This is a genomic window from Sutterella sp. AM11-39 (genome assembly GCF_003472385.1).
GTDB lineage: Bacteria > Pseudomonadota > Gammaproteobacteria > Burkholderiales > Burkholderiaceae_F > Duodenibacillus > Duodenibacillus intestinigallinarum.
Genome location: NZ_QRLV01000002.1, coordinates 57,672 through 115,342 on the forward strand (window position 1 = coordinate 57,672; position 57,671 = coordinate 115,342).

Consider the following 57,671-nt stretch of genomic DNA (forward strand, 5'->3'; position numbering starts at 1 on the left):
GACCGGGCGCATGCGTTCGCGCGACGTGGTTTCCGGTCGACTGACACTGCAGCTTACCGACTTCAAGACGCAAGGCGTCGACATACGCAAAGCAACGATTGAATTACGTGGAAACGAACTGCGGCACAACCTGACCGTACACACGGAAGGCACTCCAATTTCCGTTGACGCCAAAATCTCGGGCATTTACGAACGTATGCTCGGCAATTGGGCTGGCGCCCTTGCCGAGCTCAAAGTCAAAACCGCATACGGCCCCGTCACTCTTGAAAAACCAATGCGCCTGGCTTATGTGCCCGACCTCAACCGAGCCAATGTCAGCAAAGCATGCCTGGCTCATACCCATGCACGACTGTGCCTGGAAAACGATCTCAAACTTGATCTCACCAATCGAAGCGATCTGCGCATTCTGCTCAGCCTTCCGAAATTCGATCTTGCTTTCATCAAGCAATACTTCCCGGGACGATTTGTTGCGGACGGCATCATCCAGGCCAACGCAGACGTGACGCTGCCGGCGGGACTTTCTGAACTTCCTCGCGGCCGCGTTACCGTGCAGGCAAAAGACATCAGCACCAAATACCGCATGGATCTCAGCGACCTGAAGGTGGGGTTCAATTCCGTTCAACTCAGCTTTGCCAATGCCAAGGACAGCATTGAAGGCAACTGGAAGATCGACATCAAAGATAACGGCGACATTGAAGGTTCGCTTCGCATGAGCGATCTGTTCAACACCCGCACCGTCGACGGAACACTGAAGTTCGTCGCAGTAGACGCCACCCTCGTTAACTCCTTCCTCTCACCGGGTGAATCCGCCGAAGGACAATGGTTCGGCAATTTGCGCTTTGCCGGTACGTTGGAAGAGCCTCTGATTTACGGACGAACCGGACTTTTTAATGCCAAGCTTGACTCAACAAAACTTCCCTTCGAAATGTTGCCCAGCGACATCAAACTGATCTTCAACGGCAACTCTTCCACCCTCGAAGGGCACCTCAAAACACCTCAGGGAGAAGTCACACTTTCCGGAGCAGCCGATTGGCGCACTATCGGTGAAGGCAAAGCGATCGTGACAACCAAAGGAAGCAACTTGCGCGTGACCTTACCTCCTGACATTGAGTTTGACCTCACCACTGACGTAACCTGCGAGGCAAGCCGCGATCTGATTAAGCTTGACGGCTCCATTTCGGTTCCCTGGGCTAAAGTTTCAGTCAGCAAACTACCGGCTTCTGCTGTTGACGTTTCCGACGATGTTGTTCGTCTGGACCGTCCGCGTGCCAAGAAAAAGGCGGCCGGCAAGCCCATACCCATAGAAAGCCATCTTCGCATTCACATCGGGGATGATGTTCGTGTTGAAGCCATGGGCCTAAAGGCCAGACTCACCGGGAACCTCAATGTGATTCAAGACAATGGGACCCTTGGTTTAACCGGTCAAATCAGCGTTCCAAGCGGTAACTTCAAGGCTTACGGACAAGACTTGCTCGTTCGCCGAGGTGAATTCCATTTCGTGGGGGCTGTTGCCAATCCTCTTCTGGACCTGGAAGCCATTCGCAACCCGGATCGCACAGCCGATGATGTGATTGCTGGCATTCGTGTCACCGGCTCGGTTGATTCTCCGCAGGTAGCTGTCTTCACCGATCCGGCAAAATCCGAAACGGAAGCCTTGAGTTACCTCATTCGCGGCGAAGGTCTTGATCCGTCGGGCGACTCGGACAACACCATGATCACCTCCGCCCTCATTAACCTTGGCTTGAGTCAAGGCAGTCATGTGTTCGAATCGCTAGGCGACGCAGTCGGCATCAGCGGCCTCGGCTTTGAAACCGAGGGCGTCGGTGACAGCTCGCAGCTAGTGGTATCGGGTTATGTGTTGCCGGGTCTCAAAGTGAAATACGGCGTCGGGATTTTCGATTCCCTGGCGACGCTCACGCTTCGCTATCGCGTTATTCCGAGATTGTACGTGGAAGCAGTGAGCGGCGTAGATCAAGCGCTTGACCTGCTCTATTCGTTTGAGTTCTGACGAAGCTTCGGAACGCTTTTCTTGGTTCACGCTATAACGCGTAACAATAATACGCGTAATAATGTTACGCATTTTTAGGTGTCAGATGTCTGCTGCTTCCAAAAATACGTTCTTCGGTCGCGAACGCGAGCTCCTTCAACTGCAACGACTCCGCTCCACCGTGAAGGACAAATCCATCAGTCGTTTTGTCGTTGTCTCCGGCAGACGCCGCGTCGGTAAAACACGTCTCATCCTGGAGGCACTGCCGTCGTGCGACGATATGCCGTCGGTCTACGTCTACATCAACCCACACCTGGATGCCGGATCCAATCTCGAGGATTTTTCCGAAAGCCTGAGAGAATGTCTTGGGTGGTCCCGCCCGCGGCGGCTTCACGACTTCGAAGATGCACTGATGGAGGTATTCGAAGTCGCCAAACAGCGTCCGATCACTTTGGTGCTCGACGAATTCCAGAACTTCGGTCGCGTTGAGCCGAGTTTCTACGGCACTTTGCAAAAGCTCTGGGATTTGCACCACGAAAAAATGCAGTTGCTTCTCGTTGTCTGCGGCTCCGTTGCAAGCTCTATGCGTGAAATCTTCGAGAACGGTCAAGCACCGCTTTTTGCCCGCAACAATGCTGTTCTTCACGTCGAGCCGTTGCTGCCCGATCTCGTCAAAACCGTTTTCAAAAGCTATTGCCCGAACTTCAGCGGAGACGACCTTTTGGCGCTCTACGCCTTCACAGGTGGCGTAGCGCAATACATCCAAAACTTTTTGCCGATGGGCGCCTTTACGCTTGAGGATATGCTGCAGCTGGGCGTAGAAGAGAATTCTGTCTGGCTTTCCGAAGCGCAGCTAATGCTTGCCTCCGAGTTCAAAGGTTCCGCGCAAACCTACTACGAGATTCTCCGACGTATTGCCGCCGGTAAAAACAAACGCGCCGAACTCATCAGGTCTTTCTCAATTGACGTATCGGCGCATTTGTATCAGCTTCAGCACGAGTACGGTCTGATCGAGTCGCTGGACCTGGTCGGACAAAACGGCGCCAAGCGTCAACGCGTTGCATATGAACTCAACGACGAACTGTTGGATTTCTGGTTTACCTTTATCCTGCCCAATCAACGCATTCTGCAGAGCCACAATACGCAAGCCATCCGTCAGTTGATTCTGCGCGATTATCCGAATCGGTCCGGCCGTGTGCTCGAAAGACTATACCGTCGCCATTTCCGCAACCTCGGTCTATTCACCCAGGTCGGGCCATGGTGGGATCGCAATGGCACCAACGAGATTGACTGCGTAGCGGTCGACGACCTCAACCAAACCGTCTGTTTTGCCGAAATCAAACGCAATCCGGCCAAAATTCAGATCTCGTCATTGAAGGAAAAGGCAAAAGTTTTTCTGTCCTTCAATCCGGAGCTTGAAAACTATCAAACGCTTTTCCTGGGCTTGTCCACCGAAGAGCTCGGATCAGACAAAAAACTGCCTTTTGAAACATAAGAAACCCAAAGCCGCCGCTTCGGCTCTCTACTGAAACGACGGCTTTGACTTATTGAAGAATTCGATCAGGCCTGATGTTCGGCCACCAGATCGTCAACCTTCTTGGGAGGCTCTCTCAACTCCTGAATGCGCTTGGTGCGTTCGATGTTGTTGATGGCGTGAAGCAGAGCCAAAGCAGCCGATTCGATTACGTCGGTCGACAACCCCATGCCGTGGAATACGCGTCCGTCATAATCAACCGTGATGTTGACCTGACCGAGAGCGTCCATGCCGGCACCGTTGGCAGTAATTTCAAAGCTCGTGAGCTTGCAGCGCACGCCCGTCAAACGCGTGATGCAGTTATAGACCGCATCCACAGGACCGTTGCCGATGCTCGAGTCCGTACGGGTACGCTTGCCGACTTGCAGTCTCACCGTAGCCGTTGCCGTCATGTCGCCGCTGCCGCTCATCACGTTGAGGCGATCGAGGCGATAGGTATCGTCGTCATTTTCGCCCTGCTTGGTGAAGAACACCAAGGATTCAAGGTCATAGTCAAACACCTGTCCCTTCTTGTCGGCAAGCTTCAGGAAGCGGGCGTAGATGTCGTCGAGGTCGTAGTCTTTTTCCGTGTAGCCGAGATTCTGCAGGCAGGTACGGATCATATGGCGGCCGGAACGCGCCGTCATGCGCATATTGTTGCCCTTAAAGCCAACGCTCTCAGGCGTTAGGATTTCATAGGTCTGACGATTCTTGAGCACGCCGTCCTGATGAATGCCGGAGCTGTGCGCAAAAGCATTCGAACCGACGATGGCCTTGTGCGGCGGAACGGGTTCGTGGCAGATCTTGGCAACGAGCGAAGACGTTCTGGCGATGTTCTTCATCACGATGCCGGTTTTGAGCCCTTCAAAGTAACCGTTGCGAACGTTCAAGGCCGCAGCCACTTCTTCGAGCGACGTATTGCCGGCGCGCTCACCCAAGCCGTTCATGCAGCATTCGATCTGGCGCGCGCCCATCTGCACGGCCGTGAGCGAGTTGGCGGTGGCCATGCCCAAGTCATTGTGGCAATGCACGGAAAGCACCGCCTTGTCGATGTTGGGAACGCGGTTGAAGATGTTGGTGATGATGCCGCCGAATTCCGTCGGAAGCGTGTAGCCCACTGTATCGGGAATGTTGATGGTCGTTGCGCCCGCGTCAATGGCGGCTTCCACCATGCGGCAAAGTTCGTCGATCGGAGTGCGGCCTGCGTCTTCGCAAGAGAATTCCACATCATCGGTGTAGTTGCGCGCAAGCTTCACGGAAGCCTTGGCCATTTCAACGATGTCGTCAAAGGACTTGCGCAACTTATCGCGCACGTGAATCGTGCTCGTGGCAATGAAAGTATGAATGCGGAAGCGTTCCGCGACTCGGAGGGCTTCTCCGGCCGCCTCGATATCCTTTGCAACGCAACGCGACAGGCCGCAGGGGATCGTTTTTTTCAGCGTTGCTGCAATCTGAGAAACACTTTCAAAGTCGCCCTTGGAAGAAATCGGAAAGCCCGCTTCCAATACGTCTACGCCAAGCTCTTCGAGCGCCAGCGCGATCTGCAGCTTCTGACGCGCCGAAAGACTCTGCGGCAGCGCCTGTTCACCATCGCGAAGCGTGGTGTCAAAAATAATGATCCGATTATCGCTCGACATTTGCAAAACTCCGTGTATTGAAAATGATCTTCTCTTGCAAAAAGCAAGTTATTGAACGTTCCGATCACTCTACTCTCTTACTGTTTTGCAGTCAAGATTCCTTGCAAAAGATCCTCTTATTAATATCTTAAGCTTCTGATTTTTATGGAATTTTAATTTAAAAACTAGCGTTATTACAAAAGTTTCAATCATGCAAAAACATGAATTTTGCAAAGCTCCTTCGCTTCGAAATCAGGCAGAATGCAGAGCGGGAACCTCTTCGAAATCTTCTGTTTCGCTGTTCCATAAAGCAAGACGAGCGCGACCGAGGTCGTAGTAGACGGCATGCAGACACAGGCGACCGGCCTGCACCGGTTCGTGCACCCACTCGTACGAAAGAAGGTTTTCGATCGAAAGCAGTACGGAACCTTCCTCGCACAAGCGGCAGCGCATTCGCGCGTCAATTCCGGGATTCTCGTGATCAATACGCTGAACGGCAGGCAGCGCCAAGGATACCCAGCGCGAAATGAATTCTTCGGAGCGGATCTTGTCAGGATTGAGCAAACCGTGGATGCCGCCGCAGTTAGAGTGTCCCATCACGACGATGTCATGCACCTCAAGATGCTTGATGCCGTACTCGATGGCGGCGATCACCGCATCGTGTTTGCCGGCGGAATCCTTGTCCGGAACAATGGCGGCAATGCTACGGACGACAAACAAGTCACCAGGCTTACAGCCCAGAATTATGGCCGGGTCGGTGCGGGAGTCGCAACAGGCGATGACAAGCGTCTTAGGACTCTGCCCGTGCGCCAGCTGCTCGAAAAATTCCTTGTCCTTGAGCAGGTATTCGTTTCTAAAGCCATGAAATCCCGTGATGAGCTCGTGAAATCTCGACATACCGTCCGTCTCTATTTGTTTCCGTCCAAGAAGGCTTTGACTTCCTTGAGAAATTCCTGAGGACACTCTTCCTGCGGCGAATGCCCGCAATCAAGCGCGCGGCCCGATACAACACTGGCCTTGTCCCGCCAGGTCTGCACCACGTCGTAAAGCTTTCCAACGGTGCCTCGAGCGCCCCAGAGCAGATGCAAAGGAGCTTGGATACGTTTATCCGCATCAGTCTTGTCGTCGACAAGATCTATCGTTGCTGCGGCACGATAGTCCTCACAGATGGCATGGATCGTTTCGGGCTTTCGATAGCTGCGCAGGTACTCTTCAAAAACCGCTTCCTCAAGTGAACCTTCAATCTTGAGCTGTCCCCGAATGTGGTGTCTCAGAAAATATTCCGGATCAAAGTTGATGAGCTTTTCCGGGAACGGTTCGGGCTGAATCAGAAAAAACCACCAGAAATAACGCGTCGCAAATTCTTTGTCAGTGCGCTCGTACATCGTAGCGGTCGGCGCGATGTCGATAAAAACAAGCCTGCGCACCCGCTCGGGCCAATCCAGCGCAAAACGATGCCCCACGCGCCCGCCGCGGTCATGTCCCACGAAGTCACATTGCTCAATGCCGAGTGTCTGCAGCATCAATTGCAAATCGCAAGCCATTTCACGTTTGCTGTAGGGACGATGATCCGGCATGCTCTCGGGCTTCGAGGAATCACCGTAGCCTCGCAAATCAACCAGAATCACTTTGCGATCCTTGGCCAATGCCGGCGCCACTTTGCGCCAGATCACATGCGTGTGCGGGTGACCGTGAACCATCAAAACCGGCGTTTTGTCGCCATCGCCTCCGATTGCTACGCGAAGCGTGATGCCGTTATTTAGTACGACATCAAACAATTTGAAATTATCGACAAAGGCGGACTCGCCACGAAACACGATTTTGGGATTTAACATCATCATTGTGCCTGGGTATCCTTTTCCGTCCAGCTCTTGGGATCAAACATGCTGCCGTTGACATGCCAGACACGTTCGATCAGATATCCCTCACCGCGCGACTTGCCCAAAATATGGATGCGCGGTTGCGGAGGTTCTACGCCCGTCCAAAGTGCGGCCGCCTTGGCCGCCGTCATAGGCGCATCGTCAGTCTTGAGTTCTCCTGCTTGTCCTGCTTTTTTCACCAACAACAAAGCATTGGAGCGAGCCGCTCCTGTGCCCATGCCGGCATCGGTAAAAATCTTGCTGTAGGCAGGATCGTCGCCGGCCGAATGATCACTGGCCAACACCACCGTCGTGTTGTCCCAAACGCCTTCTTTTTTCATCCAGTCGAACCACTTGGCAAGTGCCTTGAGCGCACACGTTTCCGTTGCCAGATGCGCAAGCGGCACCCCGTCGGAACTCATCTCACGCTTTGGGTTGGTCTGAATGCGGCAAACGCCCGGATCCATAAACCAAGGAAAATGTGTGAGTTCCGTATCAATGAACTTAAATGTACTCTTTTGCCGATTGGCATTGGACAATTCGGGCAATTGATCGAAAAGCGCCCAGTCCTTGAGAGCGCGCAGCACCAGAACTTCGTTCTTGTTTCCGAGGAAACTTTCAAACCAACGGCCGTCTCGATAGATCAGGTTTTTGCCGCTCCAGGGCACGGCGGAATAGACCGACACGGCAAGCAAAAACTCGTCGGTGTTGCCGCGGCCGATGGCGATGTCGTTGCGCTTGATGTAACGGTCGGTATAGGCGTCGCTCAGATAGCGAAGTCCAAGGACATCGTGATCGGTGTACTTTCGCAGGCGCATCTCTTCGAGCCAATTGCGCTCGTATAGCGAAACATCCCACTTGTCGCCGAGACGGTTGATGAAGTTGCCGTAACTGCGATTGATCTTTTCCGCCACCGATTCGCAGCCCTGCGCGTTGATGGCCAGCGGCGTGCAGTCATAGCCGCACAGAACCGAAGCAATGCCCGTATTGGTCGATGGACCGGCCGCCAGAGTATCGGGGTACCACACAAATCCGTCAAGATCGCGCTTGAGTTCCGGTTCGGCCTGCAGAATGCGCTCCATATGCGTACCGGTAAAAGCGTCCATCATGACAACGACAATGTTTTCCCCGGTCTTGGAAAAACCGAAAAGTCGGTCGTTGTAGTCGGGCAGCTCGTCGGCCGCCGTTTCCCGAGGAGCCGTATCGGTCTGCCACTGACCGCGGCTCTGCCACAGGAGGTATGAGCCGTTGACGAGCGAACCCACAATACACAGCACGAACACGCTCTTGATCCACCGGGTATGACCGGATCGAATCAGCCAGATATACGCCCCGAAGACCACAACGATGACGGAAAAGTCGGTAAAGAGATTAGCCGAGCGGAAAAGCGCAGAGGGATTACTGATTTGGAAAGCGTCGATCGTGCCGGTATCAAGCGGAAGCAAGAAGGCATATACGGTAAACAGAAGCGTCACCGCCCCCAGAAAATAACCCGCAAAGTTACGCGATCCGACGATACCGGCCAAAAAAGCAAACAACCACACAACAACGCCGATGCCGGCGCACCACAAAAGCGACTTAGCCAAAACGACATCAGGTGTGGAGAAAATTTCGACAGCCGTGCAATACGCCTGCACGGGAAGATATGCCGCCAGCAGCAACGTAATCCAGATACCGGCCGGAGCCAGTAGCGTTTCTGCCGGCTTAGTGGAACGCGCACTGTGCGCTTCGCTGTACAAAAAGCGTCGCAGATCAATGCCGGCGTGAAGCACGCCCAGAGCCGGAATCAAGAAAAGAAAACCCGAGCTCAAGGCAAAACTCTTGCGGTTGGCCCCGAAGAAATACCACTTGCCCCAAACGCGCAGACCGTAATACGCAGCTACAACAGTCAGAAGCAAGATAACCCAGTGATGCTTCCAAAGCCGCAACTTCACGGCCAGCACAACGGCGATGACAATGCTGGCGATATAGGCAAAGTCAGACGAAAGCGACACGGCGTTTTTGATGCTCTCCGGCACAAAAAAAGCCTGATTGCTCGATAGAAGCGCCAGAATGACGGCAACGCCCCAGAACATCAGCGGCACACCGTATAGGCACCCTCCGGGGAAGACTTCCGTTGATTGATGCGCAAAGCGGCCGCGTACCGCGCCAAAAATTGCCGCTGCGGGCTTCTGCACGCGCTCGAGCAGACTGTAAACGATGTTCTTTCCCAACGAAAAGATGTTGTTGCATGTCCAATAGAGCACCAGACCGCTTGCCGCGTCGTATAGCAACACCAGAAAGACCGCTGCCATGCCGTAGAGCTGCATCTTGTCGCGGCGCGTCATGTTATGCGTATAGACGAGCGCGCTTGCCAGATTGATGACGGTCATGAGAATCGGCAGCACGTTGACTGAAAACGCACCTAGATTGATCATGGCGTCGGGCTTGGACAAGTCAGCGATGCCGAAAAAGGAAACGCCCGCGAGAGGCTCGAAATGCGACAGGAAGTGATAAGCCGCAAAGAAGAACGGAATCTGAAGGAAAAAGCCCAACGATGAGCGCAGCGACAAAAACGGCGAGTAACCCGCTTGACGATGCATCGTCGAAATCATGGCAAAGCGTTCCTGCCCCTTGAAGGTACGCTTGATCATGGCCTCCTTGGCTTCAAAGCTCTTGCGCAGCGCGCGTTCGCCCTCCTGCCACTTTTCGGCCTTGATGTAGATGGGCAGAATCACCACGTTGACGGCCAGACTCATCACGACAATGGCCGGACCCCAGGCTTCGGTGTGCGAGTAGCCCCAAACCAAAGCCGCATGCATCCAGTATTCAAGCGGCGCAATCAAAAGCGTGTAAATGAAATCCAACATCGCTTACTGTCCCTTCTTTGCCTGCGTTTTGCGCGTCGATTGATTCTTGAGGCGTTCGACTTCGGCGACCAGAGCACGCGCAATCGGCATGCCGGCCGCACCGAAATTGACAACGTTTTCTTCGCGCAAGGCGAGAATTTTTTCGCGCGCACGAGAATCGTCGGCCAAAAGAGCCTGCACGGCCTCGACCACGTTTTTCTCGTCACCGGGCAATATGCGTTTACCCAACGTATCGAGCGCACTCACTTCCCAAGCTTCGTGCGGAATTTCCCACGCTTCGAACCCGTCCTTGAGCGGCCCCGCACCTACGCTTATCACCGGACGCAGGAAGACGAATGCAAAGTCAAAGATCACGCCCGAAATATCGCTTACCATCAGCTGCGCACGGGACAAAGACGCAAAACCGTCGGGCTGTCGATCCCATTCGACGTTGTCAAAAGGCAAGAGTTCCTGCGCGAGCTTATCCATCAATTCCGGTTCGGACACAAAACTTTGCGGATGCGGACGCAGGATCACGTGATACCCCGCTTGCGCAAGCATCTTCGGAATCATGGCGCCGGTTCGGGTCAGCAGACCGTTGCGGCCCCACGTGGGCGCCACAATGACAGTACCCGCTTGCGGAGGAGCCGCTCTCTTTGCCCGCTCCACCAGACCGTCCACATAGGGACAGCCGAGCTGCGTCAACTCTTTGGGGCGAGTTCCACGCAGCGACTCAAGCGCACGAAGACTCTTAACCTGTCCGGGGCCGGCGCAATAAACGGCGTCGTAGTAGTCGAAACTGAAAAGCTTGTAGGTGTGAATGTCACCCACGGCATGCACCACATGCACATAGCGACCGACGCCCGGAGAACGTCGGATCTGCAAGACGTCGATGCCGGGGGTCGTCAGCACAAACACCTTGGTCTGCAGAAATCCCAGCGCCGTATAGGCTGTGTTGGACTTGCCGATAAAGCGGGGATGCACACACTTAAAACCGGAGGTAAACACCGGATCCTTCTCGTCGCTCGTAAGATAAGAGCTCTCCACACCCAGCGTCTCGAGTGCCGCCAGAATGGGCTTGAACGTCGACCAATATGCCGCGCTTTCGGCATAGAACGTCAGCGTATTGTGCTTGAGGGCATCCGTCTTGCCGGTAAGTCGGAAAAAGAGACTTCTGAGCGTAGAAGGAAGCTTTCGGATCACAAAGTAGGCGCCCGAAATCAACCCCACAAAAACGGAAAGCAACATGCTGCCCGTACCGGGATCAAGATAGGCGTAGGCGGCCTGCGGCTCGAGCAGGACACTCAAAATAACGAACGTAATGGGAAGCGTGCGTCGCATGGCCGTTATCGGGAACATCGGTTGGTAAACACAGTACCGGAGGCCACAAGCGAGGCCGCTCGCACTGTCAACGCGCAAACAAAAATCAGGCACGACATGGCCGCGCCTTCACTGATAAAGCCGCTGTCGATCATGTCGATGGCTGCCACGGCCGCCACAATGCTCGAAGGGGTGTACAGAAACACCACCGCAGAGATTGTCGTCACAGCCGAAGCAAAAAGGTAGGAGAAAATATCGCAAAGTTCGGCACGACTCAAAGGCACAATCACCCGTGTAATCGTCACGAGCCGACCGGCACCCAACGTTTGACCAACCGTTTCGAACTTGCCGTTCATAGCACTCAGGCCGGCCTTTGCCGTAATGTGAGGTACGCTCCAGAGATGAATCACCGTATTGGCGATCACCAGAAAAAGACTGCCGAGCGTCCCCGTAAAAAGCGGCGTACCAGAAAAAGTCATCGCCCAAGCCAAGCCGAGCACCGTCCCCGGAATGCAGACGGGCAACGAGGCAAGTTTGTCGTAAGCCGCCCTCAAAAGGCCCGGCAACTGCGGCATGCGAACTGTCAGGTAGGCGCCCATCCACGCCAACATGGTTCCCAATGCCGCCACGGCAAAGCTCACGATCAGGGAATGCAGCCAGGGACTGATTCCGTAGGCTGAATTTCTAAAGGCGTAATTGCCCAACGTGAGCTGCGTTTCGTACGGCCAGAACGTGATGAAAGAACCATAGATCACAACGCCGATCACCAGCACTTCCGCACCGACCACACACCAGGCAAGAACGCCGGCCACAGCATCGCGCATCGGCGAAGGCTCGGGTTCTCTGACGTGGAACACCGCCTTCGTCTGTGTCTGAGAAAAGCGTCGCGTCACTTGAAGCGCCAAGAGCGCCGGAATGAGCAAGCCAAGACTCAAAAGCCCTGCTGCAGCAAAGTTTTGCTCGCCCACCGCCAACGCATAAATTTCGGTAGCAAGCATCGGAAAGTCGCCCGCAAGCATTTTCGGCACGCCGAAGTCGGTGATCGTCAAAATGAAGGCGATCATGAATGCGTTGGCCAGTCCCGCTCTGGCATGCACCAGCGTCACGGTTGCAAAGCGCCGCCAGGGACCGGCGCCGAGACTTCTTGCCGCCGCCAGGAGCTTCACATCCATGGTTGCCAGATTTAACCTCAGCTGCATCACTGTATGAGGCAAGGCAAAGACGAGTCCGGCCAAAAAGACGCCCATAGGACCGTAGAGGTCCAGATTGAAAAGCAAGCCGTTGCTGCCCACCAAATAGATGATCCCGATGGCAGGCATGATGGAGGGCGCAAACAACGGCGCCAAAAAGAGCACCTTGAGTGCACCGCGTCCGCAAGCGCGCGTCACCGTGATGGCATAGGCCACCACAAAGCCCAGCACGGTCGCCGTCAGAGCCACGACGGCCCCCATGACAATCGTATTGCCGACGGCCCGCAGGTTGTAAGGCGTTAAAAACGCTGCCGCTCCCGCCCCTTCTGCCACGACGAGAAGCGCGAGTTCGGCTAACGGCCAGAGAAGTCCTGCAGCCAAAAGAGCCACAAGCCCTCCGAGGAGGAGCTTGGGCATCGGGCCGTCGTACGTGCGGCTTAAACTCATTGCGCGCCCCATGTGCGCCAGGCGCTTTCCGGCAGTTCAACGGCAATGAGCGAATGTAGCGAAAACACCGATCGATCAGTATTGATGCGCAGTGCATCAGCCGTGATGGTTGTTTGGAAATCGTTCAGGAGAACCTTGACGCGTACCGCGTCGCCCATGAACTGAACGGCCTGAACTTGCCCGACGAATGTGTAAGGGCGAGTCAGCGCAGCTTCTGTGGCACGGTACAGCTTCACGTCGGCATAGCGCAGGCCCGTTGCCGCCCCCTCTCGAATCAAAGGCATGCGCACGATGTTCATGCCGCCCACAAAGGTCGCCACAAATTCGCTTGCCGGACGATCGTATATATCGTTCGGTTCATCAGCCTGTTCCACATGACCGGCATTCATTACAACAACATAATCCGAAAGCGACAGTGCTTCCTGTCGGTCGTGCGTCACCATCACCGTTGTCACACCCGAAGCCTCCTGAATCGCCCTGAGCTGTTCGCCGATGGAAGCCCGAGACCAGGCGTCGAGCGCAGACAGAGGTTCATCCAGAAGCAGCAGACGAGGATGTGGCGCCAGAGCCCGCGCAATTGCCACGCGCTGCTGCTGACCGCCGGAGAGCTCGGCCGGATAACGCTCGGACAGATCGGTGAGATACGTCAGTTCCAGCATCTCGTACAGGCGAGATGAAAGCGTTGCTTCGGACGCTTTCCTTGCCCTCAGTCCGTAAAGGATGTTTTCTTTGACCGTAAGATTTGGAAAAAGTGCGTAATTCTGAAACACAATGCCGATGCCGCGCTCTTCAACAGGCGTGTTCGTCACATCGTCTCCGTCAACCAAAACGCAACCGGCAGTGGGCTTTTCCAGTCCGGCAATCAACATCAGCGTCGTGCTCTTGCCGCAACCCGACGGTCCCAAAATGGACGTAAAACGCCCTGCCGGAATGTTGAGCGTCGTTTCGTAAAGTGCCGTTTGTTCACCGTACTTTTTGGTGAGGGCCTTGAGCTGCAGATTGGCGGCTTTGCGTTCGGTCATACCTGTCACATCCTTTTCCTTAGCGAGTGGCAAGCGCATACCAGCGCGCCAGAATTACATCTTTGTCCTTTGCAGCGCGGGCAAAATCCATCGGCAGGAAACGCTCGGCAATCCGTTTGCCCTCTTCAGTGCTAAAACCCTCCCGTGCCGCAATGCCGCTGAAATCAGCCGCAATTTGGCCGACGGCAGGTCCGGCGCAGAAATCCAAAAAGGCTTTCGCCTCCTGCGGATGAGGACACCCCCGCGGCAGCGCGCAGGCCTCCGCATCCCACGCAATGCCTTCTTCCGGCTGCACCACCGAGACGGGAGTTTTATATTTCAAAAAAGGCTTGAGAAAAGCGGCAGCACTCAATCCGATGGGAATTTCCCCCTGTGCCGCCATGGCTGCCGGCCGCGCGCCGCTTGCCGCATAAAAAAGCATGTTGGCGTGCAGCTTTTCGATCACCTCCCAGCCTTTCTTCTCGCCGAACCCCTGCACAAAACCGTGAAGAAACATCAGTCCCGTGCTCGAGGCTCTCGGGTTGGGCATGACAATCTGGTCCTGAAATTCAGATTGCAGCAAATCGGACCAGCTGCGCGGCACCGAAAGTCCTTTTTTCCTGAGAAGATCCGTATTGACACAGACCGATCCTCCCCAAGCGTTGATCCCGAACCAATGGTTATCCTTTTCCACCATCTTGGGATTGAGCTTTTCGACCTCGTGCGGAGCATAGGGCTCCAAAATACCTTTGGCTCTGAGGTTTTCCAGAGCAATGGCCGACACCCCCAGCACGGCGTCGGCCTGCACTCGGTCTTTCTCGGCAAGAAGACGAGCGCAGATCGGCCCTCCGGAAGCCCTCACATAGGTGATTTCGATGTCGGGACGAACGGCGGCAAAGGCGTTACGGTAAACGGCGAGCCACTCCGGCTCCACGGCCGTGTATACCGTGATGCGACGTTTCGCCTCGGCCGCCCTCACGGGTAGCGCCGACACGAATGGCAAAGCCAGCAAAGCCGCAAAACCGTCTCTGCGCTGCATCGGCAACTATTCGAGTCTGAATTCTTTCTTGATGAGCTCAATCATGAAGCGAGCCACCTTATCACCCGTGTTGCCTTTCTTGCTATCGATATTCATCTGAATCAAGCAATCGAGCACGCGCTCGCGCAACGTGGAGCTACTCACACCTTCCGTTCTAGGGAAGATGACAAGGCGTTCCGGACGCACATGATTGACATTGTCGGCGCCATGCACCAAGAGGTCACAGTGAACACTGTCCATGAATTCATCGTTGATGAGCCAGGGGCCGGCAACCACTTCCTTCACATAACGGATGCTTTCGAGAATTTCCTTGCGTTCCTCGAAGCTCAATTCCGGCGTGTAGCCCTTCTTTTTCTTGATTTCTTCGTCCGTGGTCAACACCACGACAACGTCGCCAATCTCGGCTGCTTTTTTCAGAAGCCGAATGTGGCCGTGGTGAATCAACGTGGCCGACATATCGACCATAACGCGCGGTCGCTCAGCGGTGGAAGCAGTCATAGGACACCAATCTCGTCAAAAGTTCAAAGCGGCCCAAAACAACAAATAGCCCCACCCGTTCCTCCGAACAGGAGGAAAAGTGTACGGCTGAAGAATTTTCGGGCAAAAACGTTTGACAGGAATTTTACGCCGTTGGTTTAAGTCGTTCGACTTTTTCGATTCAGAGAAGCGTTGCCATGTAGTAGGGCAAGTACCACACATCGTCCTGACACTTGATTTCACCGTGATGCAAGACGATAGCCTGTCCGATACGTTTGCCGAATTTCTCTTTGAATCGCTGCAACGATTTGATGCTCGAAGCCCCCGAAGACTTGACTTCAATGGGAATTATCTTCTTTGCTTGCCGAATCAAAAAATCAATCTCCATCGTCGTCTTTCTGGTTGCAGGATTTCGCTCCACGTAGAAGTAAGCCCGATGTCCATTCGCTTTCAGGCACTGCGCGACAACGTTTTCCACCAACATGCCTTCGTTGACTTGAAGCTGATCCCGCAGGACAGCTCTGTAGAGCTCATTTTCCAAATACAGCCGATCCGAGAAAGCCAGTGACACCAGAAGTCCGGTATCAGAGAGATAGCATTTGAATGCCGGGTCGGTAACGCCCAAATTGAACGCCGCGCTTGGATCGTCCACCTTGCTGGCAAGATTGACAATCATGGCTTCATCCAACCAACGTATTGGTCCTTGATAGTTACGAATCCTTGCACTGGAATCAATGTGAGATAGCACATAACGTTTGTCGTGCTTGGACAGTTCAGATGGAATTCGGTCGAAGAAATTTCTGACATAAACTGAATTTTCTTCGTTCTGTTCTTGCATATCGTTTTTGTACAGCGTAATGATCTGCTGCTTAACGAAATCCGCCTTTCCAAAATCCTTTCCATTGACAAATGCCTGAACAACTTGTGGCATGCCGCCCACCAGCATGTACTCGCTAAACGACCGCATCATGCCCTGATGCAGAGCCCCCATTGGTTTTCTATTGGCAAAGTGCTCCCGCATGAGCGGCATAGTAAATGTGTCTTCGCTCGCCCACAAAAATTCCTCAAAATCAAGAGGTTGCACCTCGAGCGTGTATTCCTCAGACGGAATCAGAATATCTTTGCTTCGTTTTGTGATGCCGGCAAGCGATCCGGTTTCGAGGTAGTCGTACCGCCCGTCTTCCAGAAGCGTTTTAAGCGCCTGCCGCGCCTGCGGAAAAAGCTGTATCTCATCTAGCACGATCAGAGACTTGCGGCGATGCAATTGTGTTTTGTATTCGAACTGAAGCTGAGCAAAGAAACCATCCAGATCGCGCAACCCATTGACGAACAAGTCTTTGACAACCTGATCAGCTTGGTCAAAGCGAATCAGAATGTAGCTTTCGTATGCTTCGCGTCCCAACTTTTCCGCAAGCGTTGTTTTGCCTACACGCCGAGCTCCTTTGAGAAACAGAGCGTAGTGAGGAGCGTACTTTTCCTTCCATTTGAGCATTTCCTGAAAAACTTTTCGCTCAAACATTGTTCGCAAATCTCCTTTTTCACAAATGCGCAGCAGTTTTCTGAGTCACTTTTCACAATTGCGCCACCATTTTTAGGCTCAATTATCACAAATGCGCAACAGTTTTTCGAGTAAATTTTCACAATTGCGCCAATTAACAATTCCTCCCTAACGCAAAAAAGGCCCGATCCCCTAGGGAACCGAGCCTGTATTTAAATCCTTGTTTAGCGACTGCTTAACCGCCGATGGAGTTGAGCTGTCCCGCGTAAAGGATAAAGAAGCGCAGGCACATCATGCCGACTACGCTGCACAGTGCCGAAATGACCACGGTAGCAAACGACTTCTTGAAGAAGGCGAACAACACGGGGCAAATAAAGCCTACGCACACAACGCCCACCCAAAATTCGGTTGCCCAGAAGCCGTCAACAAAAGCCTTTGCTGCCATCTGAGACGATTCGATACCTGTCATCAGAGCAAAAGCGATCATAAAGATGCACAGCGCTTCGGCAGCCATCACCGGCCACTCGGCCACGTGCAAAACATGCACATCGTGGCTTTCGTGCGATTCACCCAGCAGCACAGCGCCGAGCTGATTGCAGGCAATGCCCGCTGACAGCCCCGAAGCCACGAAAAGAGCCGGAAGAACAGCCGTGTTGATCAGCGGGAAACGCACCAAAGCACTGATCAGAAAGCCCGTGTAGGCGCAAACGGTAAGCGCAAACACCAGACCGATCCATGTGAGTACCGGCAGGATCTTTCGCAGCACGCTCAAAAGAGCGGCACCGCACGGAATGCCGTCCACAAGGCGCTTGACCGGTTCAAACTCGTAAAAGCTCACGAGCGTGACCAAGAACATCGTCGGGATGAACACCAAAAGAGCCATCACGCCGACACTCATCACCGAAGTCGGGTTGTAGAAGATAAGAATCTTCCAGAAATCCAACGGTTTGGTGAGGTCAAACACCAGACAGATCATGCCCAACAGAATCGTCACGAGCGCAATGAAGCTTGCCGCCTGAAAGAGCGGTGTGATCTGCGTCTGCTTTCTGAAGATGCGCACCAGAGCGGCCGCTGCAAACGCACCACCCGAAATGCCGGCCAGAAAGAGGTACACGGCAATCGGCCAGGGCCAGGCCACGTTTTCAGAAAAGCCGATCGTGAAATCAATGACTTGTTCCATTTACGACTCCTTCTTCAACGGGATGTAGCGCAGGCTGGGCTTGGTACCCAACTGCGGACGCACACGCACCGAGTCCTTGAAATCAAGAAGCTTGGTAACGAAAGCATTGGGATCGTTAACGTCACCAAACACCAGCGCGTCATATCGGCAGGCCGAAACGCAAGCCGGATCTTCGCCCTTGTGCAGGCGTGTATCCAAGCAGAAATTGCAGTGATCGGCCGCCCCCGTATCTTCGCGGATGTAGCGCACGTTGTAAGGGCAAGCCACGATGCAGTACTTGCAGCCGATGCAAAGATCCGCATCCACCGTCACAATTCCCGTTTCCTTGTCGCGATGAGCCGCCCCCGTCGGGCAGACACGAATGCAGGGCGCTTCCTCGCACTGCTGACACGACACGCGGGTATAGTGGCGATCCTTTTTATTGCTGCCGTCGGGCTTGACGCCGTTGAGCTGCATCAAGAGGCGAGATCGCCCTTTCGGAAGCTTGTTGGTCTCATTGCAGGCAATCTTGCATTCGCCGCAGCCGACACACTTGTTCTGGTCAAAGACCATCACGTAATGCGGCTGACTGTCCTGTCGGGAGACGCCGGTGCAGCCTGCCAAAGGCACTGCCGCAATACCCAACGCTGCCGTCCCGAGCAGTTGTCTGCGGTTAATTGTCGGTTTAGTCACAGTTTTTCTCCTGATCTGCAGACGCACGCCGAAGTCCGTTGTTTACAGACCATTGACGTGCGTCCTGCGTTATCCAAGTCCCCTTCGAGTTACTTGGTCGCGTGGCGATAGCCGCCGTTGTCGATCAGAACCTGTGCCTTGGCAAGGTAGCTCTCTGCCGCTGCCAACCGATCCTTGGTGTAATGCGAAGCGTGAGCGCCCCAACTGCCGTCCTTCTTGATCAGATCGGCAATTTCCGCAGCCTTATCCAGAAGCAGGCGAGCTTCAGTTTGATCAGCCGGCGTCATCTTCGTGATTTCCAAAAGCTTCGTGATGCGATCCACCCCCTTGACGACACGGTCCCAGCTTTCCTTCACAGGACGCTGAACCTTCTGCACCTCATAGGCAATTTCCTGCTGCGACTTGTAGATCAGCCCCTTGTCGAGTTCGGAAGTCGCAGGGCTGTGGCAGCCGCGGCCTTCGCAAACCGTCCAATCGGCCGGAGCGGGACGACCGCAGCTCCACTGCAGATCAACAAAACCGTGATCTTCTTTGTCGCGGCTGTACACCCATCCCTTTTCAGGATCCTTGGTCACCATGGAAGCCTGAGCATCCGTGTTGATCTTGTAGAGGTGCGCACGGCGGACAGCCGCAAAGCGATCCGTTCCCTTAAGCGCCTCCTCAAACTTGCTCACCACCGGGATGTTGGGCATGTGGCAACCGATGCAGTCGACATCCTTGTGAGAGCGCGTATGGCTTTGCATGTCAGCCTGCACCGTATGGCAGTCCTGGCAGGTTTTTTTCATGGGCGGATTGGTGACCTTAGCCATCCAATCGGGGCCGCCCTGACGCTGCTGATCGTGGCAGGTCACGCAGGTCAAGCCCTTTTCGAAATGCTTGCTCATGGCATGCTGCTCGAGCTTGTCGTTGTATACCTCAGCGATCAGTCGCTTGGTCTCCTCCGTACTACGTTCGATCTTGGTATTGGCGGCGTCACCGAGAGACTTCACGAAATCGGGCTTGCCCTGAATGTCGAATTCAGGCGCGGGCGTCGCGGCTGCAACGGTAAAACTCAATGCCGAACCCAAAGCCAGCACGCTCAAGGCGCTGATCGGGCGAAGCAGTTTTTTGAACGTTGTCATTCCTGTTTCCTTTCAATAGCGGTATTCACAACCGGTCTCTTTGCATGAGACCGCATCGATTAGGGATTCATCGCAGCTTCCAGCGCGACGTCGGCAAGGGCGTCGGCGTAGTCGTCTTCGATGTAGCGGTTCGAATAAAGAAACACCGCATCAACGCTGTTGGTTGTGAATCGAATGTCTTTTTTGTCGGGATCTTCCGAGATCTGTTTCAGAACCTGCTGAAGGTCTTCCGGCTTCATGTCAAAAGGCGGAGCCTGAAAGACATCAATCGGCGTCAGAGCCGGATAGATGCGTGAGGTTTCGCGCACCATGTCCACCACGGCTTCGATCGGGTTGTTTTTCGTCGAAAGCATGCGGGCGTAAGAACCCGACAAAAGCGGACGGAAATGGAAAAACTCCTTGTTGTCCCAGCTCTCGATTCGCCCGATGCCGTAGTCGCCGGCGAGTACTTCGTCCAAGACCTTATCGAAGTATTCGGGCGTGATTTCTCGTTCCTCGCCCTGCACTTCGTTCTCAGACTTTTCCTGAGCCTCGGCTGCGGCAAGCGCCTCGGTGACGCGCCCGGAAAGCAATGTGGCAATGAGTTCGCGGCGCGAGAAAGCTTCGCGCTGCGCCGCCATCGTCGGCACCTTGCCGGCATCGGCCTTCATTTCCTTTTTGGAGCGGAAATGCATGGGATGCTCGTTTTCAGGGTTGTGCAGCACCTTGTCGAACTTCGCCTGCGTCTGATCTACCAACTCCTGAGCCGTCGGCACGGGAGCCTTGGCGGCCGTCTTGCAAAACGCCTCATAGAGAGCATCGCGGTCAATCAACTCGACGCGCTTGGACGATTGCGTCACGATATCGATCAGCGTGAGCATGTCGGCCTGCATCTGCAGGATCGGTTCGGCCTTTTTCTCAACCGTAGTGATGTCGTTGTCTTTCATTTTTCAGAAGATTCTTTGGCTATATCTCGGTTGATCAGTACAGACCTTCCTTCTTGAGCGCCGGAAGCATCCAATCAAGACCGTAGGACTTGATGCAGCGTTCCGTCGGAGCACCGGTTTTCTGATCGAAATCCATCACATCGAAGAAGAGGTCGAAACTCTTTTCAATATCGGCGCGATCCATCACAATGGTTCCCTTCGTGAAAGGCTTGCGGCCCTTGGCGTCGTGGAAGATCCATTCCGGATAGCGGTCGTGCACGTGACGCATGTCGCGGTTCTTCAACTGACGCATCGTGTAGAGACGCTGCATCAGGAAGGCTCGCAGGCCGGCCTTATCGAGCTCGTCCTGAGTCATCTTGATTCCGGTAACGGCACTAAAGACCTTGCTTTCCATTTCGATGTCGCCGATGTAGCCCTTTTCGCGCAACGGAGAGAGTTCCCACGGTGCCGTCCACGAGCAAATGCCGAGCATGTCGTGCAATTCCTTACGCGCAATGCACCAGCGCAGGCGAACCATTTTTGCTCGCGAAGTCGGACGGTAGTCCTTGATGCCATCGACAGCGCTTTCATCACCCCAGAACTTGGCGGCAATCTTCTTTTGCAGCTCAAGAGGCAGACCTGATGTCGAGAAGTTGATGTGTGCATGGCACATCGGGTCGCGGTTGTACATGCAGTTCAACACCACGCCGATCTGACCGTCGTTTTCGTTGGAATGGTGCTTGGTGTGACCGATTGCCCAATAAAGTGCCTTTCCTTCCTTCTGCCATTCCTCTTCAGTCATGCCGAAATGCTTGAGCCAGACCGGCGTCGTTTCACCGAGCCAGCGACCGAATTCGCCCTTGCGGTATGCAATGCGCGGCAAAATATCCAGGAAAATCGACGGATCCGGATTTTCGATCTTGTTCCAATCGATGCTTTCATATTCTTCCTTCGGAAGCACCTTCTTCCAAAGGCCCTTTTCGTACATGACGCGGAAGTCGCGATGCAACTGACCGTAGTTGCACCAAATGCCCATATCGTCGATGGTTTGAACCCCCACGAGGTTGGCTTCGCGAGCAACGTCGCTCTTCAAATCCGACACGAGCTTCGGGAACCACCAGCGACCATAGAGCGGCATGCAGGTTTGTTCGGTAATTTTCTGAATGCCATACTTCTGCGCCGTGTGATCGTCACGAATAACCGAGTAGCAGCGAATCGGGCAGGCATAGCAGCCGGTGCTGCGCACTGTGTACTGCCACATGCCTTTGCCGAGATAGAACTCGGAAGAGCAGGTACGGTAGCCGATGTGGTTGAGATCGTGCGGATCCATCGCCTTTTCGGTGATGGTCACGGGCGGATTGGCTGCGCCCCAGACAGCACCCGGATAGGCCGACCAACGGCTCGCGGGCGTGTAGTACTCATGCAGCGGAGAGGGATTACGCGGAACGATGGACTGAGTATGAGCACCCAGGATGCTGCGGTGTTGATCCACGAGCTCTTCCCATTGCTTCGGGCTTGCCGCAATGTGCACGGCACCGTCGCCCCAGACAACGAGAGCCTTGAGCTTCTTTTTGCCCATGATGGAGCCGATGCCGCCGGCGCTGTGCGAGCGATCAACCATCATGTTGGACATCGGAACACCGTTTTCACCGGCCGGCCCGATCGTGCCGATGCTGACGTCGGGACGGGTTTCCTGAGCGAGCATTGAAGCCGAGCGGTAGGTACCCTGACCCCAGATGGCGCTGGCATCACGGAATTCAACCTTGTCGTTGTTGATGTAAAGATAGATGGGTTTGGCCGACTCGCCTTCGATGATCACGAAGTCCCAACCGGCAAACTTGAGCTTGTGTGCCAGTTCACCGCCCACATGAGCGCTCGAAATCAGCGACTGCGGATAAGCTGTAGGCCAAAGCGTCGTAATGGCGGTACGGCCCGAGCAGATGGCGCCCGTACCGGACAAGGGGCCCGGAGCGATCACGAGCTTGTTTTCAGGGTCATAGCAAGAGGTTTTGGGATCGACTTCTTCCCAAAAGACCTTGTAACCGATGGCGGTGCCGCCGATGTCGTCCTTAAAGCGGGGGAATGTGGCTTCAACCTTGACTTCTTGAGTCGTCAGATTGATGCGGAGACCTTTTCCCGTGTAGCCGCAAACTTTTTTCGTCATAGCAAGAAACCTTTCCTCTGATTAGCGGTGGCAGATCGAGCACTGCGCGTTGTTTTCCTGGGCGTAGTAGCCGTGCGTGGTGCGACGCGGACGATCTTCGGTACGGTCGATCCACGGGATGTAACGGATGGCGGCCGCCGGGCAGGCCTTCACACACTTCGGATCACCGTCACAAAGGAAACACTTGCTGGCTTTCTTCTCTTCGACGTCGAAGCTCATCATTCCCCACGGGCAGGCCTTTTCGCAGAGGTGGCAGCCGATGCAAAGCTTGGTATCGACCTTGCGGGCACCGGTCTTGGGATCCACGCGGATGGCCCCCTGGGGACAGGCGTTGGCGCACGGAACCGGGTGAGCACACTGTCGGCACGTTTCCTGAACCACCACGCCGTTGCCCCAAACGCCCTGCGTCATGGGCAGGCTCTGCGTACCTTCCGGTCCGAAGAACACATTGCGGGTGACCTTGATGCGGGCAAGTCTTGGCGAAGCCTTGCCTTCGTTGAATTCCGTGCAGGCTAGCTCACAGCGATGGCAGGCCACGCACAAATTGGGATCGGCAATCAAAACACCTTTGGCTGTCTCAAGCACAATGTAGGGACGCACGCCCTGCTTGGCTCTGGCCTCGTTGATCATCGTCAAAACAGCGGCCATGCTGGTTGCTTTGAGAAAGCCGCGGCGCGTGATGTCCTGAGGAAGCTCAAGGCTTTTGAGAAGTTCCTTAAGACCCATTTTTTTCTCCATTTTGATTTTTCGTTCTTTGCGCTTTTCGCATGATCGAAACGGGTCATCCCGATCACGCAAAAAGCGGCCGCCTGTTTAGGGGTAAACCGCGGCGCATCAAGCAAACACATCTCCCCTGGGAGCAGTCATCGGTTTGCCAGCAGAAATTCTTTCGAGCGAATTACTCGAGTAAGTCGACCTGCATCAAGAAACACTCAAATCGCTTTTTTGGCCAACCCTTTGATTTTGTTCCGTTATTCATTCATGTAACAGCGAAATAGGCATTTTGCTTACCCGGAGAAAAGTCGGCTCGCGGGCACAATCTCTCCAACCGCACAAGCGGAGGTTTGCGCCTGCCCGCAAACCGGCGGAAACCTTGCCGTTTGAACGCTCTTTTCTCGGACATCCTCATGGACTACTTCGTTTTGAAATCGGTGTGCATGCCTTCCGACTGGATGCGCGCCATCTGTTGCTCGGTACCGACCGAAAAAGCGCTCGGCATGGTCACGGCGAACGACGTGCGCTGCGTCTGCGACGTTCCCTGCTACACGAGCGCCCTGCGTGACGGCTGGGCCGTCCGCTCGTCTGACAACGGGAAAACAAGAACAGCTGCCGCCTGGAGCGTGGAAAACGGACGCTCTCACGCGCAGCTTGAGATCGGTCAGGCCATCTGGGTCAACACCGGCGGCACGGTGCCGCAAGGCGCCGATGCCGTGATTGCGTCCCGCAACAGCATGGATCTTCAAAAGATTCAGTCCTGCGTGGTTCCGGGCGACAACATCGAGCAACAAGGAAGCGACTGGAAGCTCGGAGAAGTGATCGTGCCGGCGGGCACTCGTGTCGGAGCCCGCGAAATGGCGCTCTTGTTTGAAGCCGGCGTCAAACGCGTGGCAGGCTGGGCCTCGCCTCGCGTAGCGGTCGTCGCCACCGGAAGCGAAATCACTCAAGAAGCCGATGGATTGTCAAGCGGCTTTCGACGTTGCAGCAACGCCTCTTACATTGCTGCTCTGATGTCACGCATCGGCGTGACGGACATCCGAACGATTGTGGTACCCGACGATATTCGGCAGCTCACGCGCACCCTGGTCGAACTCGATGCCGTCTGCGACGTGATCATTACCGTCGGCGGCACAGGAAAAGGTAAGCGAGACTACACGCGACAGGCCGTAAGCGATGCGGGCGGCGTCTTCGTCGGCCACGACACTCAGCTCGACTCGCCCTTTGTGACGGCGCGTCTGCCTCACGCGGGTCTTATCGGGCTTCCCGGCAATCCGTTAGCAGTTATGATGATCGTGCAGTGCGTTCTTCTGGAAAGTGTGCGATCCGTCTTTCATCTGCCCGAAGCACCGGCGCAAACCGTTGAAGCGGTCATGACCGAAGACATCGAAGCGGGAATCTGCGGGGAACTGTGCGTGAACGTAAACGAGTCCGCAGCGAAACCTCTGATCAAAGGCACAGGACGCATGCGCGTCTTTGATTCGGCACGCGGTTTTGTTCGCCTCAACGGGCAAGGCATCAAACGAGGCGAACGCGTGAGGGTCGAACTCTTTCGCAACTAAAGAAAGTTCTATATCCTGTCGTCCTTTTGCCGCGATCTTTCAGCATATGCGCATAACTTTCCGGAAACAGCTTCTCTGGCTTATCTCTGTCGCAGCCCTGGCGGTTGCGTCGGCCTCCTTTGCTTCCGTTTTCGGACCACAGTCAGAAAAAAAATCCCCTGCTTCGTCCTTCGACGAAACCATGCTCCCCGGCCCCGACATCATCACAGGCGCCTCACTTGTTGCGCTTCCCAATCGTCCGGTTCGCATCGCCCGCATCGTGCTGCCTGAACTACCATCGACACTGCAAGCCACTCAGGTAACTGCCGATCTTTTAAAAAAAGCGTTTTGGCCGCATTCGGTGGAATTTGAAACGCTCACGTCAGGCGCACTCACGGAACGCATCCGCGAGGGGAGCGTCGACGCCTTCGTCGCGAGTTCCGGCTATTACTGGCGAATGACGCAGTACGGTGCCACAGCCGTGGGAACGCTGATTTCCGATCGTCAGCCTGATCCGAACAACGCCACGGCACTCGCATTCCTCGTGCGCGCCAAAGACGAGCGCTTCAACGAACTCTATGACCTGAAGGGATATTCCGTCGGGTCGACCTTCGCAACGGCCTTCATGACCTATCGCATCGGCTTGGCAGAGATCGCCAAGCTCGGAGAAGACCCAGAAAACTTCTTTGCTCAGACAGTTTTTACGCAGCGAACCGACAACAGTGAAGTCGTCTCTCTTCTCGATCGCGGCCTGGTCGACGCCGTCATGGTAAAAGCCTGTTGGCTGGAAGCTCAACCCACGGAAGTTCAGAGCCGTTATCGAGTTCTGGCGCCCCGCTTCGGTGGCATCGGCTGCAAACATTCCACCGACACGTACCCGGGCATCATGATGGCCGTCACACAAGGTGCGCATCCGATCATCGCGCACGTCATCGCCCGTACCATTCTCTCGCATCCCCTGTTGCCCGACGGTCACCGCTGGGCAGTCACCACGGACATGCGAGCCGTCGACAACGTCTATCGACTGCTCAAAATCGAAAACTACGCCTACCTTCGGGAAATGACGCTGCATCGGTGGCTCATCACTCACTGGCAAGTGCCGGCGTTCGTCGCTTTGCTGTTGTTGGGCCTTCTGCTTCACAGCTGGCGTACATCCGTGCTGGTCAGAAAGCGTACTGCTCAATTGTCTTCAGCACTCACCGAACGGGAAAACGCTCAGGCGGAAATTCAGTCGCTTTCCGAACGTATGGAAAGCCTGCACAAGGTCACGGTCGTCGGACAGCTCTCGAGCATGGTCGCGCACGAACTCGCGCAACCGCTTTCCGTCATCCAGTACTACTGCGAAAGCCAGCGGGACATTCTCAAGAACAAACCCATCAACGAGCGGCTGCTTGATATCAGTCGCGTCGGAATCGAAAAAGCGCTTGCCCGAACGCGGAGTATCGTTGACAAGGTGCGCTCCTACAACCGCGGGAACACGTCACGAGACGATTCGGTTGACGTGGAAGCCTCGGTCAAACGCGTCTGTGCCACACTCAATGCCGAACTTCTTCGTAAAACATCCTTCAACGTTCTGTGCAAACCGGCTTTGAGTGTCCGAGCCGACAAACTTGAGCTCGAACTGATTCTTTCCAACCTGCTTAAAAACGCACTGGAAGCAAGCAACGAGGCCTCGCACCCCGTAGTGATCATCGAAACCTTTCCCTGCGCCGATCAAGTGGTCGTACGCGTGGAAAACTCCGGCAAAGTGCTCAGCGAAGAAGACTTCCATCGACTCAAAACACCGCTTCTGTCGAGCAAGGCCACCGGACTCGGTCTGGGCGTCACCATCGCGAGCGCTCTTGCCGAGGCCAACGGCGGCCAAATTCAATTTAAAGCCCGCCCTGAGGGCGGACTCATTGCCGTTGTGACGCTTCTGAGCGCTGCGAGCCTGCCCGAAAACGCTTCCCGCACCCCGACAGACATTTCCCGCAAGGAGTTCTGAGATGGCCAACGCAACAGACATACGCCAAGGCACCATTATCCGCATCGTTGACGACGATGACGACATCCGCGACGCCCTGGGCTTCATGCTCGAATGCAAAGGATGGCAGGTGCGAGCCTATGCCTCGGCTCGGGATTTCCTCACGCAGGATTCGCCGAGCATCCCGGGCTGTCTGCTTTTGGACATCCGAATGCCCGACATGAGCGGCGTGCAGCTGCAGACTCTCATGAAGGAACAACGCATACAGCTGCCCATCATTTTCATCACCGGACACGCCGACGTAGAAACAGCCGTCGCCACGTTAAAAGCGGGAGCCTTGGACTTCCTGCAAAAGCCCGTTAACACGATTGCGCTCATCGAAGCCATTGAGCCGGCTGTGCGCATCAGCTTGGCGCATTCCTGCGGCCAGTTGTCTCCCGAAAAAGTCACCGAAGTACTTCTGGAAATGAGTCCGCGCGAAAAGGAAATCACTCAGTTGCTGCTTCTTGGCGTTTCAAACAAAGAAATCGCTGAACGTCTGTCGCTTTCGCAACGCACCGTGCACGGTCACCGCAACAATGTGTACCGAAAACTGCGTGTGCACAACCTGCATGACTTTCTGCAATGCGTACGCGGTGCCGATCTCTCGATTCTGTCCTGAACTGATTTTTTCGAAAAAAAAACGACTCGATCGCCCACTTTCGTCTCCGTTTGCGCTAGTTTTCCGCTATTGCGAAATGGAATTGCGCATCTCAAAAGGATCGAAAAGTGAACCACCCGATCATTCGCCCGGCCCTTGAGACCGACCTGCCGCGACTGCTTGAGATCTACAACGAGGAAGTCGAGCACGGTACAGCTACGTTTGACACCAAACCGCTCAGTCTCGAAGAGCGCCTCGTTTGGTTCAAAGCTCACAACAAAGACAACCACCCATTGATCGTCTTGGAGCAAGACCACACCGTCTGGGGCTACGCATCGCTTTCGACCTTCAACCCCAAGCCGGCTTACGCTTCAAGTACGGAGCTGTCGGTCTATGTTCACAAAAATGCGCGCGGCTTGGGCTACGGTCAGCTTCTCACGGAGGCTATCCTGCAGATGGCCGTTGCCGACTCCGCCACCCATCGCGTTTACTCGCTTATCACCGCAGAAAATCAGGCCAGCATTGCACTGCACCGCAAACTGGGCTTTCGACTCGTCGGAACCATCACGCAAGCCGGAATCAAATTCGGCCGCTGGCTGGACGTGACCTACTGGGAGAAAGCTGTTTGATCTTGAATAGGATTGCCGCCATGTTTTTTGTCTCAGACGCTCTTTTGGATCAGATTCTTACCGACGACATTCCCTATGGGGATGCCACAACAGCACTATTTGGTATCGAAAAGATTCCCGGCATCGTTCGTTGCCGTCCCAAAGCCGAAACAACGATTGCGGGCGTCGCACTGGCCGAACGGCTCTTTGCCCGTGTGGGATTGCAAACGACACTTTTTCACGAGGAAGGCGATACCGTTGCCGCCGGTACCGTCATTTTGGAAGGTCGCGGACCGGCCGGCGCCATCCACGCCGTCTACAAAACAGCTCAGAACATTTTGGAGTACGCCTCAGGCATAGCCACGCGCACGCATCAAATGGTCGAAGAAGCTCGAGCAGGCAATCCCCTTTGTCGTGTTGCCGTGACACGCAAGCATTTTCCGGGTACCAAGACATTGTCTCTATACGCTGCCATGTCGGGCGGCGCCGTTGTGCACCGCATGGGATTATCCGAATCTGTTCTCGTGTTCGATCAACACCGCGTCTTCATTCCGGACTTTGAAAAGCGGCTTACCGAAGCCAAAAAGGCGGATCCCGAACGCAAAATCGCCGTTGAAACCGCCGATATTCGCGAGGGCCTTGCCTTTGCCGCAGCCGGCGCCGACATCATCCAGTGTGAAAAGTTCTCCGTCGAAGCGTTGTCCGAATTCGTGAGTCAGGCCAAGCGAGAATTTCCGCCACTCATCATCTCGGCCGCCGGCGGCATCAATGCGGCAAACGCTCGCGCCTATGCGCAGACGGGCGTCGACTTCCTTGTGACGACATGGCCTTACTTCGGGAAACCAGCCGACGTCAAGATGCAGATTCTCGCTGAGGATTCTTGAGCGAAACGATACCGCAGGCCGGCGACCGTTCAGAGCAGGCCGGCCTTGCGGCAGGCTTCCTTCACAAAGGGATTTTCGTTTCCCTGAATGCGCTCGATACGCTTGGCTCGCAGGCACTCCCAGGCATCAACGGGGTACATTTTGTCCCATGCCGTCATGAGCTTCATCTGTGCGCTCGAAAGTTTGTACTTAGGATAGGCGTCCTGCATATAGAGCATCGTGCGGGCGATCGCTCCGCGTGTGTACTCGGGCGGTTCCACGGCACGGCCGCTGACCTTCATCGGACAGCTGCCAAAGCTTGAGGCCACATCGGGCAGCACCGTGAATCGGTAATTGGAGCGAACGGCATTCACGGCACCGATGGCCGGATAAAGGTTGTAAAGATCGGCCTGCATGTAGCGGAATTCCTGGTTGACCTTTTCCGCGCAAGCGCGACCTTTGAACGGCTTGCCGTTGCTGCGCACACACGCCTCATCACCGTCTCGCCACTCCGAAAATGCACGCCCGAAGTTTTCCGCCGGCACCACATGTTCCCATTCCACACGATGTGCACGCTTTTCATGCTTTTGTGTTGTAAAGCCTTCGGGTAGCTTCACGTTCTTTTTGCTGTCAAACGTCGCCCGACAATAAAACGTTTCCCGATGATCGAAATAGACCTTTTGTTCCAGCAATTTTTTGGCCTGATTAAACGACTCGATGCGCGTGTTGCCGGCAGCCCAGCCTTGGACGGTGGTGAGTCCGATGGAAGCAACAAGAATGGCGGATAAAAGCTTTTTCACAACGAATCTCCACATTGTCGATGAACAAAACAGCAGTGCCTTTGATTCTATCCAGCTTGCAACCCATATCTGCTTTCAAGAGACAGAACCAAGCGATGAGTTTTGTCATTCGATCATTATTTTCAGGCTACTTGGACCATATTCTTACGACAGGCTTGACCATCATTTTCCGACAGACTTCAGAAGCAAATTGTTCTTTGATTTCATTTGAAAAATACAGCTTCCAACTGACTGCAAGTAATCTTTTCTCAGACAATGATCCATTCCTGACATCTGATAGCGTCAATCCTTTGCATTCGGCAATATTTGCGCAAGGCGCCGCTTTGGAGCAGCGGATTTGCACGCAAACCGCAATATACCCCTCAAGGAGTAAAGGTTAGCCACACCCTTTTTCACGCCGTCGCCTCATTACTCATACTTTCCTTTGATATATGTGGAGAAGCCCTCTTGTCTTTACGCTTTTCCCCTCCCGAAGACGTATCACTCTGGGAGTAGAATTTTTCAGCTAGAAAATGCGCTCCGACTGTATTGATCGTGAGCGCTGGTTGCTTATTGATCCCCAAAAAATCAGGAGAGGAATTCACAAATGGCTCAGAACCCTGAATTCAAGTACGCGCCGATGTTCCAGCTCGGCGAAGACAAGACGGAGTACTACCTGCTCACCAAAGACTATGTGTCCGAAGGTGAATTCGAGGGCCATAAGATCGTCAAGGTGCAGCCTGAAGCACTGACGATGCTTTCCAAGCAGTGCTTCCACGACGCCAACTTCCTGTTGCGTCGCGCACACAACGAACAGGTTGCCAAGATTCTTAAGGATCCGGAAGCCAGCGAAAACGACAAGTATGTCGCTCTGACCTTCCTGCGCAACGCCGAGTCCGCCGCCAAGGGCATCCTGCCGCTGTGCCAGGACACCGGTACGGCCATCATCCACGGCGAAAAGGGTCAGAACGTTTGGACCGGCTTCTGCGATGAAGAAGCTCTTTCCCGCGGCGTTTACGAAACCTACACGGAAGATGCCCTGCGTTATTCCCAGAACGCACCTCTTTCGATGTACGAAGAAAAGAACACCCGTTGCAACCTGCCGGCTCAAATCGACATCGAAGCAACCGAAGGCGGCGAATACAAGTTCCTGTGCGTGGTCAAGGGCGGCGGCTCTGCCAACAAGTCCTACCTCTTCCAGGAAACCAAGGCCATTTTGAATCCGGCCACGCTCGTGCCCTACCTCGTCAACAAGATGAAGACGTTGGGTACGGCTGCCTGCCCGCCCTATCACATCGCTTTTGTGATCGGCGGCACGACGGCCGAGCGCACGATGCTTACCGTCAAGCTCGCTTCCACGCACTACTACGACGAGCTGCCCACCACGGGCGACGAAACCGGCCGCGCCTTCCGCGACCTCGAACTCGAACAGAAGCTCTTTGAAGAAGCCTGCAACATCGGCTTGGGTGCTCAGTTCGGCGGCAAGTATATGGCTCACGACATCCGCGTGATCCGCCTGCCGCGTCACGGTGCCAGCTGCCCGGTCGGCATGGGCGTAAGCTGCTCGGCTGACCGCAACATCAAGGCCAAGATCAACAAGGACGGCGTCTGGATTGAAAAACTCGACACCAACCCGGGAGAGTTGATCCCCGAAGAACTTCGCCGTCCGGGCGAAGGCGGCCAGATCAACATTGATCTGAACCGTCCGATGGCCGAAGTGTGCAAGGAACTCTCGAAGTACCCGGTTTCCACCCGCGTGAACCTCTCCGGCACGATCATCGTCGCCCGCGACATCGCTCACGCCCGCATGAAGGAACTCATCGAAGCCGGTAAGGGTCTGCCGCAGTACGTCAAGGATCACCCGATCCTCTACGCAGGTCCCGCCAAGACGCCGGAAGGCTACGCTTGCGGCTCCATGGGCCCGACCACGGCTCAGCGCATGGACCCCTACGTTGACCTCTTCCAGGAAAACGGCGGCTCGCTGGTGATGATTGCTAAGGGCAACCGCACCCAGGCCGTAACGGACGCCTGCAAGAAGCACGGCGGCTTCTACCTGGGCACGATCGGCGGCGTGGCTGCTGTTCTGTCGGCAAGCTCGATCAAGAGCATCGAATGTGTCGAATGGCCCGAACTCGGCATGGAAGCCGTCTATAAGATCGAAGTGGTCGACTTCCCGGCCTTCATCCTCGTTGACGACAAGGGCAACGACTTCTTCAAGCAGTTGAAGCCGCGCAACGAAATCAAGTGCGAATGCTGCAAGAAGTAATTCGCTGACTGTGCGGCACCGGTAAAAAACGGCGCCGCACGTACAAGCAGGTCACGGCCCAAGAGCCGTGCTTCAAGCCCCGCCGGATGGTCCCTTTCGTCCGCGCGGGGATTTTTTCGTGTGCAGGCTACAATGCATTGTTAACCGTAAACAAACGCTTGCCATGACCTACGAAAACATTTCTCCGTCCGAAGCCAAGTCCCGCATGGATGCCGACCCTGAAGCCGTCATCGTTGACGTTCGTCGCCCCGACGAGTTTGTCACGGGACATATCCCGGGCGCCCTCAACGTGCCGCTTGCCGACATTCAGGACGGCAACATTCCACCTTGCTTGGCCGACAAAAACGCCGTCTACCTCATCTATTGCCGCAGCGGAGTGCGCAGCGTGACGGCTGCCGTTGCTCTCGAGAAAATGGGCTACACACATCTGGCCAACTTCGGAGGTATCCTCGATTGGCCGTACGAAATCGAGCACTAAGAAGGCGTTTGCGAACTACTTCCTAAGGAGTAATCCTTATTCTCCGTTTCACCTTGCAGAAAAGGCACCGGTTGTTACATTTCCGGTGTCTTTTTTGCCTCTGTCAGCCACCGACAGTTACAAATTCAGAGTCACTGTCGGATTCTCGTAAACCCGCAATCTTTCAGGGTTTTTCACGATTTTTTAACGTCGTGGAGTACAAAATTCTTCAAACTTTTCTTAACAATTAGACAAAGATCAAATGTTGTTCAACATTTACACCTTAGTTGTACCTCCAAAGAGGATAATTCCACCGTCCCAAAATATCTAGGAGACAAACAATGATTGGATTTGACTTCTGGGTGCAGCTGTTTGTGCTGCTCGCCTGCTTGTTCTACGCTGCACCTCGCGGCGGTATGACCCTCGGTTTGATGGGCGGTATCGGCCTCATCATCTTCATCTTCGGCTTCGGCCTCAAGCCCGGTAAGCCTCCGGTTGACGTTATTCTGACCATTATGGCTGTGGTCTGCGCGGGCGCTACCCTTCAGGCTGCCGGCGGTCTTGACTGCCTGCTGTCGATCGCTGAAAAGATTCTTCGTAATCATCCGCGCTTCGTTTGCTACCTCGCTCCGTATCTTTGCTGGTTCCTGACGGTTCTCTGCGGTACGGGTCACGTTGTTTACACGATGCTGCCCATTATTTATGACGTGGCCATCAAGAACAACATCCGTCCGGAACGCCCGATGGCTGCTTCCACGATCGCCGCTCAAATGGGCGTGATCTGCTCGCCGGCTGCTGTGGCTGCTGTGTCGATAGTGGCTTTGCTTGACGGCCAGTTGGTCGGCGGCCAGCCCTTCAGCTTCCCGCAGTTGTTCGCCATCGTGATCCCGGCCGCTATCGTCGGTCTGTTCATGGTTGGCACCTTCTCCGTGTTCCGCGGCAAGGACCTCGACAAGGACGAAAAGTTCCAGGCCTTGATTGCTGATCCGGAACAGCGCAAGTATGTCTATGGTGAAACCACCACTCTGATCGGTGTTAAGTTCACCAAGCAGCAGTGGGCTAGCCTCTGGATCTTCCTCTGCACCGTGGCTGTCGTGGCCGTTCTCGGCTCCGTTCCCGAACTCCGCCCGATGGTTGGCAAGAAGCGCCTGTCGATGACCCTCGTCATCCAGATGTTCATGTTGCTGGCCGGTATCCTGATGGTCATGTTCTGCGGCGCTAAGCAGATCAACAAGACCAACGTGTTCAACGCCGGTATGGTTGCTATCGTTTCCGTGTACGGCGTTGCCTGGATGTCCGACACGATGTTCTCGAACCACCTGCCCGACCTGAAGGCTGCTCTGACCGGCTGGATGCAGTCCGCTCCCTGGACCTTCGGTATCGTGCTGCTGTTGGTTTCCAAGCTCGTGAACTCTCAGGCTGCCGCTGTGGCCATCGTGGTTCCGGTTGCTATCGGTATTGGTACGCCTCCCGGTGTGATCGTTGCCATGGCCTCCGCCGCCTACGGTTACTACATCCTGCCGACCTACCCGTCTGACCTTGCTGCTCTGACGTTCGACCGCTCCGGTACGACCCACATCGGCAAGTTCGTGATCAACCACTCCTTCATCCTTCCGGGTCTGATTGGTGTGATCACCGCCGTGATCGTTGGCTGGTGCCTCGGCTTGGCATACGGCTACATCTAAAAAAACAACAACATCTACCTGTAGAGTTTTGGGACAGGGGATGAGCAGGTTCGGGGTCTTCCCGAACCTGCCAAAACAAAAAAACGGAGTCTTCGGACTCCGTTTTTTTGTATCTATTGATCCGTACAGCGTTATTCCTTTTGAGGAACAAATGGCCTGCTGACAGACCAGGCCAATTTACGCGCACAGGCTTGATTTGACTCAAAATTTCTTTACTTATTGAACTTCTCCGATCTTCAAAAATCAGTAAATTAGCAGTTACTGTGCGTAGAACAAAACACAACGTCGCAGCAAGGAGAGACCCCCCGATGTTTTATTCCGGTCTGGTGGTGACCTGCAAGCCCGGTCAGTTCGAATCTGTCGGCGAAGCGCTCAAATCGCTTCCCGTCGAAGTTCATCAATCCGATGCGGCTTCCGGCCGCTATGTCGTCGTTCTTGAAGAACCCTCGGTCGAAGCTGAAACCGAACGGTTCCGCGCCATTCAAATGTTGCCGTTCGTTGCTGATGTCAGTCTCATCGTTCACCGCAACGAACCGGACGATGACACAAACTGATTTCTTTCTTCAATTTTTTCAACCGGCGCCGAGTTCAACAACCACAATAAAACTTCGGTGCTCCTCAAAAAAAGCTGTTCTTCATAAGTCACCGATCGGTCTTCGGATCGAAATCTGAGATTGCTTCGGTGCATCTGCCCAGGAGAGAAAATATGGCTCAAAAGAAAGTCATTCCCATCTCAAGACGAGAACTCTTAAAAACGGGGGTTGCTGCCACCGCCGCCATGTCGGTGGGCTTGCCCGTGACGCAGGCGTGCGCGCAGGCCGCTCAGGCCGCTGATGCCGGGATTGAATGGCACAAGGGCGTCTGCCGCTTCTGCGGTACCGGCTGCGGTCTGCAAGTCGGCACGATGAACGGCCGCATCGTCGCCACGAAAGGCGACCCGGATGCTCCCGTCAATCGCGGCCTGAACTGCATCAAGGGCTACTTCAACGCCAAGATCCTCTACGGTCAGGATCGTCTGACGCGCCCGCTCATGCGCATGAAGGACGGCAAGTTCGACAAGAACGGTCAGTTCGTGGCCGTGAGCTGGGAACAGGCCTTCGACGAAATGGAACGCCAGTTCCGCCGTATCTACCAAACCAAGGGACCGGAAGGCGTAGCCATCATCGGTTCGGGGCAGTACACGATTCCCGAAGCCTACACGGCTTCCAAGCTCCTGAAGGCCGGCTTCCGCTCCAACAACATCGACCCCAACGCTCGTCTTTGCATGGCTTCCGCCGTGGTGGGCTTCTACCAGACCTTCGGCGTGGACGAACCGATGAACGTCTACGATGACATCGAAAAATGCAACGCGATGGTTCTCTGGGGCAACAACATGGCCGAAGCGCACCCGGTTCTCTGGAGCCGCGTGACCGACCGCAAGCTCACGCATAAAGACACCCGTATCGTCAACGTGACGACGCACTCGAACCTGTCCTCGGGCATGGCCGATATCGAAATCATCTTCAAGCCCAATACGGACCTCGCGATCCTCAACTACCTGGCTCGCGAAATCGTCCGCCGCAAGGCTTATAACGAAAAGTTCGTGAAAGACCACTGCGTCTTTGCCACCGGTACGGTCGACATCGGTTACGGCATGCGTCCGACCGACAAGTTCGCCTTTGAAGCCGAAAAGGACATTCAGGCCAAGCAAAAGAAGATCATTCTGACCGAAGCCGAAGCGATCGGCCAGCGCCGCAAGGCCGGTATTGAAGTCGAACAAAAGCAAGTTGCTGCCGCCGGCGGCCACTGGCACATCTCATTTGAAGAATTCAAGCGCGGACTTGAACCCTATACGCTTGACTTCGTTGCCAAGCTCGCCAAAGGTGATCCGGACGAATCCCTCGAAAGTTTCAAGAAGAAGCTCGTTGCTCTGGCAGACATCTATTGCGACGCCAAGCGCGACATCCTCTCCTTCTGGTGCATGGGTGTCAACCAGCACGTGCGCGGCGTGTGGGTGAACGAACAGATCTACGCTCTGCATCTGCTCACCGCCAAGCAGGGCCGTCCCGGCAATGGCGCCTTCTCGCTCACCGGCCAACCCTCGGCCTGTGGTTCAGCCCGTGAAGTCGGCGCTTTCTCGCACCGTCTGCCCTCCGACATGCTCGTGGGCAATCCCGCTCATCACAAGAAGACCGAAAAACTCTGGCGTGTTCCCGAGGGCACGCTCAACCCCGTGCTCGGCAAGCCCATTATGGGGCTGTTGCGCGGTCTTGAAGACGGTTCGGTCAACTTCCTGTGGACGCAAGTGGTCAATGTCTTTCAGTCGGCACCGAACTCCAACCATTGGCTCAAGGCCGCCCGCAAGCCCGAGAATTTCGTCGTTGTCTCCGACGTCTATCCGACCCTTTCGGCCAAGGTTGCTGACCTGATTCTTCCCACCGCCATGATCTTCGAAAAGTGGGGGCTGTACGGCAACGCCGAACGCCGCACGCAGGGTTGGGCTCAGATGGTCGAACCTGTGGGCGAAGCCATGAGCGACGTGGCCACCATGCTCGAATTCTCCAAACGCTTCAAGATCTCCGAGTGTTGGGGCGAAAAGCAGGTCGCCGGCGGCAAGAAGACACTGCCTGACGTGCTCGGCAAAGCCAAGGAAATGGGCATCAATCCGGATGCTTCCCTCTTTGACGTGCTCTTTGCCGGCATGCCCGAAACCAAGCAGTGCCCGTGGCCCGATCCGAAGTATCCGGGCAAACAATGCTGCACGGCAAAGGCTCTGGGTCTCGATTGGTTCCCGGAAAAGGCTCTCTTTACCGAATACCGTCAGTTCACGCTCGGCGACGGTCACGATCTGGCCGACTTCGACACGTATCTCGATCCGAAGATCCGCGGTCTCACCTGGCCGGTTGTCAACGGCAAGCCCACGACGTACCGCTTCAACGCCGAATACGATCCGTATGTGAAAAACGGCGACTTCGAGTTCTACGGCAAGCTCATGAAGGCCATTCCTCAAGGCAACTTGGACGGCATCACCGACAAGACGCCCAAGCCCTTGCCCGGCCGCGCGAAGATCTTCTTCCGTCCGTTTGCCGAACCGGTTGAAAAGCCTGATTCCAACTACGACCTGATGCTTTGCACGGGACGTATCCTGGAACACTGGCACACTGGCTCGATGACCCGTCGCGTGCCCGAACTGCACCGCGCTGCTCCGTCGGCCGTGCTCTATATGCACCCGACCGACGCTCAGAAGCGGGGGCTCAAGCGCAACGACGTTGCACAGATCACCAGCCGCCGCGGCAGCATCAAGGCTCTTGTTGAAACACAAGGCCGCATGAAGATGCCGCGCGGCACGGTCTGGATGGCCTTCTTCGACGAATCGGTTCAAGTCAACAAGCTTTGCATTGACGCAACCGACCCGATTTCGGCCGAACCCGACTTCAAGAAGTCCGCGGTTCGAGTCACGAAGGCCTAATCGGGCAACTTCGACACACGCGCTTATCTCTCTGAAGCCGTCTTGCTCACGGCAGGACGGCTTCGGGAGAAAACTTCGGACAACAAGGCTTTTACGAAAACCCTCACTGACACGATGACGATCAAAGCGACAAGACGTCAGGCTCTCGGCCTTCTTTTGGAAGGCGCAGGCGTAGCGGCTGCCGCAGGCGCCGGTCTTACGGCGTTCGTGGGAACCGCTAAGTCCAAGGGCTTTGAACCTCTGCCACCGGGCGCCGACGATGCCTTCTATGACAAATGCATCCGCTGCGGCCTGTGCGTCAAGGCCTGCCCCTACGACACGCTCAAGCTTGCCAAGCTCGCAGCCAAGGTTCCCTACGGAACCCCCTACTTCGAGCCTCGGAAGATTCCCTGCTACATGTGCGAGGACATCCCTTGCGTCAAGGTGTGCCCGTCGGGAGCGCTCGACCGAAAGCTCGGTTCGATCCGCAAGGCCCGCATGGGCATTGCCGCAATCGACCCCAACTCGTGCTTGAGCTGGCAAGGTCTGCGCTGCGAAGTCTGCTACCGCGACTGTCCGCTTCGAAACGAGGCGCTGCTCTTAAAGCCCCATCCGCGCGAATTGAGCAAACATGCCGTGTTCGTGCCCGTGATCGATCCCGATCACTGCACCGGTTGCGGCTTGTGCGTCTACGGGTGTCCGACTCAGGTTCCGGCCATCAACATCATCGATCCAAAGACGTTCCTGGGCCGCATCGGCGAGCACTACCGTCTGGGTTGGCGTGAGGATCAGCCGCACCATCCGGGCAATCCGGCCGACAAACCCGAACTCAAGAAGCCGACTGCGCCGGCTGAGCCCGGCGGGCTTGATTTTCTCAACAACATGGACGATCCGCTGCTATGAGTCAAAAGACCTCTTTACCTGCGGTTTCGCCGCAGAAAATCAAGTCGCGCATGTTGGCGCTCAGTATGGCTCGCCGCTTCGTGCAGCTAGCCGTGCTCGCGCTTTTCATCGGTACTGTTCGGCTGGGCTGGACGCTACTGGGCGAACCGCTTTTAAACGGTACGCTCACAAGTTCGCTCATTGCCGGCTCCGTTCCCATGTCAGACCCGTTTGCGCTCCTGCAAAAGCTTTTTGCCGGGCACAAACCGGAACTCACCATGGTGACGGGCGCACTCATCGTGCTGGCGATCTACGTGATTGCCGGCGGTCGCGCGTTTTGCGCCTGGGTCTGCCCGATGAACATCGTCACCGACGCCGCCTACAGTGCGCGCAAGTCGCTCAACGTCCCGGCCTCGAGCCTGCGTCTGTCTCGCCACGCACGCTACGCGCTTGCCGCGGCAGCGCTGCTTGCTTCGGCCGTCTCCGGCACTGCTGCCTTTGAATGGGTAAGTCCTCAAGCCTTCCTGTGGCGCGAACTTATCTGGGGCGTCGGAGCGGGACTTATCGCGGCCGTCACGGGCGTCTTTGCGCTGGATCTTCTGCTTCTTGAACGCGGCTGGTGCGGTCATCTGTGTCCGCTCGGCGCCTTCTGGTCCGTCGTCGGCAAGGTTGGCGTCGTAAAGCCGATCTTTGACAACGACCGCTGCACCAAATGCGGCGATTGTCTGCGCGTGTGTCCCGAAGCCCACGTACTCAATTTCAAGCTCGCGGCTCAACGAGGCTTCATCGCCTCGGGCGAGTGCACCAACTGCGGTCGGTGCGCTGCCGTGTGCCCCGAAAACGCCATTCGATTCGCCACGCGTTTTCAAGCCAAGCCGCAAGCAACAGAACCGAACAACGAGTAAAGAATTTTTGGAGTGAGCCATGAAAAAATTGATTTTGACAGCCGTCCTTTCCGTCGCCGCAGGCGTTGCCATCACGGCCTGCGCCGTGCAGCAGCCCGTCGACATCAACAAGATGAGTCTGGAAAAGACGAGCCCCTTTGAAACGCCGACGCCGAAAGCCTACGGCGAAAACGCGGGGCTTTACCGTGAAACTCAGATGGGCATGCCGGCGATGATTCCGCACGCAATCAACAACTTCAAGATCACGCGCGAAAACAACCCCTGCATCATGTGCCACGGCAATCAGGCAAAGATCGGCGCGGCTAAGGTAAAGGGCGAAGCCACCGCCATGCCTGCCACCCACTGGACGAAGGTCGACGGCAAACTCGTCGTGTCTGCCTCGCGCCACGAATGCCTGCTGTGCCACGCTACGCAGGCCGATGTGCAGCCGCTCGTGGGTACTGTCCACTAAAATTCGATCTCAGATGATCTGACGGTGCCGCAAGATTGCGGCACCCGTTTGCACATCGCGGCATCAAACCCGCCGTTAACGGCTTTTCTCAAGGTCGGCGGAGGGTTTGGGGCCGCGAGTTTCATTTTGTCTTCCCTTTTTTCAAGGATTTTTGCGATGGCAGTCAAAGTGGTACTGGGCATGAGCGGCGGCGTTGACAGCGCCGTGAGCGCCTGGCTTCTCAAGGAACAGGGATACGACGTCACCGGCGTATTCATGAAAAACTGGGAAGACGACGATGACAGCGAATATTGCTCGAGTCGACAGGACTTTCTCGATGCGGCCAGTGCGGCTGAAAAGATCGGCATTGATCTGGAGGCTGTGAACTTCGCCAAAGAATACAAAGAACGCGTATTTTCCGAATTCCTGCGCGAGTACCAAGCCGGCCGCACTCCCAACCCGGACGTACTGTGCAATTCGGAAATCAAGTTCAACGCTTTTTTGGACTATGCGATGGAATTGGGCGCCGAGAAGATTGCCACCGGCCACTATGCGCGCGTGCGTCAGACCGACAACGGCGTGGAGCTTCTGCGCGGTCTCGACGGCAGCAAGGATCAAAGCTACTTCCTGCATCGTCTCAATCAAAAGCAGTTGGAAAAGGCCATTTTCCCCGTGGGAGAACTGCCGAAAACCAAGGTGCGTGAAATCGCACGCATGCTCGATTTGTCGGTTGCAGGCAAAAAGGATTCCACCGGCATTTGCTTTATCGGCGAGCGGCCTTTCCGCGAATTTCTCTCACGTTACCTTCCAACGCATCCCGGTCCGATTCGAACCGATACAGGCAAGATCGTGGGTGAACACGTGGGCTTGAGTTTTTATACGCTCGGCCAGCGCAAGGGAATCGGCGTGGGCGGCAGCCGCGAGGGCACGGGAGAGCCCTGGTTCGTGGCCCGCAAGGATCTTGCCACCAATACGCTTTGGATCGTGCAGGGGCATGAACACCCGTGGCTCAACACGCATACGCTCAAAGCGGTGCGCACAAGTTGGGTATCGGGACACGCTCCCGAACCCGGCACCCCCGTGACGGTCAAAACCCGCTATCGTGCGCCCGACGGCGCATGCGAGGTCGCATCGGTTGATTCCGAAAGTATCGACCTTTCGTTCCCCGTCCCGCAGTGGGCCGCCACCCCGGGACAGTCTGCTGTGCTGTATCAAGGCGAAGTTTGCCTGGGCGGCGGCTTCATCGACACGATTGACAACGCCGACATCCCGAAACTCAAAAAGGCTTAACGGTTTTCTCAGTTTTGTTTTCTAACATCTCTTTGTCTTTCTTTTTGGTGTGACCCATGTCGCTTTTTGACTCCGCACGTTTTCTGACTTCGGCCGCCGCCGTGAGCCAACTGCCCGGCGCGGGCCTACCTGAAATCGCCTTTGCCGGCCGCTCCAACGCCGGCAAAAGCACGACCATCAACGTGCTCACCCGTCAAGGGCGCCTCGCTTTTGCGTCCAAGACACCGGGCCGCACGCAACTCATCAACTTCTTTACGCTTTCTCGCAAAATTCCCGACAGCAAGGAGCGCGAGCAGATTGCACATCTGGTGGATCTGCCGGGCTACGGCTACGCCAAGGCCGCTCCGGAAATCCGCGAAACCTGGAGCCGACTGATCGGCGGTTACCTTTCCGATCGTCCGTCGCTGACCGGCATCGTGATCGTCATGGACGCTCGTCGTCCCTTTATGCCGGCCGACGAGTGGCTCATTGACTTTTTCTCGTCACGCAGTCACGTGCGCCAGCTCTGGCTCATCAATAAGTGCGACCAGATCAAGCGCGCCGAACGCAATACGGTGCTTGCCAAAGCCCGCGCCCGCGCTCAGCAGCTCGGCGATCATGTGGAAGTGCAGCTTTTCTCAGGACTGAAAAAAGAAGGCGTCGAAGAACTTCAGCAACGACTTCTAACCTGGATTGATCCGGAAGGGCGCCTGTCGGCAGACACGCAGTCGGCGTAACCTTTCAGCATTCTTTATTTTCACGGGGACTTTTGAAAAATGCAGACCCTTGGACAGTATCCTTTCGTGCGTATGCGCCGCATGCGCCATGACGATTTTTCTCGTCGACTGATGCGTGAAACCGTTCTCACGCCCAATGACCTCATCCTGCCGGTGTTCGTGCAGGAAGGCGAACACAAGGTCACGCCCGTTCCCACCATGCCCGGCGTCAACCGTTTGTCGATCGACGAACTCCTGAAGCTTTGCGGCGAAATGGTTGAACTCGGCATCCCGATGGTGGCTCTTTTCCCGCACATCGACGATGAACTGAAGACTCCCGACGGCGTTGAAGCCGCCAATCCCGACGGTCTGATTCCGCGTGCCGTGAAGGCCATCAAGGCTGCCTACCCGCAGTTGGGCGTCATGTGCGATGTGGCGCTTGACCCCTACACCACACACGGTCAGGACGGCCTCATCGACGAAACGGGCTACATCCTCAACGACGAAACCATTGAAATGCTCGTGCGTCAGGTTCGCGCCCAGGCTCAGGCCGGCGCTGACGTTGTGGCTCCCTCCGACATGATGGACGGCCGCATCGGCGTCATCCGCAAGATGTTGGAAGAAGAAGGCTTTATCCACACGCGCATCATGGCTTATTCGGCCAAGTACGCCAGTGCCTTCTATGGTCCCTTCCGCGATGCAGTCGGCTCTTCGGGCAACCTCGGCAAATCCACCAAGGCCGTTTATCAGCAGGATCCCGCCAACAGCGACGAAGCGCTCTGGGAAGTGGGTCTCGATCTGGCCGAAGGCGCCGATATGGTCATGGTCAAGCCCGGTATGCCGTATCTCGATGTGGTTCGCCGCGTCAAGGACGAATTCAAGGCACCGACCTTTGTGTATCACGTCTCCGGCGAATACGCGATGATCAAGTGCGCTGCCGCTGCCGGTTGCATTGACGAAAAGAAGATCACGATGGAATCGATGATCTGCTGCAAGCGTGCCGGCGCCGACGGCATCCTCACCTACTGCGCGCTTGACGTCGCCCGCTGGCTCAAGGAAGGCTACAACTACTGATCCAAGCCACGACGGCTAATCTCATAGCCCCAAGCCCGGTGCCTTCGGCGCCGGGCTTTTTGACCTTGATCCGTTTGGCGCTACAGGCAAAACGAGCGTAGGTACTCAAATACCCGCTTTTTGCCCAATCCGTGCAAATTCCGTTTGCGGGCTGCTTTCGAGCTTCTCGACAAGGTAAAGTACGACAAGCAGATTTTGTTGGTTGTGATCCCAAAAACATGCAACGCCGTACCATTTTGACTTCCGCCGCTTTTCTGGCCGCTGCCGCCGCAGGCCCCTTGCGTGCCGCCGTTCAGGAAAGTTCGCGGGCATTTTCCGCGCTGGGAGCCAAGCCGAGCGGAGCTCGCTTGGAGCGTATGCAGGCTTCGCCGCATTTCAGCAACGGCACGTTTCACAACCTCACGCCGGTCATCGATCCGATCGATCGGGAACGCTCTTCAGGGATGCTACGGTTTCTCACCGAAGACAAGACAGGGCGTCGTCCGCTTGAGCGCATTCCTTCGATCAAAACCGATCTCTCTACGCTAGCAGACGGCCAAATGGTTTGGTTCGGACACTCAGGCTTTTACCTGAAACTTGCCGGTCTCTCGATTGCCGTCGACCCCGCTCTGCACGCCTGTTTCCCATTGGGCGGCTTTTTCAAGCCTTTCGCAGGAGCCGACCTCTATCAGCCCCGCGACATTCCGGCGCTCGATCTGCTCATTCTCACGCACGACCATTACGACCATCTGGACATGCTCACGATGCGTGACCTGAAGAATCGCACGGCGCATGTCGTCTGCCCACTCGGCGTGGGAGCCCATCTCGAATACTGGGGATGGGAAGCCGAGCGCATCACGGAAATGGACTGGGGCGAAAAAATCGCTCTGCCGCACAAGGGAACTCTCACCTGCGTGCCGAGCCAACATTTCTCGGGTCGAACGCTCGAGCGCAATACGACGCTGTGGGCGGGCTTTGTGATGGATCTCGACGGAGTAACGTTGTACCTCTCGGGCGACGGTGGCTACGGACGCCATTTCCGCCAAATCGCCACGGATTTTCGACGCATTGACTTTGCCATCGTCGAGGACGGCCAATACAACACCGACTGGGCCGGCATTCATCTGATGCCGCCTGCGTGGAAAGCGGCCGTTGCCGAACTGCATCCCCGCTTTGTCATGCCGTGCCACAACGCCAAGTTCGATCTGAGCCGCCACACTTGGAAGGCGCCGTTGGAAGCGGCACTTGCCAATGCAAAAGCTCTTGGCGTTGCGCTTTCCACGCCACTGATCGGGCAAGTCGTTGCGATTGACAACCCGGCTCGCGACACCGGCCCGTGGTGGCAGAATCTGCGTTAAAAAAGTCGCGAGTCTGGCATCAGACGGCTATAGTGCGCTATTGCCATTGTTCGACCGGCTTGTGACTTTCATGCGTTTTCTTCACACTTCCGATTTGCATCTCGGCCGCAGTCTCTACGGCGTCAACCGAGACGCAACCTTCGAGAAATTTCTCACCTGGCTCACCGAAACGATCCGCACCGAGGCAATTGACTGCCTGATCATCGCAGGCGACGTTTTCGACAACGCAACCCCCTCGCACCGCATGCAGCGGGCTTACTACCGGTTTCTGGCGTCTGTGGCAACGTCCACTGACTGTCGTCACGTCATCGTCACCGGAGGCAATCACGACTCGCCTTCACTTTTGAACGCCCCCGACACTCTTCTCGAAGCGCTCAACATCATCGTCGTCGGGCAAGCGACGGCCGATCCGGCCGACGAAGTCGTGCTGCTGCGCGATGCGGCCGGAACACCTCTGGCAGTCGTTGCGGCCGTGCCCTATCTACGCGAACGTGATCTGCGCACAAGCACCGAAAACGAAACACAGCAGGACAAAGAAGAAAAGATTCGCTCGGCAACAGCAGAGCACTATCGCCATGTGACGCAAACCGCGCTCGAGCTGCGAGGCGAAAACGACATTCCCTATATCGCCACCGGCCATCTTTTTGCCGCCGACTGCGATCCGTCCGACGAAGAACGCAATCTTTACATCGGTTCGCTCGGCCTCATTCCCGCCTCGGCCTTTCCGACGGAGATCGACTATCTGGCGCTTGGGCACCTACACAAGGCGCAACGCCTGGCCGGAGACGACACGCGTCGCTATAGCGGCAGTCCCGTGGCACTGGACTTTTCCGAGCGCAGAGCCGACAAAAGCGTCTGCATCGTGGAAACGCAGGGCAAAGCCTGTACGGTTCGTACGGTCCCTATTCCCGCTTTCGACACCTTGGTGCAGATCACGGGAGACGCCGCATCCGTCCTCGAAGAACTCGGCAAACTGGTTGCGGCTCAAGAGCCGGTTCTCTGTGAAGTGCTGCACACCGAGGGTATCTTTGCTCCGGATCTCGCTGCCAAATGTCGCGACGCCGTGCAAGAGAGCGTCGTCACGCTGGTGCGTGTTGTAAGCCGCACGGTTGCCGAAGCGCAATTGTCCGTCGACGACGTCGTGAGCGACGTCGAAGCAATCTCGCCCGAAAAAATGTTTGAGCTGTGTCTGCAAAAGCAGGAAGCCTGCGGCACGACATTTACTGCCGAACAGAAAAAAGCACTCATTGAGGCCTACGACGAGATTCTCGCAGTCGTGCGCAACGAAGGAGTCGCAGCATGAGAATCCTCAAGGTACGAGTCCAAAACATCAACTCCCTCAAGGGAAACTGGTCAATCAATTTCGAAGATCCAGCGTATGCCGCAGGCGGCCTATTTGCGATCTGCGGCCCTACGGGCGCGGGCAAATCGTCACTGCTTGACGCCATCTGCATTGCGCTTTACGGCAGTACGCCACGCCTGGGTTACCTGACGGGCAGCACCAACGAAGCCATGACGCGCGGCACGGGGATCATGGAAAGCGAAGTCACCTTCCTTGCCAAAGGCGTGCGCTACCGCGCTCTTTATTCGCAACGGCGAGCCCGCAATCAGGCCGATGGTCGCCTGCAGAGCGCCAACATTGAACTGAGCCGCTGGAACGATGAGATCAACAACTGGGAAATTCTGGAAGGCAAATACAAGCAGCGCTTCAGCGAGCGAATTGAAGAAATCACGGGACTCACGTTCAGTCAATTCACGCGCTCGGCGCTGTTGGCTCAAGGCAACTTCTCGGTTTTTCTGAAAGCCAAGGAAGACGAGCGTTCCAACGCACTGGAAGCCATCACCGGCACCGAAATCTATTCGCAAATTTCGCAGGCCGTCTATGAACGCTACCGCACCGAAAGCACTGCTCTTGCCGATCTGCAATCCGAAGCGCGCGGTGTGGGCGTGATGGCCGACGAAGAACGGCAGCAAACCCTTTCAGAGCTAACTTCCGTCAAAACTCGAATCGAAGAAGTCGAACAATCCCTCAAAACCAAGGAGGGCATGCGCGACCTCGTGCGCGAGCGTGACACGACGGCTGAAACGCTAGCCGCCACGCAAAAGGAACTGGTTTCTGTCAAAGAAACGATCAATGCGTTGCAAGACGAGCGACGTGCTACGGAAGTGGCCCGCAGAGCGCTCAAAATCAAGCCCTCCTACGCGACACTGCAAAATGCTCAAGCGCGCGTACAAAGCAGCAGGCAACAGCGAGAAACTCTATCGAACTCTTTAGTGACCGTTGACAAAAACGCTACCGAGGCCCAGCGACTTTTACAGGAAGCGCAGGCCGCTGCCGAACAGCTCAACAAAGATTACGAGGCACTTTTGCCCGTCACGCAAGTCGTACGTACGATTGACGCGACCCTCTCCGAACTGGCCAAGCGAATCAACGAGAAAACCGACGAAAGGACACGCGAAGCGACGCGTCTGGATAAGAGCCGTGCCGCAACACAGGCGGCCCTCTCGGAAATTCAAAAGCTAGCCGAAGAAGCCGCCAAGCTGGAAGCCGAAACAGCTCCCGACTCCCGACCTGCTCGCCTATTCGCCAAACAAGCCGAAATTTCAATGGCTCTGGCGCAATTTGCCGATGCCGACGCAAACCGCGAAAAACGCGAACAAGCCCTGCAAAAAGCAAATTTCGACCTTGTAGCTGCTGCGCAAGCAACCGATACCGCGTTACAAGCTCTGGCACCCACACAAGCGCATATCCAGTCGTTGCAGGAAAAGCTTTCGAGTGTTGAGACCGCTCGCAACGAAAGCGCCGCCGGCAAAACCCTGCAGGAATGGACACAGCTCAAAGCTCAAGTCGATGCTCTGAGGACGGCTTTAGAGAAAATTTTGCAGCATTTAGCAGCAAAAGAAGAAAAATCTCGTCAAATCGACACTAAAAAGAAGCATTTGCTCGAACTGGAAGCCGACCTTGCCGCCCACAGCCAGCGCTACGAGACGCAGCTCAAGCTGACGGAATCGCTCACTGTTGCTTTGGAAGCGATGGAGCAAGCCTCCGCCATGCGTTCTCTGGTGGAACGTCTCAGCGACGAGCGCGCCAAGCTTGTCGACGGTTCGCCCTGCCCGCTGTGCGGCGCCGTGCATCACCCTTATGCCGAAACGCAGCCCGCGATTCTTTCGGACGACTCGCACAAACTCGAGCGTACCCGAAAGGACTTGAAGGCCGCTCAAACAACCGTTGCCTCGCTTGCCCGGGAAGTTGCCAAACTCGACGGTACGATCAAGGCTGAACGCGGGACACTCAATGAGTTGCAAACGCTTTTCCTGCTAGAAACCCAGACCATCCGCGAACTGACGACCGAATGGTCAATCGAAGAGGGTCCTGTTTCGGACATTCGCGCCACACAGCTGGAGGCTCTTGAAAAAGCCGCTGTACTCACCGATCGGATCAAGCAAATCGTGACGCTCGACGACGAGCGCAACAAACTTTTGAAGGCACTTGAAAGGGCTAAAGCGCAACTCGAAGCACAGTCGCAGACCGCCAAGACGTGCGAAGCCAAGCGCACCCAAGCGCAAGCGGCTTTGCTGAGCGCCGTAACCGAAAGCCGGGACGCCGCCCAACGTCTGACCTCGGCTCAGATACAACTTACCGCAGTTTGTACGGGGCTACTGAAAATTCCGACCACGGCCGTGCAAGCCAAAACGTGGACGATGCGCCTGCAATCGGAAGTAGAGACGTATCAAGCCAAACGTACGCGGCTGTCGGCAATCGAACAGCAAACGGCCGTTTTGAAAACAACCGAGAAAGAGCAACGCCTGCAACAGGAAGCCTTTGAAGTCAAATGCGAGGAGTTGGCAAAGTCCATTGCCGCATTGCAAGAAGAGCGCTCACATAAACACGCCGAGCGCTTCCGGCTGTTCGGCAACAAGTCGCCCGAAGCCGAAGAAGCCGCACTCAAAAAACGCCGCGATACGGCGCTTGCTCTTGCCGAAATACGAACGGCAGAAGCACTGCGCCTCAAAGAGCTCGTCAATGTCACGAAAGGGCAGCTTGAGGCTGCCGACAAACAGATCGCGATTGATGCCAACGCCCTGCTAGCGGCCCAATCGGCATGGGCTCGAGAACGTGGGGCCGCCGGCTTTGCCGACGATACCCTGTGGCTTGCGGCGCTTCTCACGGACGAAGAAATCAACAGTCGCCATCAAAAGTACGCTCGTCTGGACGCCCGTGCAGAGGAACTTGCCAAGAGTGCCGCACTGGCTCAGGAAAAAATCGCACTGCTGACAGCCAAAATCGATCCGGCGCTTGAATTAACGACTCTGCTCGGCGAGATTGCCGCGTTGCGCGAAACAATGAACAATCTTTCCGCCGCCAAAGGGCGCCTGCAGGGGCTCATCGAGACCGACGACGCACAGAAAAAACGCCTTGCCGACAAACTTGAAGCCATCCGATCGCAGGGAAAGAAGCTCTGCGTGTGGACACAGCTCAACGCATTGATCGGATCGGCCGATGGCAAGCGCTACCGCACGTTTGTGCAATCAATGACGTTTGAGACGTTACTTCATCACGCCAACCGAGCTTTGGCCAAAATTTCGCAACGCTACATTCTCAAGAAAGACGCGACAGAGCCTTTGAAGCTTAACGTGATCGACACCTTCCAGGGCGGCGTCGAGCGCAGCGCGGACAATCTTTCAGGCGGCGAATCCTTCCTGGTGAGTCTGTCACTCGCTCTAGGCCTCTCCGAGATGGCAAGCCGCAACGTGCGCGTCGAATCGCTCTTTTTGGACGAAGGTTTCGGCTCGCTTGACCCCGATACGCTCGAAGACGCCATGAATGCGCTTGCGGCGCTTCAAAGCGAAGGCAAGATGATCGGCATCATTTCTCACGTGGGCGAAGTGCGCGAACGCATTGCCACCTTGATCGACGTGACGCCGGTCTCGGGAGGCAGAAGCGAACTGTCGGGGCCGGGCGTCGAACGACTCGAAGAAAAGAAAAAATAGGAGAGCCCAAAATGGCTTTGGAAATCGAACGCAAATTTTTAGTGATCTCGGACAACTGGCAGCGGCTCGGTACCCCTGAAGTCGTCCGTCAAGGTTATCTGTCGCGCGACATCGAGCGCACGGTTCGCGTGCGCATCAAGGGCGATAAAGCATTCCTCACCATCAAGGGACGCAATGAGGGGGCTGTACGCACCGAGTTCGAGTACGCCATCCCGACCGATGAAGGGGCCGTTCTGCTCGACACTCTGGCGCTCAAGCCGCTCATTGAAAAGACCCGAACCAAGGTTGCGTATGCGGGCAAGATCTGGGAAATCGATCGTTTCTTCGGCGAAAACGAAGGTCTGGTTCTCGCTGAAGTGGAACTCGCCTCGGAAAACGAGACCGTGCAACTGCCGCCCTGGATCGGACAAGAAGTCACACATCTGACGCGCTACTACAACTCGGCCTTATCTGAGAGACCCTATTGCGAATGGACGGAGGAAGAAAAAGCCGGCCTCTGATCGCAACGTCCGATTACTTATCGCGTCCCTGATAACGGCCCTGCGAGTCGTAGTAACGGCCGTTGGCATCGCGCCGCCCTTGGTAGCGTCCCTGCGAATCGTAGTAGCGCCCCCTAACGTCCTGTTTGCCTTGGTAGCGGCCTTGCGAGTCATAGTAGCGGCCGTTGCCGTCTTGCCTGCCTTGGTAGCGTCCCCGGGAGTCGTAATAACGTCCGTTGGCGTCCACCTTTCCTTGATACCGACCTTGAGAGTCGTAGTATCGACCGCTTGCATCCTGTCGGCCCTGATAACGCCCCTGCGAATCGTAAAAACGCTTGTCAGCCGCGAATGCGTTGGCTGCGGCCATCAATCCGAGAAACGCCGAAAGCACGGCGACAATCAGAGAACGCAAACGCATGTGTCAACTCCTTGAGTGCTAAAAACACAAACGGCGCAACACCTTTGGTTCAGGCGAGCGCCGCTTGACTTTTTCCAACAAGAACCGCTATTAGAGTTCGAAAATCTTGGCCAGTTCGTCCGTGGTCAGGTTTTCATCGAACGGCACGTATTCGCCCTTGGAATTGAGGTACACGCCGTAGGGAACGGCACGGCAGCCGCTGCGGCGGTGCAGCTTGGTGTTGATCCACACCTTGTTGCGCAGTTCGTACGGCAGATCAGCACCCTCATAGCGAAGGCCGCGGAAATCCTTGTCACGGAAATGTTCGTGATGCTTGATAAGCATCGCGTACGGATCCTTGGAGCCGAGAATCAACGCACCCTGCGGTTCGCAATGCGGGTTGAGCAACGCGATCGGGTAGTAGACCACGGCGATGCGATCCTGCAACGGCATGATGCGATCCATCAGACGGATGCAGTCCGGGCACTGCGTGTCAAAAAAGACATGCGCCGTCTTCTTGACGCTTGCCGGCGTCGGCGAGCGGAAACCCACACCGTCCTTGGTCATCGTTTCATACATCTTCTTGCCGTCCCAGCCTTCGGGAACTTTGGCGGGCTTTGCCTGAGCCGCCGTGGTGCTCAACGCCAATGCGGCTGCAGCCAGGCCGAGAGCGCTGCGACGAGTGAGTTTGGTCATGGGTAGAACTCCTTTCAGTCCACTGGGTCACTGCATCTTTGCCGATTGCAAAGACTTGCGTTGATTATGGCGCATCTAACCATTCGCACACCTTAAGAACGCGCACGCAATTGTGAAGAGTTTTTATGTTCGCGAACCTGGCCAGCCAAAAAGACCGCGATGCCAAGCCAAATAAAGGAAAGCGGAAGTATCTCCCTGGCTCCGAACGGCTCGCCGAAGACGAAAACGCCGAGCGCCACGATAAGAATCGGCGCCAGATACTGGATAAAACCCAAAACGCTCAACGACAAACGCATGGCACCGATCGTAAAAGCCACCAGAGGAACAGCCGCCATCACGCCGGTTGCAACAAAGGCCGCGGCAAGCCCGGGATCGGCCGTCGGCGAAAAATGTGAGGCTCCCATTGCCGTCAAATAAGCGACATAGCCGACAGCCAGCGGCATCATCAGGAATGTTTCAACGGCAAGCGACAAAACGGCGTCAACCATCAAGGCTTTTTTCAGCGCTCCGTATGCCGCCCACGTTGACGAAACCATCAACGCATAGAAAGGAAAGTGGCCGAACTGAACAATCATGACCGCTACACCGGCCAACGCTGCTGCAATGGCAATCCACGTGAGCAAAGGCGGCCGTTCACGGAAAAAAACAATTCCCAAAGCAATGGTCAGAAGCGGCGTCAGAAACGTACCGATGCCAAGCTCCACCACGTGTCCGGCAATGACACCTGCCACATTGACCCAGAAATTCAATGCTGAAACGACGGCCGCGCACAAAAGCAAAACGGTTTGTCGATGTGATTGCCGGATTGTTCTGACGAAATCATCGAAACGTGCCCATCCGACCGCAATGGCAATCCAAACCGTCAACAGCAGGCCCGTCCAGAATATGCGGTGCGCAATAACCTCCCAGCCGTTACCGACCGGATCAAAGATCGCCCAAAACAAAGGTAGGAACCCCCACCACACATAGGCGGCAGTCGCATAAAGCACCCCCTGCGCCGAGTCTGAGAGCTTCACCATCGCCTCCTTCCGATGCTCGTCGATTCTAACGCCGCAAAACGCTGTCGAAATCAGAGTTACACCAACAGTGAAACGCCTTCCATCTTTTCCTAAAACGAATTGCCCCTCAGTTAAGGGCTTGTCTTTCCAAAGAGGTCTACAATTAGTCGGCAAAACTTTGAGAAACGATATGAAACCACGTCAACGTCTTTTGCGCACCAATCCGCAAACTGCCGGCCAAGAGAATCTGTCCGCTGTTGATCTTCTGTTGCATCTGACCTGTGCCGCCGATATCGCACGCGAAGAAATCTATCGCCCCCTGCAGGACACGGCTCGTCTTTCGGAAGGCAAGCTTTCCCTTCTGATGACACTCAAGGACGCAGGCGGCGAAATGTCCATCGGCATGCTCGCGCAACACCTCGGCGTGACGGATGCAACCACCTCCATCATGATCTCCCGCATGCTCAAAGAGGCCCAACCTCTGGTCGAACGCAACTCCAGCACGCTGGATCGCCGTGCCGTGATGGTCCGCATCACCGCTCGGGGTGAACAGGTTCTCGCCTCAGTGCTTCCGGAACACTACCGCAAAGTTCTGGCTTTTTCCGAAGCCCTGACTCAAGCTGAACAACTGTTGCTTGTTGGGCTTTTGAAAAAACTGATCGCCGAACGGAAACCCAAGTAGCTCCAGTTGCCTTTTCCCGGATTTTTTCAAAAGCTCTCTTCAGTCATTTTTTGCCATTTTATATAGCTAGCTAAATAATCCGATCCAAAGCCGCCTTCGGAAAAGAAGCCAATATCCAGACTTGGAACACAATCGCGGTCAATTTCTGCCTTACCGTCCACAAGTTCACACCGTTTATCAAAGGCAAAAACGTCACGGATTTTCGCCTGATGTTGGCTGTGTTCGACGAAATGCAGAATGACGACATCGTCGCCATTGCCTCAGCCGACACCGACTATCTGACGTTGATCGAGTTTCTGAAAGCCAAAGAAAAAACCGTTCTTGGGTTTGCGCAATACCAGCCTTCGCTTTCTCCGCTCTTAAGCAAGTTCTATGGCACGTTATGCGTCGTCAAGAACGGTTGTGTGTACATTGTGCATCCGGAAACGCGCGGTGACTACCGCTCCTAAGGCTCAGCCTGAACTGCCGCCTCCGCTACCCGTTATCTCGGAAGCGCTTTTTGGCACCGTTCCCATTCGGCGAGGTCCGGTTCTCGGCGATGGCGGTCATTTGCACATGGATAATGCAACAAAGCTCGAATGGTGCAAAGACTTTCCGAAGCTTGCAAAGCGCATCAAGCCGATCGTGAGCTGAGTTCCGCCGACTCAAACATTCTTGAGCTTGACGCTGTCGTCCGGCGTCGGCAGGCAGTGCGCGCATTTCGCGCTTTGAAGTTGCTTCATTGCCAACGGCCGTCCGCTTTCACCCGTGATCCTTCAGCAGGCTCTCACCAGTTTCTGCTGGCCATTTGTGTCGCCAAAGCGCATCAAGCCGTTACCTGCAGTGGCATGCAAATTGTCACCCTTCCTGCATTTGTACGAGTACAAAGACTTGGACACTCCCAAGATTCTGGCGCATTGGAAAACATTCACCTCGCAACTCACGGTCGTTGTCGACAAGCTCTATGATCTGCCTGTTGACAGCAACGACCTCATGCATCAGCGATTTCTCCATCGGCAGGCCTACCTCGAACTCATCAGGACGGAACAAAAAAAAGCGCAGCCTAACCGCCCAGCTTAAGCGGCCGTTCGACTTTTCCTGATCGAATTCCAAACGCAAAAAAGGCAGACTGCCTTCCCTGAATCATCAGTTCAGCAGTCTGCCGTAAAGGGTGCCGGGAGCTAAGAGAGACTCACCCGGACCCAGGCTCCGGGACTCCCGGCATATGGCAGATGTCGTTATTAGAACAAGATCGGCTCGTAATACCCCGCAAAGAGCACGCTCGCACGCAGCATCAGGGCGCCGGCCAGGCCGAGCACAGCCGAAATGGCCAATGCAACATGCTTGCGGGTAATCAGGTTAATCGACAACGGTACGATCGAACCGAAGAGAATGACGCCCAACCAGAACATCATCGAATACGGGCCATCGATCAGAGACTCGGCACCGACGCGGGCGGCTGCCGACGACGAACTCAAAGCCACGTGCACAAAGGCAAAGATCGTGAAAAGTTCAGCCGCTTCCGTCCACAGAGCCGTACGGCGACTCCAGAGCACTTTGTGTGCCGGAATCTTTCCCGAGACCATCATCAGTTCGATGGAACTGATGGCCGAGGCCATACCGGACATGATCCACAGCAAAGGAATCAAAGCGGTGTTCCAGAGCGTGACACCAACGGCTTGCGTAAGCAGAAAGCCCGAGTAGATCGTAACAATGACACCCAGTGCCATCGTGATGTGGTTAAAGAAGTTGCTCAGCACGAAGTCTTCGCAGCTCTTGAACACACCGGCCAGAGACAGGGCGTAGAACACTGTTGCGCAGCACTGCAGCGTGAGCAGCACCATGCCGATCATCATCCAGCTGCCGAAGTTGAAGCTGCCGCTCGTGAGCGCGTAGAACGCTGCTACAGGCAGATTCGTGAGGCGAGCCAAGTGACTCACCACCAACAGCGTACCGAGGATGCTCGCTATGGCGCACAGGTACACAAGCGCCTTTTCGCGCACCCAGCCGTTGAGGAACATCCCCATGCCGGACAAGCCGATGAACCAAAGGAAGAATGCAATCGACCAACCCCAATTCGCGGATTGAAGCTGCATCGTGAGATTTGTGAATTCCATCATTTCTGCACCACCACGAAGAAGTTAGGTTTCGTTCCGTGACTTTCAAGAAGCTTCTGCGTCTTGGCGACGCGAATCTTCTGCGAAATGTCGCTTTCCGGATCGTTGACATCACCGAAAAGGCGTGCGCTAACCGGGCAAACGCTCACGCAGGCCGGCTGCAGTCCGTCTTCGATGCGCTCCAGACAGCCGCTGCCCATGCACTTGGAGGGCAGTCCCGTAATCGGGTGCGACCAACGCGCGTCGTAGGGGCACGATGCGATGCAGTAGTTACAGCCGATGCAACGCTTCGGATCATTGCGAACCAGACCGTTCTCATCGTAGTAGTTAGCACCGAACGGGCAGGTTTCCACACAGGGTGCTTCCGAGCAGTGCTGGCACTGCACGAGAAGCTGCACCGGACGCTTGGCCAGATTGGCCGTGTAGCGACGGATGTTGGAAGCCAGCCAGTTCTTGCCTTCGATATGACGGCCGACCATTTCAGGATAATTTGTTTCGACGCAGCTCACGATGCAAGCTTGGCAGCCGATACATTTCGTCGCATCAAAAAGATGCGCAAGTTGTTTTTTCGCCATCTTTTGACTCCTTACACGCGCTTGATGCGAACAGTGACGTTATTGCTCATGTTGCCGCAATCCGCCTGGCTCTTGCCGGTGGCAAACCAGTTGGTGTTGACGCCTTCGCGAACCCATTCGTATTCCGGAAGGAGCTTCTTGGTGCGAACGCCGCCCGAGAAGCCGTAAGCAAAGAGAGAGCCAGCGATCACGCGGTTGGTAACCGTCACCTGAGCACGTCCCTTCACAGGCAAATCGAGGCCTTCGAGTTCGATCGTGTCACCCTGATTGATGCCCAAACGCGCGGCGTCAATCGGATTCATCCAGATCGTACGATCGCCCGTAAAGCGAGTCGGATACGTAAAGAGCGTCACGCCGCAGCACGAAGCGGAGTCTTTACCCGAAGCAATGATGAATTCGTTGTCGGCCTTCGGATGCGTGTAAGCCTTCGTCGGCTGATATTCCGGCATCGGACTGGTGTTCTTAGCCGAAGGTTGATACACCGCGTAGAAGCTGATGATTTCGCCCTTGCCCGTCGGCGTCGTAAACGGAGTCTTGTAAGGCGTCTGGTCATACTTCTTGGCGTTGACCAGAGCAAAGCCCTTTTCTTCGACTTCCTTGGCAATACGATCGCCTTCACCGGGCTTGGCCTTGTTTTTGTTAGCAATGAACTTCTTCCAAGCTCCGTCCACGAGCTGTTCGTTGAACCACTTCTTCCAACCGGCGCGGTCCTTGATTTCTTCGTTGTAGCCCAAACGAGCGGCCAAGGCCGGATCAATGCGGCGAAGAATTTCACAGAACTGCCAGATGTCGTGGCGCGCTTCAACGCCTTCGGGCGGATCGATCATGGCGTCGGACTTGTGCGCCCAGCCGTCGCGAGCGTAATTCACGCCCATGTATTCATGGTTTTCCAGGAAGAAAGTGCTCGGCAGAACATAATCGGCCCAATCATTGGATTCCTGCGGCAGGATATCCTGACTAACAATAAGTTCCATGGCCTTGAAGCCTTCGATGAGACGCGCGGAGTTGGCTTCGCGATGGAACATCGAGCAGCCAGTCATAATGAGCGCGCGCACCGGATAGGGCTTACCGGTCTTGGCCGCTTCAAGTGCAGGCCACAGCGTACCGATGCCTTCAGGATAAAAGAGCTTGTCCATGGGCTTGCCTGGTTTGACTTCCCAGGTGACGCCAGTCGGTCCCGTGCACTTTGTGCCGGCCTTCTTGACGCCCGGGCCGCCCACACCGGCACCCTGCGTAACGATAAAGCCGCCTTTGCGGTCCATCTGACCGGTAAAGAGATTGATGAGGCTCATCAACTCGTAGGCTTCGACGTCATTGCCGTTGCGAGACGAATACCAGCCGTCGTCGCACACGCCGCCGAGATTAAAGAAGTCGCGTGCCGTTTCGATGATTCGCTTGGCCGGGATGCCGGTTTGCTTGGCGACAAATTCGGGTGTGTACTTGGCGTTGGCTTCCTTGAAGGCAACGAACACGGTACGGGCATGCACGCGCTTGCCGTCGGCAAGGTTCACTTCGCCGTGCCAATCCATGGCGGGCAGTACGTCGGGCGATTCGTCAAAACCGATCGGCTGTCCCTTTTCGTTGAGCTTGGGACCTTGGAAGGCGATGTTGCCGGTGTGTTCGTCAATGACGGCAAAGTAGCGCTTGCGGCCGCCTTGCTTGACCATGTCTTCGGTAATCGGCGTGTAGTCATCCGTCACGAGACACGGAGAATTCGTCCACTTGCGCATCCATTCCAGATTGCAGAGGTTTTCACGCAAGCCTACGAAAATCAGACCGTGCAGGAAAGCGGCGTCGGTACCGGGCTTGATCGGAATCCATTCGGATTCGCCCAGTGCACCTTCGGGCATGCGCGGGTCAACGAACACCAGGCGAGCGCCGTTTTCACGCGCCTGTGCAGCCGTCGAGAACACACCCATGGCGCAGTTCAGAGTACGCCCCACGAGAAGCAGATAACGAACGTTGAGGTAATCGGGCTCAACTTTTCCCAAACCCGAGAAAGTCGGACCGAAAATGAGGCGACGCGCAAACGTGGAAGCCGAGTTGCAGGTTGCCGAGTGATTGATCACATTGGGCGTGCCGAAGGCAGGCGCAAACCAGTTCTGATAGGCCGTGAAGTTGTGACTCGTGAGAACCACACTCTGTTCGCCGTCCTTGGCGATGATGGCCTTGAGTTTGGCTGCGATTTCGTTGAGCGCCTGATCCCAAGAAATTTCTTCGAACTCACCGCTGCCGCGCTCGCCCTTTCGCTTTAAGGGTTTGCGAATGCGCATCGGATGATCCCATGCCCAGAGCGCGGACGCGCCGCGGCCGCAATAGCCGCGCTGGGGATGATCGGGATTGGGAAGGATGCGAATGCTTGCACGCGAGGGCTTCTCTCCTT

Annotated in this window: 51 protein-coding genes (2 of these 51 cut by a window edge); 27 read left to right on the top strand and 24 right to left on the bottom strand. The window is 55.6% G+C overall.

Translation table 11 applies throughout. The annotated features are described in order from the left end of the window. Both DW133_RS02090 and DW133_RS02095 read left to right on the top strand, forming a co-directional pair. Positions 1–2,008, top strand: the final stretch of a protein-coding gene (locus DW133_RS02090; RefSeq protein WP_118274782.1) for a translocation/assembly module TamB domain-containing protein. 2,066 nt of this gene lie to the left of the window's left edge; 2,008 of the gene's 4,074 nt are visible here — the last part of the coding sequence; its start codon lies off the left edge, out of view; its stop codon occupies positions 2,006–2,008. 85 nt (positions 2,009–2,093) lie between these two features. Beyond that, positions 2,094–3,482 carry an ATP-binding protein gene (locus DW133_RS02095; protein WP_158571090.1) on the top strand — a complete coding sequence of 463 codons (1,389 nt, stop codon included), beginning with the start codon at positions 2,094–2,096 and terminating at the stop codon, positions 3,480–3,482. A gap of 65 nt (positions 3,483–3,547) precedes the next feature. Here the strand turns inward: DW133_RS02095 and leuA are convergent, their stop codons facing one another. The 16 genes from leuA to DW133_RS02175 form a co-directional block, all read right to left on the bottom strand. Continuing rightward, positions 3,548–5,137: a 2-isopropylmalate synthase gene (leuA, locus tag DW133_RS02100; protein WP_118274786.1), complete on the bottom strand. Its 1,590-nt coding sequence runs from the start codon at positions 5,135–5,137 to the stop codon at positions 3,548–3,550. Between the two features lie 231 nt (positions 5,138–5,368). After that, positions 5,369–6,013 carry a carbonic anhydrase gene (locus DW133_RS02105; RefSeq protein WP_118274788.1) on the bottom strand — a complete coding sequence of 215 codons (645 nt, stop codon included), beginning with the start codon at positions 6,011–6,013 and terminating at the stop codon, positions 5,369–5,371. 11 nt (positions 6,014–6,024) lie between these two features. Next, positions 6,025–6,957 (bottom strand): alpha/beta fold hydrolase, encoded by a 933-nt coding sequence (locus tag DW133_RS02110; protein WP_199588776.1) that lies wholly within the window; start codon positions 6,955–6,957, stop codon positions 6,025–6,027. Continuing rightward, positions 6,954–9,824, bottom strand: coding sequence for a membrane protein insertase YidC (gene yidC, locus DW133_RS02115; protein WP_118274790.1), 2,871 nt, complete (start codon positions 9,822–9,824; stop codon positions 6,954–6,956). Before yidC ends, DW133_RS02110 begins: the two co-directional genes overlap by 4 nt. A 3-nt stretch (positions 9,825–9,827) precedes the next feature. Next, entirely contained in the window at positions 9,828–11,144 is a 1,317-nt protein-coding gene (locus DW133_RS02120; protein WP_118274792.1) for a hypothetical protein, read from the bottom strand. A gap of 5 nt (positions 11,145–11,149) precedes the next feature. Continuing rightward, positions 11,150–12,760, bottom strand: coding sequence for an ABC transporter permease subunit (locus tag DW133_RS02125; protein ID WP_158571091.1), 1,611 nt, complete (start codon positions 12,758–12,760; stop codon positions 11,150–11,152). Continuing rightward, positions 12,757–13,782, bottom strand: coding sequence for an ABC transporter ATP-binding protein (locus tag DW133_RS02130; protein WP_158571092.1), 1,026 nt, complete (start codon positions 13,780–13,782; stop codon positions 12,757–12,759). The genes DW133_RS02125 and DW133_RS02130 overlap by 4 nt, the downstream gene beginning before the upstream one ends. A 19-nt stretch (positions 13,783–13,801) precedes the next feature. Then, positions 13,802–14,800 carry an extracellular solute-binding protein gene (locus DW133_RS02135; RefSeq protein WP_118274798.1) on the bottom strand — a complete coding sequence of 333 codons (999 nt, stop codon included), beginning with the start codon at positions 14,798–14,800 and terminating at the stop codon, positions 13,802–13,804. Between the two features lie 6 nt (positions 14,801–14,806). Next, positions 14,807–15,298, bottom strand: coding sequence for an adenylyltransferase/cytidyltransferase family protein (locus tag DW133_RS02140; RefSeq protein WP_118274800.1), 492 nt, complete (start codon positions 15,296–15,298; stop codon positions 14,807–14,809). Between the two features lie 160 nt (positions 15,299–15,458). Further along, positions 15,459–16,796, bottom strand: a complete 1,338-nt coding sequence (locus DW133_RS02145; RefSeq protein WP_118274802.1) for an ATP-binding protein — start codon at positions 16,794–16,796, stop codon at positions 15,459–15,461. 214 nt (positions 16,797–17,010) lie between these two features. Beyond that, entirely contained in the window at positions 17,011–17,955 is a 945-nt protein-coding gene (gene nrfD / locus DW133_RS02150; RefSeq protein ID WP_118274804.1) for an NrfD/PsrC family molybdoenzyme membrane anchor subunit, read from the bottom strand. Then, positions 17,956–18,627, bottom strand: coding sequence for a 4Fe-4S dicluster domain-containing protein (locus DW133_RS02155; protein WP_199588777.1), 672 nt, complete (start codon positions 18,625–18,627; stop codon positions 17,956–17,958). 89 nt (positions 18,628–18,716) lie between these two features. Then, positions 18,717–19,748 (bottom strand): cytochrome C, encoded by a 1,032-nt coding sequence (locus DW133_RS02160; protein ID WP_118274806.1) that lies wholly within the window; start codon positions 19,746–19,748, stop codon positions 18,717–18,719. Positions 19,749–19,807: 59 nt separating this feature from the next. After that, positions 19,808–20,674 carry a hypothetical protein gene (locus DW133_RS02165; protein WP_118274808.1) on the bottom strand — a complete coding sequence of 289 codons (867 nt, stop codon included), beginning with the start codon at positions 20,672–20,674 and terminating at the stop codon, positions 19,808–19,810. 34 nt (positions 20,675–20,708) lie between these two features. Then, the gene (locus DW133_RS02170; protein WP_118274810.1) at positions 20,709–22,817 is read right to left on the bottom strand and encodes an aldehyde ferredoxin oxidoreductase N-terminal domain-containing protein; all 2,109 of its coding nucleotides are present in this window, start codon (positions 22,815–22,817) and stop codon (positions 20,709–20,711) included. A 21-nt stretch (positions 22,818–22,838) separates the two neighbouring features. After that, positions 22,839–23,543 (bottom strand): 4Fe-4S dicluster domain-containing protein, encoded by a 705-nt coding sequence (locus DW133_RS02175; protein WP_118275182.1) that lies wholly within the window; start codon positions 23,541–23,543, stop codon positions 22,839–22,841. Positions 23,544–23,944: 401 nt separating this feature from the next. On the opposite strand from DW133_RS02175, the gene DW133_RS02180 reads away from it, so the two are divergent. The 5 genes from DW133_RS02180 (at position 23,945) to modD (ending at position 29,167) form a co-directional block, all read left to right on the top strand. Next, a complete protein-coding gene (locus DW133_RS02180; protein WP_118274812.1) occupies positions 23,945–25,093 on the top strand; it encodes a molybdopterin molybdotransferase MoeA in 1,149 nt (382 codons plus the stop codon). 181 nt (positions 25,094–25,274) lie between these two features. Then, the gene (locus DW133_RS02185) at positions 25,275–27,056 is read left to right on the top strand and encodes an ATP-binding protein (protein WP_158571093.1); all 1,782 of its coding nucleotides are present in this window, start codon (positions 25,275–25,277) and stop codon (positions 27,054–27,056) included. Between the two features lies 1 nt (position 27,057). Further along, positions 27,058–27,696, top strand: coding sequence for a response regulator transcription factor (locus DW133_RS02190; RefSeq protein WP_118274816.1), 639 nt, complete (start codon positions 27,058–27,060; stop codon positions 27,694–27,696). Positions 27,697–27,803: 107 nt separating this feature from the next. Further along, entirely contained in the window at positions 27,804–28,304 is a 501-nt protein-coding gene (locus tag DW133_RS02195) for a GNAT family N-acetyltransferase (protein ID WP_118274818.1), read from the top strand. Between the two features lie 20 nt (positions 28,305–28,324). Further along, positions 28,325–29,167 carry a ModD protein gene (gene modD, locus DW133_RS02200; protein ID WP_118274820.1) on the top strand — a complete coding sequence of 281 codons (843 nt, stop codon included), beginning with the start codon at positions 28,325–28,327 and terminating at the stop codon, positions 29,165–29,167. Between the two features lie 29 nt (positions 29,168–29,196). On the opposite strand, the gene DW133_RS02205 is transcribed toward modD, so the two are convergent. Next, entirely contained in the window at positions 29,197–29,946 is a 750-nt protein-coding gene (locus DW133_RS02205; protein ID WP_233542082.1) for an endonuclease, read from the bottom strand. A gap of 20 nt (positions 29,947–29,966) precedes the next feature. Between DW133_RS02205 and DW133_RS10085 the strand changes: the two genes are divergently transcribed. The 16 genes from DW133_RS10085 to DW133_RS02280 all read left to right on the top strand — a co-directional run bounded on the left by DW133_RS10085 (position 29,967) and on the right by DW133_RS02280 (position 49,865). Further along, positions 29,967–30,326: a hypothetical protein gene (locus DW133_RS10085; protein WP_199588778.1), complete on the top strand. Its 360-nt coding sequence runs from the start codon at positions 29,967–29,969 to the stop codon at positions 30,324–30,326. 206 nt (positions 30,327–30,532) lie between these two features. After that, the gene (locus DW133_RS02210) at positions 30,533–32,191 is read left to right on the top strand and encodes a fumarate hydratase (protein ID WP_118274824.1); all 1,659 of its coding nucleotides are present in this window, start codon (positions 30,533–30,535) and stop codon (positions 32,189–32,191) included. A 163-nt stretch (positions 32,192–32,354) separates the two neighbouring features. After that, the gene (locus DW133_RS02215) at positions 32,355–32,669 is read left to right on the top strand and encodes a rhodanese-like domain-containing protein (RefSeq protein WP_118274826.1); all 315 of its coding nucleotides are present in this window, start codon (positions 32,355–32,357) and stop codon (positions 32,667–32,669) included. A gap of 320 nt (positions 32,670–32,989) precedes the next feature. Continuing rightward, entirely contained in the window at positions 32,990–34,333 is a 1,344-nt protein-coding gene (locus DW133_RS02220) for an anaerobic C4-dicarboxylate transporter (protein WP_118274828.1), read from the top strand. A 308-nt stretch (positions 34,334–34,641) separates the two neighbouring features. Further along, a complete protein-coding gene (locus tag DW133_RS02225) occupies positions 34,642–34,887 on the top strand; it encodes a chaperone NapD (RefSeq protein WP_118274830.1) in 246 nt (81 codons plus the stop codon). Between the two features lie 152 nt (positions 34,888–35,039). Continuing rightward, positions 35,040–37,781 carry a nitrate reductase catalytic subunit NapA gene (gene napA, locus DW133_RS02230; RefSeq protein WP_118274832.1) on the top strand — a complete coding sequence of 914 codons (2,742 nt, stop codon included), beginning with the start codon at positions 35,040–35,042 and terminating at the stop codon, positions 37,779–37,781. 114 nt (positions 37,782–37,895) lie between these two features. Continuing rightward, positions 37,896–38,663, top strand: a complete 768-nt coding sequence (napG, locus tag DW133_RS02235) for a ferredoxin-type protein NapG (protein ID WP_118274834.1) — start codon at positions 37,896–37,898, stop codon at positions 38,661–38,663. Continuing rightward, the gene (gene napH / locus DW133_RS02240; RefSeq protein ID WP_233542083.1) at positions 38,660–39,547 is read left to right on the top strand and encodes a quinol dehydrogenase ferredoxin subunit NapH; all 888 of its coding nucleotides are present in this window, start codon (positions 38,660–38,662) and stop codon (positions 39,545–39,547) included. Before napG ends, napH begins: the two co-directional genes overlap by 4 nt. 19 nt (positions 39,548–39,566) lie before the next feature. Further along, complete coding sequence (locus DW133_RS02245; protein WP_118274836.1) at positions 39,567–39,998, top strand: nitrate reductase cytochrome c-type subunit; 432 nt, start codon at positions 39,567–39,569, stop codon at positions 39,996–39,998. Positions 39,999–40,154: 156 nt separating this feature from the next. Then, the gene (gene mnmA / locus DW133_RS02250) at positions 40,155–41,267 is read left to right on the top strand and encodes a tRNA 2-thiouridine(34) synthase MnmA (RefSeq protein WP_118274838.1); all 1,113 of its coding nucleotides are present in this window, start codon (positions 40,155–40,157) and stop codon (positions 41,265–41,267) included. 56 nt (positions 41,268–41,323) lie between these two features. Continuing rightward, complete coding sequence (gene yihA / locus DW133_RS02255) at positions 41,324–41,983, top strand: ribosome biogenesis GTP-binding protein YihA/YsxC (protein ID WP_118274840.1); 660 nt, start codon at positions 41,324–41,326, stop codon at positions 41,981–41,983. Positions 41,984–42,022: 39 nt separating this feature from the next. Next, positions 42,023–43,036, top strand: coding sequence for a porphobilinogen synthase (gene hemB / locus DW133_RS02260; protein WP_118274842.1), 1,014 nt, complete (start codon positions 42,023–42,025; stop codon positions 43,034–43,036). A 218-nt stretch (positions 43,037–43,254) separates the two neighbouring features. Further along, a complete protein-coding gene (locus tag DW133_RS02265; RefSeq protein ID WP_118274844.1) occupies positions 43,255–44,373 on the top strand; it encodes an MBL fold metallo-hydrolase in 1,119 nt (372 codons plus the stop codon). A 70-nt stretch (positions 44,374–44,443) separates the two neighbouring features. Further along, positions 44,444–45,676, top strand: coding sequence for an exonuclease subunit SbcD (gene sbcD, locus DW133_RS02270; RefSeq protein ID WP_118274846.1), 1,233 nt, complete (start codon positions 44,444–44,446; stop codon positions 45,674–45,676). Then, positions 45,673–49,365, top strand: a complete 3,693-nt coding sequence (locus tag DW133_RS02275) for an AAA family ATPase (RefSeq protein ID WP_118274848.1) — start codon at positions 45,673–45,675, stop codon at positions 49,363–49,365. The genes sbcD and DW133_RS02275 overlap by 4 nt, the downstream gene beginning before the upstream one ends. An 11-nt stretch (positions 49,366–49,376) precedes the next feature. Continuing rightward, positions 49,377–49,865, top strand: coding sequence for a CYTH domain-containing protein (locus DW133_RS02280; protein ID WP_118274850.1), 489 nt, complete (start codon positions 49,377–49,379; stop codon positions 49,863–49,865). Positions 49,866–49,878: 13 nt separating this feature from the next. Here the strand turns inward: DW133_RS02280 and DW133_RS02285 are convergent, their stop codons facing one another. From DW133_RS02285 to rarD, 3 genes are all read right to left on the bottom strand, one after another. Beyond that, complete coding sequence (locus DW133_RS02285) at positions 49,879–50,262, bottom strand: hypothetical protein (RefSeq protein WP_118274852.1); 384 nt, start codon at positions 50,260–50,262, stop codon at positions 49,879–49,881. Between the two features lie 90 nt (positions 50,263–50,352). Then, entirely contained in the window at positions 50,353–50,937 is a 585-nt protein-coding gene (locus DW133_RS02290; protein WP_118274854.1) for a thioredoxin fold domain-containing protein, read from the bottom strand. A gap of 92 nt (positions 50,938–51,029) precedes the next feature. Further along, positions 51,030–51,956 (bottom strand): EamA family transporter RarD, encoded by a 927-nt coding sequence (rarD, locus tag DW133_RS02295; RefSeq protein WP_118274856.1) that lies wholly within the window; start codon positions 51,954–51,956, stop codon positions 51,030–51,032. Positions 51,957–52,125: 169 nt separating this feature from the next. On the opposite strand from rarD, the gene DW133_RS02300 reads away from it, so the two are divergent. After that, positions 52,126–52,617: a MarR family winged helix-turn-helix transcriptional regulator gene (locus tag DW133_RS02300; protein ID WP_118274858.1), complete on the top strand. Its 492-nt coding sequence runs from the start codon at positions 52,126–52,128 to the stop codon at positions 52,615–52,617. A gap of 26 nt (positions 52,618–52,643) precedes the next feature. Here the strand turns inward: DW133_RS02300 and DW133_RS10245 are convergent, their stop codons facing one another. Continuing rightward, positions 52,644–52,778 carry a hypothetical protein gene (locus tag DW133_RS10245; protein WP_255415070.1) on the bottom strand — a complete coding sequence of 45 codons (135 nt, stop codon included), beginning with the start codon at positions 52,776–52,778 and terminating at the stop codon, positions 52,644–52,646. Here DW133_RS10245 and DW133_RS02305 point away from each other — a divergent pair. The 3 genes from DW133_RS02305 (at position 52,749) to DW133_RS09970 (ending at position 53,676) form a co-directional block, all read left to right on the top strand. Beyond that, entirely contained in the window at positions 52,749–53,066 is a 318-nt protein-coding gene (locus DW133_RS02305; protein WP_233542094.1) for an NYN domain-containing protein, read from the top strand. The genes DW133_RS10245 and DW133_RS02305 overlap by 30 nt on opposite strands. Next, positions 53,050–53,250: a hypothetical protein gene (locus tag DW133_RS02310; protein ID WP_118274862.1), complete on the top strand. Its 201-nt coding sequence runs from the start codon at positions 53,050–53,052 to the stop codon at positions 53,248–53,250. The genes DW133_RS02305 and DW133_RS02310 overlap by 17 nt, the downstream gene beginning before the upstream one ends. A gap of 237 nt (positions 53,251–53,487) precedes the next feature. Beyond that, positions 53,488–53,676 carry a hypothetical protein gene (locus tag DW133_RS09970; protein ID WP_147408841.1) on the top strand — a complete coding sequence of 63 codons (189 nt, stop codon included), beginning with the start codon at positions 53,488–53,490 and terminating at the stop codon, positions 53,674–53,676. A gap of 161 nt (positions 53,677–53,837) precedes the next feature. On the opposite strand, the gene nrfD (DW133_RS02320) is transcribed toward DW133_RS09970, so the two are convergent. The 3 genes in view from nrfD (DW133_RS02320) to DW133_RS02330 are tightly spaced (at most 11 nt apart) and all read right to left on the bottom strand, a layout consistent with a single transcriptional unit that may run on beyond the window. Beyond that, entirely contained in the window at positions 53,838–54,716 is an 879-nt protein-coding gene (nrfD, locus tag DW133_RS02320; protein ID WP_118274866.1) for an NrfD/PsrC family molybdoenzyme membrane anchor subunit, read from the bottom strand. Further along, the gene (locus tag DW133_RS02325; RefSeq protein ID WP_118274868.1) at positions 54,713–55,288 is read right to left on the bottom strand and encodes a 4Fe-4S dicluster domain-containing protein; all 576 of its coding nucleotides are present in this window, start codon (positions 55,286–55,288) and stop codon (positions 54,713–54,715) included. Before DW133_RS02325 ends, nrfD (DW133_RS02320) begins: the two co-directional genes overlap by 4 nt. Positions 55,289–55,299: 11 nt before the next feature. Beyond that, positions 55,300–57,671, bottom strand: the 3' portion of a protein-coding gene (locus DW133_RS02330; protein ID WP_118274870.1) for a molybdopterin-dependent oxidoreductase. It continues 196 nt past the right edge of the window; 2,372 of the gene's 2,568 nt are visible here — the last part of the coding sequence; its start codon lies off the right edge, out of view — the gene reads right to left on this strand; the stop codon is at positions 55,300–55,302.

Bases quoted from the DNA above. Each gene is read 5' to 3' on its own strand.
- DW133_RS02095 (WP_158571090.1), top strand. From the start codon at position 2,094: ATGTCTGCTGCTTCCAAAAATACGTTCTTCGGTCGCGAACGCGAGCTC.
- leuA (WP_118274786.1), bottom strand. From the start codon at position 5,137: ATGTCGAGCGATAATCGGATCATTATTTTTGACACCACGCTTCGCGAT.
- DW133_RS02105 (WP_118274788.1), bottom strand. From the start codon at position 6,013: ATGTCGAGATTTCACGAGCTCATCACGGGATTTCATGGCTTTAGAAAC.
- DW133_RS02110 (WP_199588776.1), bottom strand. From the start codon at position 6,957: ATGATGATGTTAAATCCCAAAATCGTGTTTCGTGGCGAGTCCGCCTTT.
- yidC (WP_118274790.1), bottom strand. From the start codon at position 9,824: ATGTTGGATTTCATTTACACGCTTTTGATTGCGCCGCTTGAATACTGG.
- DW133_RS02120 (WP_118274792.1), bottom strand. From the start codon at position 11,144: ATGCGACGCACGCTTCCCATTACGTTCGTTATTTTGAGTGTCCTGCTC.
- DW133_RS02125 (WP_158571091.1), bottom strand. From the start codon at position 12,760: ATGAGTTTAAGCCGCACGTACGACGGCCCGATGCCCAAGCTCCTCCTC.
- DW133_RS02130 (WP_158571092.1), bottom strand. From the start codon at position 13,782: ATGACCGAACGCAAAGCCGCCAATCTGCAGCTCAAGGCCCTCACCAAA.
- DW133_RS02135 (WP_118274798.1), bottom strand. From the start codon at position 14,800: ATGCAGCGCAGAGACGGTTTTGCGGCTTTGCTGGCTTTGCCATTCGTG.
- DW133_RS02140 (WP_118274800.1), bottom strand. From the start codon at position 15,298: ATGACTGCTTCCACCGCTGAGCGACCGCGCGTTATGGTCGATATGTCG.
- DW133_RS02145 (WP_118274802.1), bottom strand. From the start codon at position 16,796: ATGTTTGAGCGAAAAGTTTTTCAGGAAATGCTCAAATGGAAGGAAAAG.
- nrfD (WP_118274804.1), bottom strand. From the start codon at position 17,955: ATGGAACAAGTCATTGATTTCACGATCGGCTTTTCTGAAAACGTGGCC.
- DW133_RS02160 (WP_118274806.1), bottom strand. From the start codon at position 19,748: ATGACAACGTTCAAAAAACTGCTTCGCCCGATCAGCGCCTTGAGCGTG.
- DW133_RS02165 (WP_118274808.1), bottom strand. From the start codon at position 20,674: ATGAAAGACAACGACATCACTACGGTTGAGAAAAAGGCCGAACCGATC.
- DW133_RS02170 (WP_118274810.1), bottom strand. From the start codon at position 22,817: ATGACGAAAAAAGTTTGCGGCTACACGGGAAAAGGTCTCCGCATCAAT.
- DW133_RS02175 (WP_118275182.1), bottom strand. From the start codon at position 23,543: ATGGGTCTTAAGGAACTTCTCAAAAGCCTTGAGCTTCCTCAGGACATC.
- DW133_RS02180 (WP_118274812.1), top strand. From the start codon at position 23,945: ATGGACTACTTCGTTTTGAAATCGGTGTGCATGCCTTCCGACTGGATG.
- DW133_RS02185 (WP_158571093.1), top strand. From the start codon at position 25,275: ATGCTCCCCGGCCCCGACATCATCACAGGCGCCTCACTTGTTGCGCTT.
- DW133_RS02190 (WP_118274816.1), top strand. From the start codon at position 27,058: ATGGCCAACGCAACAGACATACGCCAAGGCACCATTATCCGCATCGTT.
- modD (WP_118274820.1), top strand. From the start codon at position 28,325: ATGTTTTTTGTCTCAGACGCTCTTTTGGATCAGATTCTTACCGACGAC.
- DW133_RS10085 (WP_199588778.1), top strand. From the start codon at position 29,967: ATGAACAAAACAGCAGTGCCTTTGATTCTATCCAGCTTGCAACCCATA.
- DW133_RS02210 (WP_118274824.1), top strand. From the start codon at position 30,533: ATGGCTCAGAACCCTGAATTCAAGTACGCGCCGATGTTCCAGCTCGGC.
- DW133_RS02215 (WP_118274826.1), top strand. From the start codon at position 32,355: ATGACCTACGAAAACATTTCTCCGTCCGAAGCCAAGTCCCGCATGGAT.
- DW133_RS02220 (WP_118274828.1), top strand. From the start codon at position 32,990: ATGATTGGATTTGACTTCTGGGTGCAGCTGTTTGTGCTGCTCGCCTGC.
- DW133_RS02225 (WP_118274830.1), top strand. From the start codon at position 34,642: ATGTTTTATTCCGGTCTGGTGGTGACCTGCAAGCCCGGTCAGTTCGAA.
- napA (WP_118274832.1), top strand. From the start codon at position 35,040: ATGGCTCAAAAGAAAGTCATTCCCATCTCAAGACGAGAACTCTTAAAA.
- napG (WP_118274834.1), top strand. From the start codon at position 37,896: ATGACGATCAAAGCGACAAGACGTCAGGCTCTCGGCCTTCTTTTGGAA.
- napH (WP_233542083.1), top strand. From the start codon at position 38,660: ATGAGTCAAAAGACCTCTTTACCTGCGGTTTCGCCGCAGAAAATCAAG.
- DW133_RS02245 (WP_118274836.1), top strand. From the start codon at position 39,567: ATGAAAAAATTGATTTTGACAGCCGTCCTTTCCGTCGCCGCAGGCGTT.
- mnmA (WP_118274838.1), top strand. From the start codon at position 40,155: ATGGCAGTCAAAGTGGTACTGGGCATGAGCGGCGGCGTTGACAGCGCC.
- yihA (WP_118274840.1), top strand. From the start codon at position 41,324: ATGTCGCTTTTTGACTCCGCACGTTTTCTGACTTCGGCCGCCGCCGTG.
- hemB (WP_118274842.1), top strand. From the start codon at position 42,023: ATGCAGACCCTTGGACAGTATCCTTTCGTGCGTATGCGCCGCATGCGC.
- DW133_RS02265 (WP_118274844.1), top strand. From the start codon at position 43,255: ATGCAACGCCGTACCATTTTGACTTCCGCCGCTTTTCTGGCCGCTGCC.
- sbcD (WP_118274846.1), top strand. From the start codon at position 44,444: ATGCGTTTTCTTCACACTTCCGATTTGCATCTCGGCCGCAGTCTCTAC.
- DW133_RS02275 (WP_118274848.1), top strand. From the start codon at position 45,673: ATGAGAATCCTCAAGGTACGAGTCCAAAACATCAACTCCCTCAAGGGA.
- DW133_RS02280 (WP_118274850.1), top strand. From the start codon at position 49,377: ATGGCTTTGGAAATCGAACGCAAATTTTTAGTGATCTCGGACAACTGG.
- DW133_RS02285 (WP_118274852.1), bottom strand. From the start codon at position 50,262: ATGCGTTTGCGTTCTCTGATTGTCGCCGTGCTTTCGGCGTTTCTCGGA.
- DW133_RS02290 (WP_118274854.1), bottom strand. From the start codon at position 50,937: ATGACCAAACTCACTCGTCGCAGCGCTCTCGGCCTGGCTGCAGCCGCA.
- rarD (WP_118274856.1), bottom strand. From the start codon at position 51,956: ATGGTGAAGCTCTCAGACTCGGCGCAGGGGGTGCTTTATGCGACTGCC.
- DW133_RS02300 (WP_118274858.1), top strand. From the start codon at position 52,126: ATGAAACCACGTCAACGTCTTTTGCGCACCAATCCGCAAACTGCCGGC.
- nrfD (WP_118274866.1), bottom strand. From the start codon at position 54,716: ATGATGGAATTCACAAATCTCACGATGCAGCTTCAATCCGCGAATTGG.
- DW133_RS02325 (WP_118274868.1), bottom strand. From the start codon at position 55,288: ATGGCGAAAAAACAACTTGCGCATCTTTTTGATGCGACGAAATGTATC.